This is a genomic window from Paraburkholderia sp. RL17-337-BIB-A (assembly GCF_046025895.1).
Taxonomy (GTDB): Bacteria; Pseudomonadota; Gammaproteobacteria; order Burkholderiales; family Burkholderiaceae; genus Paraburkholderia; species Paraburkholderia fungorum_C.
The window spans coordinates 3,503,971-3,560,775 of the sequence record NZ_JARESY010000001.1 but is presented as its reverse complement, the minus strand read 5'-3'; the positions used below and the strand labels follow the sequence as shown (position 1 = coordinate 3,560,775).

At 62.1% G+C, this 56,805-nt stretch carries 52 protein-coding genes, 1 other RNA gene, 2 pseudogenes and 1 riboswitch (2 of these 56 cut by a window edge); of the genes and pseudogenes, 26 read left to right on the top strand and 29 right to left on the bottom strand.

The window, feature by feature from the left end:
- Positions 1-680: the 5' portion of an IS5 family transposase gene (locus tag P0D84_RS15935; RefSeq protein ID WP_408337882.1), read on the bottom strand. Its footprint begins 271 nt before the window's first position; 680 of the gene's 951 nt are visible here — the first part of the coding sequence; it begins with the start codon at positions 678-680; its stop codon lies off the left edge, out of view.
- Between the two features lie 109 nt (positions 681-789).
- Here P0D84_RS15935 and P0D84_RS15930 point away from each other — a divergent pair.
- A pseudogene (locus P0D84_RS15930) lies at positions 790-1,661 on the top strand (aminotransferase class III-fold pyridoxal phosphate-dependent enzyme); the annotation flags it as partial.
- 95 nt (positions 1,662-1,756) lie between these two features.
- Here P0D84_RS15930 and P0D84_RS15925 read toward each other — a convergent pair.
- The 8 genes from P0D84_RS15925 to P0D84_RS15890 form a co-directional block, all read right to left on the bottom strand.
- Positions 1,757-2,857, bottom strand: coding sequence for a DUF3443 domain-containing protein (locus P0D84_RS15925; protein ID WP_408339852.1), 1,101 nt, complete (start codon positions 2,855-2,857; stop codon positions 1,757-1,759).
- Entirely contained in the window at positions 2,743-3,240 is a 498-nt protein-coding gene (locus tag P0D84_RS15920) for a hypothetical protein (protein ID WP_408339936.1), read from the bottom strand. Before P0D84_RS15920 ends, P0D84_RS15925 begins: the two co-directional genes overlap by 115 nt.
- A 56-nt stretch (positions 3,241-3,296) precedes the next feature.
- The gene (locus P0D84_RS15915) at positions 3,297-3,746 is read right to left on the bottom strand and encodes a DUF2844 domain-containing protein (RefSeq protein ID WP_408337880.1); all 450 of its coding nucleotides are present in this window, start codon (positions 3,744-3,746) and stop codon (positions 3,297-3,299) included.
- 174 nt (positions 3,747-3,920) lie between these two features.
- Complete coding sequence (locus P0D84_RS15910) at positions 3,921-5,222, bottom strand: DUF3443 domain-containing protein (protein ID WP_408337878.1); 1,302 nt, start codon at positions 5,220-5,222, stop codon at positions 3,921-3,923.
- A 32-nt stretch (positions 5,223-5,254) separates the two neighbouring features.
- The gene (locus tag P0D84_RS15905; protein ID WP_408337876.1) at positions 5,255-5,737 is read right to left on the bottom strand and encodes a DUF2844 domain-containing protein; all 483 of its coding nucleotides are present in this window, start codon (positions 5,735-5,737) and stop codon (positions 5,255-5,257) included.
- Positions 5,738-6,078: 341 nt separating this feature from the next.
- The gene (locus tag P0D84_RS15900; RefSeq protein ID WP_408337874.1) at positions 6,079-7,683 is read right to left on the bottom strand and encodes a TolC family outer membrane protein; all 1,605 of its coding nucleotides are present in this window, start codon (positions 7,681-7,683) and stop codon (positions 6,079-6,081) included.
- 13 nt (positions 7,684-7,696) lie between these two features.
- Positions 7,697-8,020: a rhodanese-like domain-containing protein gene (locus tag P0D84_RS15895; RefSeq protein ID WP_408337872.1), complete on the bottom strand. Its 324-nt coding sequence runs from the start codon at positions 8,018-8,020 to the stop codon at positions 7,697-7,699.
- Positions 8,021-8,100: 80 nt separating this feature from the next.
- Entirely contained in the window at positions 8,101-8,754 is a 654-nt protein-coding gene (locus P0D84_RS15890) for a protein-L-isoaspartate O-methyltransferase family protein (RefSeq protein ID WP_408337870.1), read from the bottom strand.
- A gap of 378 nt (positions 8,755-9,132) precedes the next feature.
- Between P0D84_RS15890 and P0D84_RS15885 the strand changes: the two genes are divergently transcribed.
- The 6 genes from P0D84_RS15885 (at position 9,133) to P0D84_RS15860 (ending at position 16,053) form a co-directional block, all read left to right on the top strand.
- Positions 9,133-10,149, top strand: coding sequence for a LacI family DNA-binding transcriptional regulator (locus P0D84_RS15885; protein ID WP_408339850.1), 1,017 nt, complete (start codon positions 9,133-9,135; stop codon positions 10,147-10,149).
- Positions 10,150-10,152: 3 nt separating this feature from the next.
- Complete coding sequence (locus tag P0D84_RS15880; protein ID WP_408337868.1) at positions 10,153-11,640, top strand: sugar ABC transporter ATP-binding protein; 1,488 nt, start codon at positions 10,153-10,155, stop codon at positions 11,638-11,640.
- A complete protein-coding gene (locus tag P0D84_RS15875; RefSeq protein WP_408337866.1) occupies positions 11,621-12,634 on the top strand; it encodes an ABC transporter permease in 1,014 nt (337 codons plus the stop codon). Before P0D84_RS15880 ends, P0D84_RS15875 begins: the two co-directional genes overlap by 20 nt.
- Positions 12,635-12,717: 83 nt before the next feature.
- Positions 12,718-13,680 carry a substrate-binding domain-containing protein gene (locus tag P0D84_RS15870; protein ID WP_408337864.1) on the top strand — a complete coding sequence of 321 codons (963 nt, stop codon included), beginning with the start codon at positions 12,718-12,720 and terminating at the stop codon, positions 13,678-13,680.
- An 88-nt stretch (positions 13,681-13,768) separates the two neighbouring features.
- Positions 13,769-14,818 (top strand): sugar phosphate isomerase/epimerase family protein, encoded by a 1,050-nt coding sequence (locus tag P0D84_RS15865; protein WP_408337862.1) that lies wholly within the window; start codon positions 13,769-13,771, stop codon positions 14,816-14,818.
- Positions 14,819-14,901: 83 nt separating this feature from the next.
- Positions 14,902-16,053 (top strand): Gfo/Idh/MocA family protein, encoded by a 1,152-nt coding sequence (locus P0D84_RS15860; RefSeq protein WP_408337860.1) that lies wholly within the window; start codon positions 14,902-14,904, stop codon positions 16,051-16,053.
- 48 nt (positions 16,054-16,101) lie between these two features.
- Here the strand turns inward: P0D84_RS15860 and P0D84_RS15855 are convergent, their stop codons facing one another.
- The 6 genes from P0D84_RS15855 to P0D84_RS15830 form a co-directional block, all read right to left on the bottom strand.
- Complete coding sequence (locus P0D84_RS15855) at positions 16,102-17,214, bottom strand: molecular chaperone DnaJ (protein WP_408337858.1); 1,113 nt, start codon at positions 17,212-17,214, stop codon at positions 16,102-16,104.
- A gap of 17 nt (positions 17,215-17,231) precedes the next feature.
- Positions 17,232-17,492, bottom strand: coding sequence for a hypothetical protein (locus tag P0D84_RS15850; RefSeq protein WP_063495029.1), 261 nt, complete (start codon positions 17,490-17,492; stop codon positions 17,232-17,234).
- 236 nt (positions 17,493-17,728) lie between these two features.
- Positions 17,729-20,938: an efflux RND transporter permease subunit gene (locus tag P0D84_RS15845; protein ID WP_408337856.1), complete on the bottom strand. Its 3,210-nt coding sequence runs from the start codon at positions 20,936-20,938 to the stop codon at positions 17,729-17,731.
- Positions 20,939-20,953: 15 nt separating this feature from the next.
- Positions 20,954-22,279 carry an efflux RND transporter periplasmic adaptor subunit gene (locus P0D84_RS15840; protein WP_408337854.1) on the bottom strand — a complete coding sequence of 442 codons (1,326 nt, stop codon included), beginning with the start codon at positions 22,277-22,279 and terminating at the stop codon, positions 20,954-20,956.
- 164 nt (positions 22,280-22,443) lie between these two features.
- Positions 22,444-23,613, bottom strand: coding sequence for an ABC transporter substrate-binding protein (locus tag P0D84_RS15835; protein ID WP_408337852.1), 1,170 nt, complete (start codon positions 23,611-23,613; stop codon positions 22,444-22,446).
- A gap of 42 nt (positions 23,614-23,655) precedes the next feature.
- The gene (locus tag P0D84_RS15830; protein WP_408337850.1) at positions 23,656-24,597 is read right to left on the bottom strand and encodes a CysB family HTH-type transcriptional regulator; all 942 of its coding nucleotides are present in this window, start codon (positions 24,595-24,597) and stop codon (positions 23,656-23,658) included.
- A gap of 221 nt (positions 24,598-24,818) precedes the next feature.
- Between P0D84_RS15830 and P0D84_RS15825 the strand changes: the two genes are divergently transcribed.
- The 7 genes from P0D84_RS15825 (at position 24,819) to P0D84_RS15795 (ending at position 32,559) form a co-directional block, all read left to right on the top strand.
- Complete coding sequence (locus P0D84_RS15825) at positions 24,819-26,498, top strand: nitrite/sulfite reductase (protein WP_408337848.1); 1,680 nt, start codon at positions 24,819-24,821, stop codon at positions 26,496-26,498.
- 22 nt (positions 26,499-26,520) lie between these two features.
- A complete protein-coding gene (locus tag P0D84_RS15820; RefSeq protein WP_408337846.1) occupies positions 26,521-27,060 on the top strand; it encodes a DUF934 domain-containing protein in 540 nt (179 codons plus the stop codon).
- Positions 27,057-27,803 carry a phosphoadenylyl-sulfate reductase gene (locus P0D84_RS15815; protein ID WP_408337844.1) on the top strand — a complete coding sequence of 249 codons (747 nt, stop codon included), beginning with the start codon at positions 27,057-27,059 and terminating at the stop codon, positions 27,801-27,803. Before P0D84_RS15820 ends, P0D84_RS15815 begins: the two co-directional genes overlap by 4 nt.
- Before the next feature lie 113 nt (positions 27,804-27,916).
- Entirely contained in the window at positions 27,917-28,879 is a 963-nt protein-coding gene (cysD, locus tag P0D84_RS15810) for a sulfate adenylyltransferase subunit CysD (protein ID WP_408337842.1), read from the top strand.
- 114 nt (positions 28,880-28,993) lie between these two features.
- Complete coding sequence (locus tag P0D84_RS15805; protein ID WP_408337840.1) at positions 28,994-30,307, top strand: sulfate adenylyltransferase subunit 1; 1,314 nt, start codon at positions 28,994-28,996, stop codon at positions 30,305-30,307.
- A 74-nt stretch (positions 30,308-30,381) separates the two neighbouring features.
- Positions 30,382-31,137, top strand: coding sequence for a uroporphyrinogen-III C-methyltransferase (gene cobA / locus P0D84_RS15800; RefSeq protein WP_408337838.1), 756 nt, complete (start codon positions 30,382-30,384; stop codon positions 31,135-31,137).
- 969 nt (positions 31,138-32,106) lie between these two features.
- Positions 32,107-32,559, top strand: coding sequence for a hypothetical protein (locus P0D84_RS15795; RefSeq protein WP_408337836.1), 453 nt, complete (start codon positions 32,107-32,109; stop codon positions 32,557-32,559).
- A gap of 1,030 nt (positions 32,560-33,589) precedes the next feature.
- Here the strand turns inward: P0D84_RS15795 and P0D84_RS15790 are convergent.
- The 3 genes from P0D84_RS15790 to lptF are packed head-to-tail and all read right to left on the bottom strand — an operon-like array spanning position 33,590 to position 36,219.
- Positions 33,590-33,958: a sirohydrochlorin chelatase gene (locus P0D84_RS15790; RefSeq protein ID WP_408337834.1), complete on the bottom strand. Its 369-nt coding sequence runs from the start codon at positions 33,956-33,958 to the stop codon at positions 33,590-33,592.
- An 11-nt stretch (positions 33,959-33,969) separates the two neighbouring features.
- Positions 33,970-35,118: an LPS export ABC transporter permease LptG gene (lptG, locus tag P0D84_RS15785; RefSeq protein WP_408337832.1), complete on the bottom strand. Its 1,149-nt coding sequence runs from the start codon at positions 35,116-35,118 to the stop codon at positions 33,970-33,972.
- Positions 35,119-35,121: 3 nt separating this feature from the next.
- Positions 35,122-36,219, bottom strand: a complete 1,098-nt coding sequence (gene lptF, locus P0D84_RS15780) for an LPS export ABC transporter permease LptF (protein WP_408337830.1) — start codon at positions 36,217-36,219, stop codon at positions 35,122-35,124.
- Positions 36,220-36,356: 137 nt separating this feature from the next.
- Between lptF and P0D84_RS15775 the strand changes: the two genes are divergently transcribed.
- The 3 genes from P0D84_RS15775 to P0D84_RS15765 all read left to right on the top strand — a co-directional run bounded on the left by P0D84_RS15775 (position 36,357) and on the right by P0D84_RS15765 (position 39,174).
- Complete coding sequence (locus P0D84_RS15775; RefSeq protein WP_408337828.1) at positions 36,357-37,913, top strand: leucyl aminopeptidase; 1,557 nt, start codon at positions 36,357-36,359, stop codon at positions 37,911-37,913.
- Between the two features lie 52 nt (positions 37,914-37,965).
- The gene (locus tag P0D84_RS15770) at positions 37,966-38,382 is read left to right on the top strand and encodes a DNA polymerase III subunit chi (RefSeq protein ID WP_408337826.1); all 417 of its coding nucleotides are present in this window, start codon (positions 37,966-37,968) and stop codon (positions 38,380-38,382) included.
- Positions 38,383-38,475: 93 nt separating this feature from the next.
- Complete coding sequence (locus P0D84_RS15765) at positions 38,476-39,174, top strand: DUF2486 family protein (RefSeq protein ID WP_408337824.1); 699 nt, start codon at positions 38,476-38,478, stop codon at positions 39,172-39,174.
- Between the two features lie 125 nt (positions 39,175-39,299).
- On the opposite strand, the gene P0D84_RS15760 is transcribed toward P0D84_RS15765, so the two are convergent.
- Both P0D84_RS15760 and ilvD read right to left on the bottom strand, forming a co-directional pair.
- Positions 39,300-39,629, bottom strand: a complete 330-nt coding sequence (locus tag P0D84_RS15760) for a c-type cytochrome (protein WP_408337822.1) — start codon at positions 39,627-39,629, stop codon at positions 39,300-39,302.
- A gap of 201 nt (positions 39,630-39,830) precedes the next feature.
- Positions 39,831-41,504, bottom strand: coding sequence for a dihydroxy-acid dehydratase (ilvD, locus tag P0D84_RS15755; RefSeq protein WP_408337820.1), 1,674 nt, complete (start codon positions 41,502-41,504; stop codon positions 39,831-39,833).
- A 214-nt stretch (positions 41,505-41,718) separates the two neighbouring features.
- Here ilvD and P0D84_RS15750 point away from each other — a divergent pair, with 214 nt between their 5' ends.
- Positions 41,719-42,774: a LysR family transcriptional regulator gene (locus P0D84_RS15750; RefSeq protein WP_408337818.1), complete on the top strand. Its 1,056-nt coding sequence runs from the start codon at positions 41,719-41,721 to the stop codon at positions 42,772-42,774.
- 131 nt (positions 42,775-42,905) lie between these two features.
- Entirely contained in the window at positions 42,906-43,811 is a 906-nt protein-coding gene (gene lgt / locus P0D84_RS15745; protein ID WP_408337816.1) for a prolipoprotein diacylglyceryl transferase, read from the top strand.
- Positions 43,812-43,998: 187 nt separating this feature from the next.
- On the opposite strand, the gene P0D84_RS15740 is transcribed toward lgt, so the two are convergent.
- The 5 genes from P0D84_RS15740 to P0D84_RS15720 form a co-directional block, all read right to left on the bottom strand.
- Positions 43,999-44,730 (bottom strand): SIMPL domain-containing protein, encoded by a 732-nt coding sequence (locus P0D84_RS15740; RefSeq protein WP_408337814.1) that lies wholly within the window; start codon positions 44,728-44,730, stop codon positions 43,999-44,001.
- 206 nt (positions 44,731-44,936) lie between these two features.
- Positions 44,937-45,395, bottom strand: a complete 459-nt coding sequence (locus P0D84_RS15735) for an EVE domain-containing protein (protein ID WP_408337812.1) — start codon at positions 45,393-45,395, stop codon at positions 44,937-44,939.
- A 90-nt stretch (positions 45,396-45,485) separates the two neighbouring features.
- Positions 45,486-45,667: non-coding RNA, 6S RNA (gene ssrS / locus P0D84_RS15730), on the bottom strand.
- A 92-nt stretch (positions 45,668-45,759) separates the two neighbouring features.
- On the bottom strand, positions 45,760-46,074 hold the full coding sequence (locus tag P0D84_RS15725; RefSeq protein WP_064269037.1) for a cell division protein ZapA: 315 nt from the start codon (positions 46,072-46,074) through the stop codon (positions 45,760-45,762).
- Positions 46,071-46,427: an ATPase gene (locus P0D84_RS15720; protein WP_408337809.1), complete on the bottom strand. Its 357-nt coding sequence runs from the start codon at positions 46,425-46,427 to the stop codon at positions 46,071-46,073. Before P0D84_RS15720 ends, P0D84_RS15725 begins: the two co-directional genes overlap by 4 nt.
- Before the next feature lie 253 nt (positions 46,428-46,680).
- A riboswitch (cobalamin riboswitch) is annotated at positions 46,681-46,922 on the top strand.
- 98 nt (positions 46,923-47,020) lie between these two features.
- Here P0D84_RS15720 and P0D84_RS15715 point away from each other — a divergent pair.
- From P0D84_RS15715 to P0D84_RS15685, 7 genes and pseudogenes are all read left to right on the top strand, one after another.
- A pseudogene (locus P0D84_RS15715) lies at positions 47,021-47,221 on the top strand (TonB-dependent receptor); the annotation flags it as partial.
- Positions 47,222-47,293: 72 nt separating this feature from the next.
- On the top strand, positions 47,294-48,304 hold the full coding sequence (locus tag P0D84_RS15710) for a FecCD family ABC transporter permease (RefSeq protein ID WP_408339848.1): 1,011 nt from the start codon (positions 47,294-47,296) through the stop codon (positions 48,302-48,304).
- A complete protein-coding gene (locus tag P0D84_RS15705) occupies positions 48,301-49,140 on the top strand; it encodes an ABC transporter ATP-binding protein (protein WP_408337807.1) in 840 nt (279 codons plus the stop codon). Before P0D84_RS15710 ends, P0D84_RS15705 begins: the two co-directional genes overlap by 4 nt.
- A gap of 34 nt (positions 49,141-49,174) precedes the next feature.
- Positions 49,175-50,236: a nicotinate-nucleotide--dimethylbenzimidazole phosphoribosyltransferase gene (gene cobT, locus P0D84_RS15700; protein WP_408337805.1), complete on the top strand. Its 1,062-nt coding sequence runs from the start codon at positions 49,175-49,177 to the stop codon at positions 50,234-50,236.
- 183 nt (positions 50,237-50,419) lie between these two features.
- Complete coding sequence (locus P0D84_RS15695) at positions 50,420-51,196, top strand: adenosylcobinamide-GDP ribazoletransferase (protein ID WP_408337803.1); 777 nt, start codon at positions 50,420-50,422, stop codon at positions 51,194-51,196.
- Positions 51,181-51,771 carry an alpha-ribazole phosphatase gene (gene cobC / locus P0D84_RS15690; protein ID WP_408337801.1) on the top strand — a complete coding sequence of 197 codons (591 nt, stop codon included), beginning with the start codon at positions 51,181-51,183 and terminating at the stop codon, positions 51,769-51,771. Before P0D84_RS15695 ends, cobC begins: the two co-directional genes overlap by 16 nt.
- Positions 51,772-51,977: 206 nt before the next feature.
- Complete coding sequence (locus tag P0D84_RS15685) at positions 51,978-53,393, top strand: Fic family protein (protein WP_408337799.1); 1,416 nt, start codon at positions 51,978-51,980, stop codon at positions 53,391-53,393.
- A 28-nt stretch (positions 53,394-53,421) separates the two neighbouring features.
- Here the strand turns inward: P0D84_RS15685 and P0D84_RS15680 are convergent, their stop codons facing one another.
- The 4 genes in view from P0D84_RS15680 to cobU are tightly spaced (each overlapping or abutting the next) and all read right to left on the bottom strand, a layout consistent with a single transcriptional unit that may run on beyond the window.
- A complete protein-coding gene (locus P0D84_RS15680; protein WP_408337797.1) occupies positions 53,422-54,333 on the bottom strand; it encodes a cobalamin-binding protein in 912 nt (303 codons plus the stop codon).
- Entirely contained in the window at positions 54,330-55,367 is a 1,038-nt protein-coding gene (gene cobD / locus P0D84_RS15675) for a threonine-phosphate decarboxylase CobD (RefSeq protein WP_408337795.1), read from the bottom strand. The genes P0D84_RS15680 and cobD overlap by 4 nt, the downstream gene beginning before the upstream one ends.
- Entirely contained in the window at positions 55,360-56,295 is a 936-nt protein-coding gene (cbiB, locus tag P0D84_RS15670; RefSeq protein ID WP_408337793.1) for an adenosylcobinamide-phosphate synthase CbiB, read from the bottom strand. The genes cobD and cbiB overlap by 8 nt, the downstream gene beginning before the upstream one ends.
- Positions 56,295-56,805: the 3' portion of a bifunctional adenosylcobinamide kinase/adenosylcobinamide-phosphate guanylyltransferase gene (gene cobU, locus P0D84_RS15665; protein WP_408337791.1), read on the bottom strand. 44 nt of this gene lie beyond the right edge of the window; 511 of the gene's 555 nt are visible here — the last part of the coding sequence; its start codon lies off the right edge, out of view; it ends in the stop codon at positions 56,295-56,297. The genes cbiB and cobU overlap by 1 nt, the downstream gene beginning before the upstream one ends.

Below are 56,805 nucleotides of genomic sequence, written 5' to 3'. Positions count from 1 at the left end.
TCGCATCGCTTGTGAATACCCTGATAGCCGGCATCAGCGTACACATCCGTTTCTTCGCCGTGCAGCAGCGACTGGGCCTGATTGATGTCGGCCGTGTTGGCCGCTGTGCCGATAACCGTGTGAACCAGCCCCGATTCCGCGTCCACGCCGATATGCGTTTTCATCCCGAAGTACCAGCTACGGCCTTTCTGTGTCTGGTGCATTTCCGGGTCTCGCTCACCCGAGGCATTCTTCGTCGATGTGGGCGCCGATATCAGGGTAGCGTCGACGACTGATCCCGCTTTGAGCATCAATCCCTTGCTGATCAGAATCTCATTGACCAGCGCAAACATCTGTACCGCCAGATCATGTGCTTCGAGCAGGTGACGAAACCTCAGGATCGTGCTCTCGTCGGGCAAACGCGTCATGCCGCCGTCCAGCCCTGCAAAGTCGCGGTACAGCGGCACGTCATAGAGTGCCTCTTCCATCGCCGGGTCTGACAAGCCAAACCACTGCATGAAATGGATCTGCAGCATCGTGGCAATCGGAAAGGGCGGGCGTCCCGTCTTACCCTTCGGGTAGTGCGGCTCGATCAGTGCAATCAGCTTCGACCACGGCACCACGCGCCTCATTTCTTCGAGAAATTCGCGCTTGCGCGTGCGTTTCGTCGACAGATCCAGACCAAGTCCCAGTTGCGTCATCAACACTCCCCCTGATTAACCATCCTTCTTCCAGGATAGTCCACACACACGTCAACGCCAGGACTTTTGCAGACCTTCCTTAGCTTTTGAGGTGCAGTGCAAATGACCGCGCACGCGGTTTGTGGGACGCAGGCGCGCATATCACGGCGTGGATTTCAGCGGGCGGCATCCCGTCGAACAGAAAGGCGTTTTCAGGTGAGTTGCTGCCTGTTGTCGATCATTCGCCGCATACGCTCAGCGTCAAGGACGTGGCGAATTCGAGAGGACAGCCAGCACGAGGTTCTCATCTTGCCGATGATCTGGGGCCGACTTGTCACGTTGCATGACGCGTCAACGATTGCTGCGGTGATCGTCGAACCGGTTGCGGGTTCGATCGGGGTGCTGATTCCGCCGCAGGGTTATTTGCAACGACTGCGTGAGATCTGCGACAGGCACGGCATGCTAATGATCTTCGACGAAGTGATTACCGGCTGGGGACGCTTAGGTGTGAAGTTCGCGGCGCAATACTTTGATGTAACGCCGGATATGGCCAAGGGCACCGACAATGCCGCCGCGCCGATGGAAGCGGTTGCGGCAAGTGTGACGATTCGCGGACTCGATCGTGAATAGTGCGCCGGGTGGGATCGAACTCACCCGATTGTGGCGGCTGCGGCTTGCACGACGATTGATCTTTGCGAGCGCGAACAGCTGTTTGAACGCACTGGACGGATGGTGGCGATCTTCAAGAGTGCGATTCATAAGCTGCGCGGCGAGCGGCATGTGATCGATGTGCGCAATTCGGACTACTGGGCGGTGTGGATTTTGCGCCGCGTGCCGGGGCGCCTGGGGCAGGTGCTTATGATGTTTTTGTACGATGCTTCGAGAAGGGGGGCGCGTTATATCGGAGATATTCTCGCGTTTTCGCCACCGCTGACTATTGAAGAGGCGCAGATCGTCGAGATCTCCTGGGCTGTGACCCAGGTTTTGAAGGAGACCGATTAACGGTTGGGTAGGGCACAGTTTTCCGGTAGAAGCACAAAAGGCCGGCGCCTTACGGCGCCGGCCTTTTGCGCTACATGTGCGCATCCGAAGATCGATCAGAATGCGACGAACGGACCGGTTTGCGTGCCCACGCGGGAGCCGTTCAATGCCGTGTATACGTTGCGGCCGTAGAACAACGGCAACCCCCATATAAAGTAACTGGAGGACGACGTATAGACGCCGAGATCGTCATGCGCGGCATACTGGCCTGCCATTAGGCTGGCCATATTGGCCACTTGGAACGGCATGGTTACGGGAGCAGTCGCGCCATTGCCGGATTTGAGCGCGGCGGACAGGCTCAGTGTGGTCGACGGTGTGTAACGGTCCCAGTGATCGACCGGGATCGTCGCATCCCGGAAAGTGTTCGTGTTCGAACCGCTATCGATCGCGGCTTTGACGAACGTGCCGCCCTTGTACACGGTCGTGAAGAAGCCATCGCCGTCGAGTGGAATAATATTGGCGTTCGACGGTAGTGCATTGTTCTGCTGCGTGCCGATTCCGAACACCAGTTCGCCAGTGACGCTCGCCTGTCCGCCTGACGGCAACGCAGGCAGACGAATGATCGTGCCGTTGTTGTCCGATGTGAAGTTGGCGACAGGATTCATGACCTGGGTGTCGAGCGGTACGCGCGTGCCTTTGCACGAGTTTTTGGACGGACAATAGTAGTAGGTTGCTGATAATGCGTATTGGGCTGCGAGCGGCCAGTCGCGTACTGCGGGACTGATGCCGATCACGCCGTTGGCACCGAGATCGTTCGCTGTCCCGAGATCCGAGAGCCCGCTCGCCAGGCAATCTGATGGCACGGCATACGCGCCGTCGCTGATGACCTGGATCGGCAGGTTGCCTGCTACCTTGCCGCCTATCGTTACGTCGGCTCGCTTGATCGGACCCCATGTGTATCCGGACAAAAACTGCGTGCACTCGGAAATCGGCGCGCCGCTGGTTGGGTCGTCGGTGGCGCCGGTCTGCGCTGGCAAACGACCGGCGAGCGCCGAGCCTAGCGCGCTCGCCAGCACACGCACGCCTGCTGAGCCAGTGTCTATCAACATGTGGTCAATCGTCGCGCATTGGTTTGCGCCCTGTACACCGGGGATGCAGATGGTGACGGTCGCATATGGCTGATTGGGGAAATTCCCTGTCCACCGTTCGACGGTGATCGGGACCGTGTTGACATCGGCCGCGGGGGGGGGGCGGTGTCGGTGTGGGCGTTGGTGTGGGCGTTGGTGTCGGTGTCGGCGTTGGTGTGGGCGTTGGTGTCGGTGTCGGTGTCGGCGTCGGTGTGGGCGTTGGCGTTGGTGTCGGCGTCGGCGTCGGTGTGGGCGTCGGCGTCGGCGTCGGTGTGGGCGTTGGCGTTGGCGTCGGTGTGGGCGTTGGCGTTGGCGTCGGTGTGGGCGTTGGCGTTGGTGTGGGCGTCGGCGTTGGCGTCGGAGTCGGCGTTGCCGGGTTTTCGTTGTCCTTGGTCGCGTTCGAGTTGCCGTCGTCGCCACCGCCGCCCCCGCAGGCTGAAAGGGTCAAGCTGGCCGTTAGCAGAGCGAAGCAAAGTTTCTTATTGAGGGCATTCATGTTTCTGGTTTTCCGTGAGATCGATGTACCGTGTCACTGCAGGTCGTCAGCACGGACATTGGCGGGGACGAGGCGTGGCAAAACTGCCTTACCGAAGAAGCTCCCTGCTCGGCCCACCGACTCGATCTGAAAGTCGCCATTGCGTTCAATCAATGGACCGGTGCCGCGCACGCGGCTTTGGGCTGCTGAGACCGCGGTCTGAAAATAGCTGCCAAGCAACGCGACCATGTCCGGGCGCACAGGCCCTTGCCACGTGACGGCAAAAACGACGTTGCTAGGCAACACGTATTCGCGAATCCGGACACCGTCAGCGTCACGCGATTCACGCACGCTGTACGCAGCGGCAGAGGAAGAAGAATTAGAGGTTGCCGCCCGAAGCAACGTCTGCGGGGCCGACCCCGCGCCCGGTGCACCACCCAACGCCGCATACGACGCGAGCGGCAAAAGAGCCGACACCGCCAGCACGATCTTTACAAATTTCATCACATTGCTCCAGAAAACAGGTCGGAGCATGTTGCCTGCGGGTGATTAATGAGAGTCTCTGAAAAATCTCAACGGTGAGTAGGAAACACCGATGCGACTCGATCGATTTGTGCTGTGGCAGAAGGAGGGAGGCGCCTCGCGACGCCGCCTCCCGAATAAGTCACACCCATTCCATCAGAACGCGACAAACGGTCCGCTCTGCTTGCCTATCGTACCGATGCCGACCGTCGTGTACACACTGCGTCCGTAGAAGAAAGGCAGACCCCACATGAACATTCTCGAACTGGACTGATACCAGCCGACGTTGTCGTACGCGGCATACCCGTTCGCCGACACGCGGACGGCACTGTCGATTGCAAAAGGCATATTGACGGGCGTTCCCTTGCCGCTGGTGGCCTCCATCGTGGCAGCCAGGCTCAGCGCGACTGACGGCGTGTACCAGCCCGACGTAGTGGGAATCGAATCGTCCTGGAACGCAAACCCGTTGGTACCGCTGTCGATTGCACTCCAGTTGAACGCCTGACCTTGATACTGGGTCGTAAATTCGCCGTACTCATCCAACGCCAGAACGTTCACGTTCGACGGCAACGCGTTATTCGATTGCGTACCGATACCGAATACCAGTTCGCCGGTGACACTCGCCTGGCCTCCCGCCGACAGCTTGGGCAGGCGGATGATCGTGCCGTTGTTATCGCTCGAGAAGGCGGCGACAGGGTTTATCACCTCCTTGCTGACCGTCATGCGCGTGTTGAAGCACGCGTTAGCGCCGGTGCAATAGTAGTAATTGCCCGGCAGTGCGGTGGTCAGCGCGTCTTTCGAGTCCTGGGTGCCGTAGCCGATGCCGAGAATACCGTTGGCGCCGAGCTTCTCGACGGTACTGAGGTCCGGGCCGCCGTGCGCGACGCAGTCCGAGGGAATGGCGTACGCGCCGTCGCCGACCAGCTGGATGGGAATATTGCTTGCCGTGCGGCTGCCGATCTTGACGTCGGCGCGTTTCACCGAGCCCCAGGTCGTGCCGGAACCGAACGGCATGCATTCGGCGATCGGTGCGCCGCCGCTTACGTCGTCGACGGCGCCGACTTGCGTCAGCAACTTGGAGCGCAGCGTCGGCAATGCGCTGGCCATGATGCGTACACCTACCGAGCCAGTATCCACCAGCATGCGGTCGACGGTCGTGCACTGGCTCGCGCCTTGCGTACCGGGCACGCATACGGTGATCGTTGCGTAAAGCATGTTGATGCTGCCCATCGAGTTGTCGACTCGAATCGGCACCGTGTTGCCGCCACTGCTGGACGTATTCCCCGAACCATCTGAACTGCCCGAGCCATCCGGCTTCGTGATCCAGTCGGGATCGGCTGACCAGGCGATCGAGCCGTTGTTCTTGCTGCCGTTTCCGTCGCTTCCGCCGCCGCACGCGGACAGCGTCAGGCCAAGCGCTACCAGCGCGCACCAGAGTGTCTTATTGATTGTCGTCATCTTGTTGTTTTCCGCGAAATCGATACGCCGTATTACTTCAGATCGGCTGGGCGGACATTGGCCGGCATCAGACGCGGCAGATACGCCATGCCGAAGAAGTGCCCCAGGCGGCCGGCTGATTCAATGTGGAAGTCATCGTTGCTTTCGAACAGCGGACCGGTGCCGCGCGCGCGGCTTTCACCGGCAGCCACATAGTTCGGGAAATAGCTGCCGAGCAGCGCCGTCATATCCGGGCGTATGGGTCCTTCCCACGCGACGGCGAACACGACATTGCCTGGCAGCACGTATTCACGGATCGTGACAGCGTTGGCGTCACGCGACTCACGCACGGTGTATGGGGTGGTGGCGGTTGTTGCAGCCTTACCGGTCGCGGCGGTCGAGGCGGCAGAATGCGGCGTGGCGCGCAGTACCATTGGAGAGGAGGATGCACCGGCGCTCGGTGCGCCGCCCAGCGTGGCATACGATGCGAGTGGAAACAGCGTTGCTCCAAGCATCATGGTCTTCAAAAATCTCATTACACGGCTCCGAAAAACTTGTCGCAGCATGTTGCCCGCGAGGTGTTCAGGAAACCGCAGGAATTTTCCGGGGCAGTGACGAGAAACGGCTTATTGAAAGCGCGGTGTCAGCATTGTCTTAAGTCGTCTTAATTGCCGAGGCCGACGTTGACATGACTTAAGACAAGGGCTCGATCGCGATGAGTTGGCGATCTGTATCGATGGGGGAAAAGGTAACGGCGCTGTTCGAGGTGGTGGAGCTTCGAAAGCGCGCGAACAGCTGACGGAAACAGCCGATCGAATCCAGCAGGAGCGTTTGGAAAGGAAAAGCAGTAAGCGAAATACTACCGAGCCTGCGGAGACTACTGAGCCTGTGGAGGCGCCAACGTGCCCGGCATAGCCCGCCGCCCGGCCTTCCCTGCAGCGCCTTTCGCGGCGACGCCCGGATGCGGCACCGTCGGCGCTTGCGGCAGCGCGGTCAGCGAACCATCGTCGACCGGCGACAGCAGCGCGCTCAACTGCAGCACATCCTGATCGGTGAGATTCGCGGTGGAAGCCTTCAGCTTGAGGCTATTGATCAGCGTGTCATAACGCGCCTTAGCCAGATCGCGGCGTGCCGAAAACAGTTGATCCTGTGCATTGAGCACGTCGATATTGATCCGCACGCCGACCTGATAGCCGAGCAGGTTCGATTCGAGCGAGGTGTTCGCCGATCGCTCGGCGGTCTGCAGCGCGCGGACCTGTGCGAGCCCACTCACCACGCCGAGAAAAGCCTGCCGCGCCGACAGCGCGGCATTGCGCCGAGCCGTATCGAGATCGGCCGCGGCCTGATCTTCCAGCGCAAGTGTCTGACGTACACGGCTTTGTGTCGCGCCGCCCGCAAAGATCGGAATCGTGATCTGCACGCCAATCGTGCTGTTCGTGTACGACGACCCCAGGTTGCCCAGTTCCGCGGCGAGCGCCGGCGTGCCGGGTGCCGGCGTATTCGCGCCGCTGCCGAAGCCGCCACCGAAATTGCCGCCGAAGTTACCCGCACCGGCCGCGCCGAGACTGCTGCGCGAGCGGCTCGCCACCAGGTCGACGGTCGGCAGATGGCCGGCCTTGGCTTTCGACGTCTCGCGTTGCGCGTTATCGAGCGCGATCTGCTTCAGCACGACCTGATAGTTCGCGTCGCTCGCGGCGTCGACCCATAGATTGATGTCGGCGGGCACAGGTGGTGGCAGCGGCGCGCCGGCGGCCAGTCCATCCACATGCTCGACGGGGTGCCCGACGATCTGCTGTAACGCCGCCAGCTTCATCGCAAGATCGTTCTGCGCTGCAATTTCCTGCGAGATCGCCTGATCGTATTTAGCCTGGGCTTCGTTGGTATCGGTGATCGTCGTATTGCCGACTTCGAATGAGCGCCTGGCCGACTCGAGCTGCTGCGCGATCGATGCTTTCTGCGAACGCGCAATCGCAAGGCTGTCCTGTGCGGAGAGCGCATCGAAGTAAGCCTGACCGAGCCGCACGATGAGATCCTGGCGCGCCTGTGCGAACGAAGCCTGCGCCGAATCCACCGCGAGCTTGCCCTGCGCATAGCCATACCAGCTGTCGACATGAATCAGCGGCTGCGTAAGCGAAATCACGTAACCGTTGCTGTTGCCGTAGGAAGCAGGAAAGCCGCCACCGAAATCAGTGTTCTGACGGTTCGCGGTGAGCGATGCGGAGACTTGCGGCAGCAGTTTGGCGCGGGCGAGCGGCAGCTCTTCGCTGTTGGCGGCGAGCGAGGCGCGCGCGCTTTGCAGCTGCGAGTCGTTCGAGAGGGCTTCGTCGTAAAGCTGGGAGAGGCCGACCGCCTGGGCCGGCAGCGGGATCAGCGCCGCGAGTGCGGCAACAGATGCGCAGACACGACCACCACGGAACGCGCCATGAAATACACGATGAAGCGCCGGAGCGGCCGCGCGGACCGGCACCCGCTGGCGCGTCATCGTGAACGTTCGATCAATAGGTGGGAACGGAAGGATCGACCTGACGCGACCACGCGTCGATCCCGCCTTGCAGATTGAACACGCTGGTGTGGCCGCGCGATTCGAGGAACATCGCGACCTGGGCGCTGCGCGCGCCGTGGTGGCAGACGCAGACGATTTGCGCGTCGTCGTCGAGCTCTTCGCTGCGCGCCGGAATTTCACGCATCGGAATCGACACGGTGCCGGCGATCGACGCCGTCTGGATTTCCCACGGTTCGCGCACGTCGAGCAGCACGGGCGCGGGGCGCGATGTGTCGGCGAGCCATTCGGCGAGCGCGGGAGCAGTCAGATTTTGCATCAGCAGGACATCCAGTTCAGCGGACGGCGGCGTGCCGGCCGTACAGATAAACGTGCAAACGAAACGTGTGGCGGTGCGATTTAAAACTTGAAGCGCGGCGGCTGCACAGCGTTGATCAGCGGCTCGACGTACGTCTCGAACACGTCGGCGATACGGTATTGCTTTTCGTCGATACGCGTGATGATCTGCGCCTTCATGACCGGCGCGGTGCCGACAAAGGCCGCCAGACGGCCGCCGATCTTCAGGTGTTCGAGGATTTCCTGCGGCAGCACCGGCAGCCCGCCCGATACGCAGATCACGTCGTACGGTGCGGCGTTGGCCCAGCCCCGCGAGGCGTCGCCCGTGGCGACTTCGGCGTTCAGCACGCCGTTGGCGATCAGGTTGCTCTTCGCCAGTTCAGCCAGTTCCGGTTCGATGTCGACCGTCAGCACGTGCTGCGCGCGGTGCGCGAGCAGGGCCGCCATGTAACCCGAGCCAGCGCCGATTTCGAGCACGCTTTCGTGTTTCTTCACCGCCAGTTCCTGCAGCACGCGCGCTTCGACGCGCGGCGCCAGCATGTGCTGGCCAGCCGGCAGCGGCACTTCGAAGTCGACGAAGGCCAGATCGCGGTAGACGGCGGGGACGAAGTTTTCACGCTTGACGATCGAGAGCAGATTCAGCACGTCCTGGTCGAGCACTTCCCAGGGGCGGATCTGCTGTTCGATCATGTTGAAACGCGCTTGCTCGATGTTCATGGTGGGTTCGGCAGTGAGGTTTGGCGAGTTTGCGATTGAGTGTGCGTTTTTTGCCACTGGCCGGCGGGTTCGGGATGCGACTCGGGGGCTATCGCCCGGACACAACTCGGTTCGCAGGGCGCGGCAGGGTAACTGCGGGATTGTACCAAATGACGGCGCGAACCCAGGCCGTCGAGGGCAGTGCGCGGCTGGCGCGCAGCCTGGCGCGGCCCTTCCCGCGCCGCTTCGCCTCCGTGTTAATCCCTAGCGATCCGTCCTTGCGATTCCCGTCGCGATCGCCCAAAAATGTAATCGATTACATTTTCAAGGCGCATTCACTTGTCCAAGTCGTTGTCCGAACCGGCCCTCCCAACGTCGTCGAAGGCGGGTGCGCAGCCTGTGGTTCAGGCGTTGCGGCCTGCCGAGGGGCTTTCGATCGCTCAGGTGGCGCAGCAGGCGGGCGTCTCGGTGGCGACCGTGTCGCGTGTGCTGAACGGCCACGAGAACGTGCGCCCCGCCACCCGCGACAAGGTCCTGGCGGTGGTCGACGCCAGCGGCTATCGCGTCAACGAACTCGCGCGCAACCTGCGCACCGCCGAAAGCCGCCTGCTGCTGACGATGGTGCCCGACGTCGGCAACCCTTTCTACGCGGAGATCGTGCGCGGCATCGACAGCGTCGCGCGCCAGCACGGCTATTTCATGCTGCTCTGCGACACGGGCGCCGATCCGGGCCGTGAGCGCAGCTACTTCGATCTGCTGCGCCGCCGCCGCGCGGACGGCGCGATCTGTCTCGATCCGGCCACGATCCAGCAGGCGCTCGGCGAGACATCGAGCGCGCTGCCGTGGGTCGCATGCTGCGAGTTCGATCCGGCGATGGGCGTGCCGTACGTCGGCATCGACAACTATCGGGCGGCGGGCGACGCGGTGCGGCATCTGCTCGCGCGCGGCCATCGGCGCATCGGGCTGATCAATTCCGATGTCGACTACCTGTACGCACGGCAGCGCCAGCAAGGCTATCTGGACGCGTTGACTGAAGCCGGCATCACGCCGGATGGGCGTTGGCGCATGAACCTGAACAGTCTCGACTACGAAGCGGGCGCATCGGCGGCGGCCTTGCTGATGCAGCAGCCTGACGCGCCGGGCGCGATTTTCGCGGTCTCCGATACGCTGGCGATCGGAGTGATCCACGGCTTGCGCAGCGTCGGCAAGCGCGTGCCGGAGGACGTCGCGGTGGTCGGCTTCGACGATATTTCGCTCGCCGCGCAAATCGATCCACCGCTCACCACCATCGGACAGCCGATGCGCGAACTCGGTGAAACCGCCGCGCGCCTGCTGTTGCAACGGCTCGCGAATCCGTTGGCAAACGTGCCGGGCGTGCTGTTGCCCCATCGGCTCGTGATCCGCAGGAGCGCTTGAGCCATGAGCCTCACCATCCGCTTCGACGATATTCGCAAAGACTTCGGCCCGGTGCGTGTGCTGCATGGCGTGAGCTTCGAACTCGCGCCGGGGCGCATCTACGGTTTGCTCGGCGAGAACGGCGCCGGCAAATCGACACTGATGAAGATTCTCGCCGGCTACGAAACGGCGACCTCGGGCACCTTGCTGGTCGACGGCCACGCGCAGCAGTTCATCGGTTCACGCGACGCGGAAGCGGCCGGCATCGTGCTGATTCACCAGGAGTTCAATCTCGCCGAGCATCTGACGATCGCGCAGAACATGTATCTCGGCCATGAAAAAAAGCGCGGCTGGTTCGTCGACGATGCCGCAATGCGCGCCGATGCCGCGCGCTACCTCGCGCAGGTCGGCCTGGAGAAAGCGCCGGATACGAAAGTGCGCGAGTTGATCGTCGCGGAAAAGCAGATGGTGGAGATCGCCAAGGCGTTGTCGCGCCGCGCGCGTTTGCTGATCATGGACGAACCCACCGCCACGCTCACGCCGTCCGAGACGGAGCGCCTCTTCACGTTGATGGCGAAGCTGAAGGCCGATGGCGTGACCATCGTCTACATCTCGCACAAGCTCGATGAAGTCGAGCGCATCACGGACGAAGTGATCGTGATGCGCGACGGCCGCTTTGTCGCGCGCAGCGAAACCGCGGGGCTCGCGCGGCAGCAAATGGCGAATCTGATGGTCGGGCGCGACGTGTCCGATATGTTCCCCGACAAGATCACGGTGCCCGCCGACGCGCCGATCGCGTTGAGCGTGAATGGCCTCGCCGTGCCGAACTGGGTCGAGGATCTGAGCTTCGAGGTGCGCGCCGGCGAAGTACTGGGTTTCGCTGGCCTCGTCGGCGCCGGTCGCACCGAAGCGTTCGAAGCGATCATCGGGTTGCGCAAACGCACGGCGGCACGCATCGAAATCGCGGGCCGCCGCGCCGATCTGAAGAACCCGCGCGACGCCATGCGCCACGGCCTCACGTATCTGAGCGAGGACCGCAAAGGCAAGGGCCTGCATGTGAATCTAAGCCTGCAGGACAACGTCACGCTGATGACGCTGGAACGCTACGCGCATCCGCTGCTCGACCTGAAAGCGGGGCGTGTGGCGTTGACCAAAGCGGTGAGCGACTTCGGCATCCGCACGGGCGATCTGTCGAGCCGCGCGCGCATGCTTTCCGGCGGCAATCAGCAGAAGCTCGCGCTCGCCAAGTTCCTGCAGCCCGAGCCGAACGTGATCGTGCTCGACGAGCCCACTCGCGGCGTCGATGTCGGCGCGAAACGCGACATCTATTTCCTGATCCATCGTCTCGCCGCGCAAGGCCGCGCGGTGATCGTCATTTCATCCGAACTGATCGAGCTGATCGGCTTGTGTCATCGCGTCGCCGTGATGCGCGCGGGACGTCTGCAAGCGACGCTCACGCTCGAGCATCTGACCGAAGAGGAGTTGATCGCCCATGCGACCGGCACCCACTGAAGCCGTGCAATCCGGCCGGGCGTTGCGCTTCGCGCATCGGCTGTACGCGCTCGGGCCGCTGGTTGGGCTGATCGTGCTGTGCATCGTCGGCACGCTGCTCAACCGCGATTTCGCGACGCTCGACAACATGATGAACGTGCTCACGCGTACGTCGTTCATCGGCATCATCGCGGTCGGCATGACGTTCGTGATCATTTCGGGTGGCATCGATCTGTCGGTCGGATCGATGGCGGCGCTAATCGCCGGCAGCATGATCTGGTTGATGAACGGACTCGCGGCGGGCGTCGGCGGCCATACGTTCGCGCCCATGCTGATTCTGACGCTCGGCATTGGGTTCGCGCTGGTGCTCGGCGGTTTGTTCGGCTGTGCGCACGGCCTGTTGATTACCAAAGGACGCATCGAGCCGTTCATCGTCACGCTGGGCACGTTGGGGATTTTTCGCGCGGTGCTGACGTGGCTCGCGGATGGCGGCGCGCTGACGCTGGATAACTCGCTGTCGGACTTGTACGGGCCGGTTTACTACGCGAGCTTGTTCGGCGTGCCGGTCCCGATCTGGGTGTTCCTGGTCGTCGCGGCGGGCGGTGCTTTGATTCTCAATCGCACGGCGTTCGGCCGCCATGTGCAGGCGATTGGCTCCAACGAACAGGTGGCGCGCTACGCGGCCATTCGTGTCGATACGGTGAAGATCGTCACGTACGTGCTGCTGGGCATCTGCGTCGGCGTCGCCACGGTGCTGTACGTGCCGCGGCTCGGCTCGGCGACGCCGACCACAGGCTTGCTTTGGGAGCTTGAGGCGATTGCGTCGGTGGTGGTGGGCGGCACCGCGCTGAAGGGTGGCGAAGGGCGCGTGGTCGGCACGGTGATCGGCGCGATTCTGCTTTCGGTGATCGCCAATATTCTGAATCTGACCAGCATCATCAGCGTGTATCTGAACGCGGCGGTGCAGGGCGTTGTGATTATCTTCGTCGCGTTCGTGCAGCGCGGACGGCGGTAGGCAGTGGGCGTTGAGCTTCAAGGAATAGAACGGCAAGTTCCAGAATCGGGGCGCATGAACGCCTCACAATCGGAGACACAACCATGAAGCAGGTCATTCGAGCAGTCGGCGCCGGCATGCTGGCGTTGGGGATACTGGGCACGGCAGGCGTCGCGCGTGCCGATGAAAAAGTCACGCTGGGCGTCGCGATTCCGACAGCCGACCATGGCTTCACGGGCGGTATCGTCTGGTGGGCGAACAAGGCGAAAACCGATCTGGAGAAAGCCCATCCCGATCTGAAAGTGATCGTGAAAACCGCAGCCGGCGCGCCCGAACAGGCGAACCAGTTGCAGGATCTGGTGACGGTGAACAAGATCAACGCGCTGGTGATTTTCCCGTTCGAATCGGCCTCGCTCACGCAGCCGGTCGCGCAGGTGAAGAAGAAGGGCGTATATGTGACGGTGGTGGATCGCGGCCTGACCGACACCAGCGCACAGGACGCCTATGTTGCCGGCGACAACACCGCGTTCGGCAAGATTCCCGCCGAGTATTTGGCGAAGGCGCTTGGCGGCAAAGGCAACATCGTAGCGTTGCGTGGCATTCCGACCACCCTCGACAACGAACGCTGGACCGCGTTCACGAACGTGATCAAGAACTATCCCGAAATGAAGATTCTCGACGGCAAGTACGCGAACTGGAATCGCGACGACGCGTTCAAGGTGATGCAGGATTACCTCACGCGCTTCAAGCATATCGACGCGGTCTGGGCCGCCGACGACGACATGGCCGTGGGTGTCATCAAGGCGATCGAGCAGGCCAAGCGCACCGACATCAAGATCGTGTTCGGCGGCGCGGGTTCGAAGGGCATGGTGAAGAACGTGATGGACGGCGCGCCGATGATCAAGGCCGACGTGTCGTACTCGCCAAAATTCATCTACGACGCCATCAAGCTCACCGCCGAAGCTCGCCTGAAGGGCGAGAAGCTACCGCCCACCACGATCATTCCGTCGGTGCTGATCACGAAGGAAAACGCGCAGCAGTTTTATTTTCCTGACTCGCCGTTCTGATTCTGGATGATCCTGGGTATGCCGCGCGCGCTTGCCGTGGTTTGCCGCAGAGGCATGACAGGCGCGCCCTACTTCGAGGAACCGTACGATGAAAACCATCAAAGGGCCGGCGATTTTTCTGGCCCAGTTCATGGGCGACGAGGTGCCGTTCGACAACCTCGCGCACCTGGCGGGCTGGGCCGCGAGTCTCGGCTTCAAGGGAATCCAGGTGCCGTGCGATACGCGCCTGATCGATCTCGAACAGGCGGCGGCGAGTCAGACCTATTGCGACGAGTTGCGTGAAATCGCGGACGATGCGGGTGTGACGATCACCGAACTGTCGACGCATCTGCAAGGGCAACTGGTGGCCGTGCATCCGGCTTATGACACGTTGTTCGACGGCTTTGCAGCACCGCATGTGCGCGGCAATCCCGCTCTGCGCACGCAGTGGGCGGTCGATCAGATGAAGCTGGCGGCGCAGGCGTCGCAACGTCTGGGGCTGACTACGCACGTGTCGTTTTCCGGCGCGCTGGCGTGGCCTTATCTCTATCCTTGGCCGCAGCGTCCGGCGGGTTTGGTCGAAGCCGCCTTCGATGAACTCGCGCGCCGCTGGACGCCGATTCTCGATGCGTTCGACCAAGCCGGTGTCGACGTGTGCTACGAACTGCATCCGGGCGAGGACCTGCACGACGGCGTGACCTTCGAGCGCTTTCTACATGCGCTCAAGCAGCATCCGCGCGCGAATATCCTCTACGACCCGAGCCATTTCGTCTTGCAGCAACTCGACTACCTCGCGTTCATCGACATCTATCATGAGCGCATCAAGGCATTTCATGTGAAGGACGCGGAGTTTCGGCCGAACGGCAAGCAGGGTGTGTATGGCGGCTATAGCGGCTGGGTCGAACGGGCGGGGCGTTTCCGGTCGCTGGGTGACGGGCAGATCGATTTCGGCGCGATCTTCTCGAAGATGGCGCAATACGATTTCCCCGGCTGGGCGGTGCTGGAATGGGAGTGCGCGCTGAAGCATCCGCAGGACGGCGCGCGTGAAGGCGCGGAGTTTATTCGCCGGCACATCATTCGGGTGGCCGAACATGCGTTCGATGACTTCGCGGGCAGTGGCGTGGATGCGGCGCAGTTGAAGCGCGTGCTTGGCATTTGACTGCGTGCTCACGGGAGTTGTCCGCGAGTTATTTGTGCAGCGGCCGTGACGCGGCTGAAGCAGACCATCAAGGAGTGAGAGCAATGCCACAAAAAAGACTCAGGCTCGGCATGGTCGGCGGCGGGCAGGGCGCGTTTATCGGCGCGGTGCACCGGATCGCGGCGCGGCTCGACGATCGGTTCGAACTGGTAGCGGGCGCGTTGTCATCCGATCCGCAGCGCGCGCAAGCGAGCGCCGCCGAGGCCGGTATCGCGCGCAGCTATACAGACTGGCGCGAGATGGCGCGCGTTGAAGCGGCTCGCGACGACGGTATCGACGCGGTCGCGATCGTTACGCCGAATCATCTGCATGCGCCGGTGGCGACGGCTTTTCTCGAAGCGGGTATCCATGTGGTGTGCGACAAGCCGCTGGCGATTTCGTTGGCGGAAGGCGAAGCGCTGGCGAAGCTCGCTCGCGAGAAGAACAAGCTGTTCGCGTTGACGCATACGTATTCCGGCTATCCGTTGGTGCGCCATGCTCGTGAGCTTGTGGAGAAAGGTGAGCTTGGCGAAATACGCGTGGTGCAAGTCGAATACGCGCAAGACTGGCTCGCGGAGCCGATAGAAACGAGCGGCACGAACAAACAGGCAGGGTGGCGCACGGATCCTTCTTTGGCAGGTCCCGCCGGCTGTCTCGGCGATATCGGCACGCATGCGTATCACCTGGCTGCCTTCATCACGGGGATGACACCGTCGTCGCTATCGGCGGAGTTGCATACGTTCGTGCCGGGACGCCGTATCGACGATCACGTGCAGGCGATGCTGCGCTATCCGAACGGTGCGCGCGGCATGCTGTGGGCGAGCCAGGTGGCGAGCGGCGCGGAGAATGCGCTGCGTCTGCGGGTATATGGCACCAAGGCCGGTTTGTGTTTCGATCAGGAGAATCCCAACGAATTGTGGTTCACGCCGTTAGGTGGTTCGGCTGAGCGCCTGACGCGAGGACGAATTAAAAGCACGATCGCCGCACACGCGACGCGCGTGCCAGCGGGACATCCTGAAGGTTATCTGGAAGCGTTTGCGCAGTTGTACAAAGATGCGGCGTTGCAGATCGAGGCGTTGGATGCGGGCCGCGCATTGCCCACCGAAAGCTTGCTGCTAACAACGGTGGACGACGGTGTGGCCGGCCTGCGCTTCATTGATGCAGTGTTGGCAAGCAGCGCGGCGGACGGGCAGTGGCGGGAGATAAAACCCGCTTGACCTCGAATACGTGACGCGCACGCCGGGAAGCGGAAAAAGTCTTTCAGTTTAACGCCGCCTGATCTTTAACCACGCCTTGAGCGCGCCCAGGTCCAGGAACTCCACCAGATCGTACTCGAGCGACCTGATCTGTTCCTGTAGCATAAAAACGTCCTCTGTCAGCCCGTACACGACCTTCTTCGGCGTGATGGAGGCCATCGGGTCGAGCCCGTACCGTTCCTTGAACGCCATTTCGACAAACATGATTTCGTCGTCGAGTTCGCCTACTTGCTCCCTCAATATCTTGTTGTAATGCTTGAGCCGGTCTTCGCTAAGGTTATCGATCGCGTTCTGATCGATGTGCTCCAGTTCCAACTGCAATTCAAGCAAACGCAGCAGGTTATTCTTGCTGTAGGCCTCGTTGACTCGCTGCATCAGCGCGGTTTTCCGTTTGCGTTCCTCTGGATCGTTTTCGCGATCGGGATGCAACGCGCTGGCCAGCTTCCGATACACCTCGCGGATCGAGCGGCTCAGTTGCGCTTCTTCTTCCTCGCGGCGCGTTTCGGCCGCGATCTGCTTCGCCGTCTTCTTTTTCGGGGCGCTTTGCGCCTGGTGCGCCTGATGCTCCGCCGCTTGCGCGGCTTCGTCCTGTTCAATATGCGCCTGCAGGCGATCGAGAACTTCATCGGGCGAGTTCATGTCGATGTCGTCTAGCTCGACGCCTAGTACTGTCTCCAGCATCGATTTCATTTCGTCCAACTCGGACGCTCTGACGGCGTCGTAATTGGACCCGCTGTGCCGGTTGTATAGCGTTTTCAACTCGTCGCTATCTTCTTCCCCGAGACACCTTGCCGCCAGGTCGACAATCACCGCTGAAAGGGTGCGCCGCTCGGTCTGCGTGATACGTTTCTGGTTGCTCTGCTCGTCCAGAAGGTGTGCCATCCGCGCACGCAAATGTTGCATCTTCTGCGTCAGCGGCAGCAGTTCATTCACGTATTTTTGGTGGAAAACCGGCGCGAATTCCTCCCATGCGGTCAAACTGGCACGCCGCTTTTCAATCTGTTTGATTAGTGTGTTGAACGCTTTCTGCCCTTTCGACAGTGCAGACTTGTTGTGTTCCGGCGCGATGCTGACGGATTTGGCGCTTGTCCTGGTCATGGAGCGGATAAATTGGGTGGGCAAATCGAATGCCAGGCCGCCTAGCTGCCTTTGCTCTTCCTGATCTGCTCTTCAAACGCAATATCGAGCTTGCTTGCCTTGCGCGGCTTGGGCGGTCCAAAACCGTCGACGAACTTGACGAAGTCGTCGAGCGTCAGCGGATCGGAGACTTTCTTGTCCGTGCCGCTCGATTTGTCGACCAGATAAAACAGCCCGCCGGACAGGCTGATCGCCGCGAATTGCGGATTGCCGCTGCGGGTTTTCAGCCGTTCGACGGCGTGGATAGCTCGAGTGGTGCGCATGATGTGGGAAACGGCGAATTGAAGGTATGCACTTTAGCAGCAATCCGCCGCGCCGCTCGGCTGTCGGCGCTTGCCGTGTAGTAAGCCGAAAGTTTGTACGATTTTTGGCTCATGTACGATTTTTTCGTACATCAATAAAAAATCCGACATGAGTAAACCATGCCGCGCCTTGGCGATTCGTTTCTTAAAAAGAGAATTCCTGAACAAGCGTGCGGCGTCCGCGTGACCAATCGCGGCTATTGCTCCAGTGTGGCGGTTCTGCCTTTGCTGAACTTCCGTCGCACCCAATCCCCCCAATCCTCCAGCACCGTATAAACCACCGGCACCACCACCAACGTCAGAATCGACGACGTAATCACCCCGCCGATCACCGTCTGCCCGAGCGGGCCACGCTGTTCGCCGCCTTCACCCAGCGCCGCGGCCAGCGGCAGCATGCCGAAGATCATCGCCAGCGTGGTCATCAGAATTGGCCGCAGACGCACGCGCGCCGCTTCGAGCAGCGCTTCACGCCGCTCCATCATGCGACCCTTGCCCGACGCGTCGAGCAACGTGCCGCGCCGTGCCTGATTCGCGAAGTCGATCAGCAAAATCGCGTTCTTCGTGACAAGACCCATCAGCATCACAAAGCCGATGATCGAAAACATGTTTAACGTACTGCCGAACAGCAGCAGCGCAATCAGCACGCCGATCAAGGTAAGCGGTAGCGACGCCATGATCGCAAGCGGCTGCGCGAAGCTGGCAAATTGCGACGCAAGAATCATGTAGATGAAAATCACCGCCAGCGCCAACGCCTCCACCGCGTACACGAACGACTCGTTCATGCTCTTGGTCGAGCCTTCGAAGCGATAGTGGTAGCCCGCGGGCAGATGCATCGCGTCGAGCGCCTTCGCGACGTCCGAGGCCACTTCGCCGGGCGAGCGGCCATTCACGTTCGCCGACAACATCACCTCGCGTTGCAGATCGCGCCGGTTCAACACATCGGGCCCGTTCGTCTGGACGATATCCGCGATCTGCCGCAGCGGCACCAGCACCGGCGCGCCGTTTGCATCGGTGCGGTTGGTGGCGATCATCAGCTTCGCCAGATCGTCGACGTCCTGGCGCTGCGCGCGCGGCAAGCGCACGCTGACGTCGTAGTCCTGGTCGTCGGGCGCGCGCCATGTGCTGATGGCGTCGCCGGAGAGCAGCGGCCGCAAGGCGGTGCCGATATCGGCCACGCCGACGCCGAGGTCGGACGCCAGTTCACGTTTCACGTTGATCGCGACAATCGGCTTATCCGCCTTAAGGCTCGAATCGAGGTCGACGAGGCCCGGAATCTTTGCCATCCGCGCTTGAGCCGCATCCGCAAGCCGACGCAGTTCGTCGATGTTGTCGCCCTGCAAGCTCAACTGGATCGCCTTCGTGCTGCCGGCGCCGTCGGGCACGCCGATTTCGGTGATCGACACGCCCGCCACCGAGGCGAGCCGCGCGCGAAACACCTGGTTCAGTTCGACCATGCCGCGCGTGCGGTCGCGCCGGTCTTTCAGGCGCACGGTAATCAGCGCGGTGTTTTTGCCTTGTGTGTTGCCCGAGTTGACGGTCGCGTAACTGAAGCGCACTTCGGGGTAGGTGGCGAGAATCGCCTGCACCTGTTTCACTTTTTCCGAGGTGGCTTCGAGCGAGGTGCCCACGGGCGTGTTCAACCCGATCTGCGTTTCGGAGAAGTCCGCATTCGGCACGAACTCGGTGCCGACGAAGGGCACCAGAAACAGACTGCCGAAGAACGTGGCTGCCGCCACGACCAACGTGAGCGCGCGATGCCTCAGCGACCAGCCGAGCAGGCGCTGATAGAACGCGGTGAGCCGGTCGATCTGCTTGTCGAACAAATGCAGCGAACGTTCGATCAAGCGTCCGTAGCGATAGCCTTTGCGGCCCGTGTCCGCGTCATGCAGATCGGGGTCCGGCCAGATCGAGGACAGCATCGGATCGAGCGTGAACGATACGAACATCGAGATCAGCACGGCGGCGGCCACCGTAATGCCGAACTGATGGAAAAAGCGGCCGATGATGCCGCCCATGAAGCCCACCGGCAGAAACACCGCGACGATCGAGAAGGTGGTCGCCAGCACGGCGAGCGCGATTTCCCTGGTGCCGTCGAGCGCGGCAGTGCGATGGTCCGCGCCTAACTGCACGTGCCGCACGATGTTCTCGCGTACCACGATCGCATCGTCGATCAGCAAGCCGACGCACAGCGACAGCGCCATCAGCGTGATCACGTTGATCGTGAAGCCGCACGCGTACATCACCGCGAAGGTGCCGATCAGCGCGATCGGCAGCGTGAGGCCGGTGATCACCGTGCTGCGCCATGAGCCGAGGAACAGGAACACGATCAGCACCGTCAGCAGCGCGCCTTCGAGCAAGGTGCGCTTCACTTCGTTGACGCTGTCTTCGATATTGATCGACGAATCGTCGGTAATGCTGAGTTGCACGCCTGGCGGCAATTGCGGCTGCAAGCGGGCGACTTCATCACGCACGCCGTGCGCGACGTCCACGGTGTTCTCGCCCTGGGCCTTGATGATCGACAGGAACAGCGCACGCTGGCCGTTCAGCAAGGCCATGCTATCCGGTTCCTGCTGGCCGTCCACCACGTCGGCGACCTGATCGAGCGTGACCGGCTGCGTGGCGGAGGAGGCGGTCGGAATCGCCGACTGTGCGCCGCGCCGCGCGACGATGATGCGTTTGAAGTCGTCCGGCTTCTCGAAACGGCCTTTGACCTGCACGGTTTGCTCGACATTGCTCGAGGTGAGCGGTCCAGCCGGAATCTCCTGATTTTCATTCTGCACCGCGCGGATCGCCTGATCGACGCCGACGGAAAGCGCTTGCAGCTTTTCCGGATTCATGTCGATCTGCACCTGCCGCTTCACGCCGCCCACCAGTGAGACCGAGCCGACCCCACGCACGGTTTCAAGCCGCTTGCGCACGATCTGATCGGCGACGGTGGTGAGATCGCGCGTGGATAACGACGCACCCGGCGCGTTCGAGATGGCCACCGTGATGATCGGCATATCCGCCGGGTCGTAGCGCAGCACGCGCGGGTCCTTCACGCCGTCGCGCAGATCGGGGCGGATCAGCGCGATCTTGTCGCGCACGTCCTGGGCGGCCTGCACCGCATCCACGGACAAATCGAACTGCACGATCACCACCGACTGCGCGTCATACGAACGCGAGGTGATTTCGTCGATGCCGCTGATCGTGTTGACCGCTTCCTCGATCTTGCGCGTGACGTCCGATTCGACCGATTCCGGCGACGCACCCGGATACGCGGTCTGCACGACCACGATCGGAAAGGTGATGTCGGGAAACTGGTCGACCTTGAGCCGTTGATAGGAAAACAGACCGATGACGAGGAACGCCATCATCATCATCGTGGCGAGCACCGGGTTGCCGATGCTGATGCGGGTGAACCACATAGGCGAGGGCTCCGGTCAGCGTGCGCTGCTTGCGCTATTTGCGCCCGGCACGCTGGCCGCTTGCGGGACAGCCTGTCCGGGCAGGCCGGGTTGGGCTGGCTGCGGCTGGTCAGGCTGCACCACATGCACGCTGCTGCCGATCCGCAATGAGCCGAGATTGTTCTTCACGATCTGCTGGCCGAGCGCCAATGGCCCGCCGACGATCTCGGTCCACGTGTCGCCGTCGGCGTCGCCGGTCGCGCCGGTCTGCACCGGATGCTCGACCAGCTTGCCGTCGACCACCGCGTAGACGCTGCGGCGCATGCCGTCCGTGCGGATGGCGGTAGCCGGGACCACCAGCACGTTCTGCCGGCTCCCCACCGAAATCGTGCCGGTGCCGAACATGCCGACTCGCAGCGTGCCTGACGGGTTGGCGACCTGCACATACACCATGATCGAACGCGAGCCGGCTTGCGCGGCCGGGTTGATGCGCGTGATCGCGCCGTGTACCGCTGTGTCGATACCGTCGAAAGCGATCTGGATCGGCTGGCCGATCCGCACGCGGCCGATCTCGCCGACCGGCACCGGCGCTTCCAGTTCGAGTGTGCGTAGATCGACCACGTCAAACAGTTTCGTATCGACGGCGACTTTCTCGCCGGGTTCGACCGAGCGTGAGGCGATCTGTCCATCGAGCGGCGAGCGCACGACCGTGTCGGCCAAAGACAGATTCGACGACGCCAGCGCCGCTTTCGCCGCATCGAGATTCGCGCGGGCGATTTCAAACTGGCTTTGCGCGGTGTCGAAGGCGTTTTTCGAAATGAAGCCTTTTTCGACCAGCACGCGGTTGTTGTCGAGCGTCTGTTTAGCGATGTCGAGTTGGCCGGCCATGGCGGCCATCTGGCCGCGAGTCTGTTCGGCGCGGGCCACGTAGTCGCGGGCGTCGATCTTCGCGAGAATCTGGCCGGTCTTGACCGAATCGCCTTCGCGCACCATGACCTCGAGCGCCGAGCCGGCGACTTTCGATTTGACCGCGGCTTGCGTCACGGCGCGCAACGAACCGGTCAGTGGGAGTGTTTCGGAGAGCGTGCGGCGGCTGACCGTGGTGAGGTCGTCCGGCGCGAATTCGACGATGGAAGACACCGTGGTCGTGGCAGCGGCGGGCGCGCTGCGTTTTCTGATGGCCTGCGCTATCGCGATGGCGAGGATCACGATAACCACGGCGGCGGCGACGATGATGCGTTTTCTGGTTTTGAGCATGCGCGGTCTGACGGACTTCACGGGCTGGCGATGCGCGGCGGCGTCTTCGAAGAAAGGCGCCGCGCGCTCGCACGGAATCGGCAAATAGCCTGAGCCCGCGTTCACCGCAAGCTGGCCGTCAGCATGTTACACGGAGCTTGCAGGCGGCACGCCGCCCGATCGGTGTGAACGGACGGCGGTCATGTGTGTTGACTCAAACGCGGCTGATTGAGAGGGTCGGCGCACCATGCGCCATGCGCGCGGAGCGACGCCCGCCGCGCCGGCCGCACTCACTGGCTCAGGTAAACGAACTTGCCGTTCTTGATGATTCCCATCACGCTCGCGCGCTGATCCAGACCGACGTGGTCCTTCGCGCTCGTATTGACCACGCCGTTCGGCACGACCAGTTCATGCGCGTGTTCCAGCTCGTCGCGCAGCGCGGCGCGGAACGCCGGCGTACCCGGCTGTGCCGTCTTCAATGCGCGCGCGACCGCATCCTGCAAACGCGGATACACACCCGCCGCATCGCCCGCGAATTGGGTCACGCTGCCCGGGCCGTACTTCGCCTCGTATTCGTTGGTGAACGCGAGCGCCGCTTTCTTCGCCGGAAGATCGGCCGGCAGCGTGCGCGCGACCACCACCGGCTGGGTCGGGAACAGGGTGCCTTCCACGTCCTTGCCGCCCAGTTTGATGAACTCGGGCGTGGCGATGCCGTGCGTCTGATAAATCGGGCCTTTGAAGCCGCGTTCGATCAGCGTGCGCTGCGGCAGCACGGTCGGCGTGCCGGCACCGGCGATCAGGATCGCGTCCGGCTTGGCGGCCATCAGCTTGAGGATCTGGCCGGTGACGCTGGCGTCGGTGCGGTTATAGCGCTCCGTCGCCACCAACTGGATATGCCGCAAAGCCGCGAACTTGCTGAACTCGTTGAGCCAGCTTTCGCCGTAACCGTCCGCGAAACCGATAAAGCCCACGGTCTTCACGTTGTGGTTCGACATGTAGCGCGTCATCACGTCTGCCATCGCGCTGTCGGTCTGCGCCATCTTGTAGGCCCACACCTTCTTGCCTTCCTGCGGTTCCACCACGCTGGCCGAGCCGATCAGCGTGATCATCGGAGTCTGGCTTTCGGCGACGGGATCGAGCGCGGCCATGGCCGCCGGCGTGATATTCGGGCCGACGATCACGTCGACGTGGTCTTCGTTGATCAGCTTGTGGATGTTGCGAACCGCCGCGCCCGGGTCGGAGGCGTCGTCGAGGAAGATGTAGTCGGCTTTCTGGCCGGCAATCGTGGCCGGCCACATCAGCATCGCGTTCTTGCTGGTGATGCCGATCACGGCCGCCGGGCCGGTGCTGGACAGATCGATGCCGACCTTGATGTCGGCGTGGGCTGCGGTGGCGAGCAGGAGCGCGCCAAAACCAAAAGCGGCGGTGAGTCCGCTGATCTTTTTCTTATACGACGTCATCGAGGGGTCTCCGTAGCGGGGATAGCAGGAAGCGGGGTGATATCAAAGTTCGTAGGTTTCGTGTTCGCCTTTGAGGGCCTGTTCGATCAGCTTGCGGTTCATGCTCGGCGACAACAGTTCGACGAGCGTATACACATAGCTGCGCAGATACGCGCCCTGTTTCAGCGCGACCCGCGTCACATTGCTGCCGAACAGGTGGACGACCGGCATGGCGCGCAGATGCCGGTCACGCTCGGCATTGAACGCGATATCCGCCATAATGCCGACGCCCAGACCCAGTTCCACATAGGTCTTGATCACGTCGGCGTCGATCGCCTCCAGCACGATGTCCGGATGCAATCCGCGCAGGCGGAACGCCTCGTTGATCTTGGTGCGCCCGGCGAAGGCGTTGTCGTATGTAATCAGCGGATACTGGGTCAGATCATCCAACGACAAAAGTTTGCGGTCGAGCAGGGGATGATCCGGCTGCATCACGGCGACGTGGTGCCACTGGAAGCACGGCAGCGAGACCAGTTCCTTATAGCTGGCGATCGCCTCGGTGGCGATCGCCAGATCGGCCTGGTCATGAATCACCATCTCGGCGACCTGGGTCGGGTTGCCTTGCAGGATCGAAAGGTGAACCTTTGGGAAGCGCTTCTTGAATTCAGCGATCGCGGCCGGAAGTGAGTAGCGTGCCTGGGTGTGAGTCGCGGCGATCACCAGATTGCCCTGATCCTGCGCCGCGTAATCTTTACCGACCCGTTTGAGGCTCTCAACTTCCTGGAGAATCTTTTCAACCGACTGAAGAATGATGCGCCCAGGCTCGGTGAGAGAGCGCACGCGCTTGCCGTGCCGGGTGAAGATTTCGACGCCCAGCTCGTCTTCCAGCTCGATAATCGCCTTGGAGACGCCCGGCTGGCTTGTATACAGCGCTTTGGCCGCTTCTGTCAGATTGAAATTCTGCCGCACAGCCTCGCGGACGAAGCGGAATTGGTGCAGGTTCATATATAACCTCTCCGCATATCAAAAGAATTTTTTAGTCGTTTGAAATATAAGGCGAGTTTATTACGATCTGTCCATCTTTTTCAATATGGATATCTGTATTTGTCATAAGCAAATGAGCGATGGGTCTAAACGTTCATCGGCGGGTGGTGACAAATAGAGATAGCCGGGCGCGGCGAAACCGGATCGCCGTGCTGTTACTGCAAAAAAATTGGGGTCCCCGAATGTATCAATACGATCAGTACGACCAGACCATCGTCGATGAACGGGTCGTGCAATACGCCGATCAGGTTCGCCGCCGCTTGTCGGGCGAATTGAGCGAAGAAGAGTTTCGTCCGCTGCGTCTGCAGAACGGCCTGTACTTACAGCGCCACGCGTACATGCACCGCATCGCGATTCCTTACGGCAACCTGCGCAGCGACCAGATGCGCGTGCTGGCCCAGATCGCGCGCGAGCACGACCGCGGCTACGGCCACTTCTCGACGCGCTCGAACATCCAGTACAACTGGATCAAGCTCGAAGAAACGCCGGAAATCCTGCGCAAGCTCGCCGCGGTGCAGATGCACGGTATCCAGACCTCGGGCAACTGTATCCGCAACATCACGGCCGACCAGTTCGCCGGCGTGGCGCCGGACGAAGTGGTCGATCCGCGACCCTGGGCAGAAATCCTGCGCCAATGGTCGACGTTCCACCCGGAATTCGCGTGGCTGCCGCGTAAGTTCAAGATCGCCGTGTCGGGTTCCAAAGAAGACCGCGCTGCCGTGCAGATCCACGACATGGGCGTGTATCTGAAGAAGAACGAGCAGGGCGAACTGGTGGCCGACATCCTGGCCGGCGGCGGCATGGGCCGTACGCCGATCATCGGCGCGATCATCCGCCGCGATTTGCCGTGGCAACATCTGCTGACGTACTGCGAAGCCGTGCTGCGCGTGTACAACCGCTACGGCCGCCGCGACAATATGTACAAGGCGCGTATCAAGATTCTCGTGAAGGCGTTGAGCCCGGAGAAATTCTCGGCGCAGGTCGAAGAAGAATGGCAACACCTGAAGGATGGTCCGTCGACGCTTACGCAAGCCGAAGTGGATCGCGTGTCGCAGTACTTCCAGCCGCCGGTGTATGAGAAGCTGGCCGACACGGATACATCGTTCGAAAAGCATTTGCTGGAAAACCGGGCGTTTGCGCGCTGGGTCGAACGGAACGTGCGCCCGCACAAGGTGTCTGGCTACTCGTCGGTCACGCTGTCGCTGAAGCCGACCACGATCGCGCCGGGTGACGCAACGGACGTTCAAATGGAAGCGGTCGCCGATTGGGCCGACGAGTACTCGCTCGGCGAAATCCGCGTGTCGCACGAACAGAACCTGATTCTCGCGAACGTGAAGAAGCGCGATCTGTTCGCGCTGTGGGAAAAGGCCAAGGCGCAAGGTTTCGCGACGCCGAACATCGGCTTGCTGACCGACATCATCGCGTGCCCGGGCGGCGATTTCTGCTCGCTCGCGAATGCGAAGTCGATTCCGATCGCGCTCGCGATTCAGGAACGTTTCAACGACCTCGACTACGTGTACGACCTCGGCGACGTGTCGCTGAACATCTCGGGCTGTATCAATGCCTGCGGCCACCACCACGTCGGCAACATCGGCATTCTGGGAGTCGATAAGGACGGCTCGGAGTGGTATCAGGTGACGCTCGGCGGCGAGCAGGGTACGGGCGCCACCGGCGCGCATCTCGGCCGCGTGATCGGCCCGTCGTTCTCGGCGGAAGAAATGCCGGACGTGATGAGCAAGGTGATCGATACGTTCGTGGAAAACCGCCACGAAGGCGAGCGCTTCATCGAAACGTACAACCGCATTGGCATCACCCCGTTCAAGGAACGTGTGTACGCCTCGCGTCAACCGGCTCACGCGTAACCGCGAAAAGGATACTGAACAGATGGCTTCTATCATCAAGAATCGCGCGATCGTCAACGATGACTGGACGGTGGTGCGCGCCGCTGAAGACGGCACGCTGCCCGCAGTCAATGAACTGCCGGCCGGCAAGGTGCTGGTGCCGCTCGCGCTGTGGCAGGCTTCCCGCGATGCATTGATCGCATCGCGCGGCGCCACTGAAATCGGCGTGTGGCTCGCGGCGGATAGCGAACCGGCCGATATCGTCGCCGACTTCGACACGATCGCGCTGATCGGCGTGGACTTCCCGGTGTTCCGCGACGGCCGTGGCTATAGCATCGGCCGCCTGTTGCGCGAGCGTTACGGCTACAAGGGCGAACTGCGCGCAATCGGCGACGTGCTGCGCGATCAACTGACGTTCATGTTCCGTTGCGGCTTCGACGCTTATGCATTGCGTTCGGACAAAGACTTCGACGACGCACTGAAAGCGTTCGACGAATTCAGCCTCAACTATCAGGGCGCCGTGAACTCGTCGCCGCTGTTCCGCCGCCGCGAAGCGGGCGAACTGGCAAAGGCCTCGGCATGAGCGAAGTCCAGTCGCTCACGCCGGAACTCGCTGCGAAGGTCGAGCGCCTCGATGCGCTGCTCGATTCGATCGCGGCGCGTCACGCGAACGTGAAGCTCGCCAGCAGCCTCGCAGCGGAAGATATGCTGCTCACGCACGCAATTCTGTCGCGTGGCGTGAAAATCGGCATTTTCTCGCTGAACACGGGTCGTCTGCATGCTGAAACACTCGGCATGCTCGATCGTGTGAAAGAGCGCTACGGTTACAATATCGAGCAGTTTCATCCGCAGGCTGCCGCGGTTGAGGAATATGTCGCCTCGCACGGCTTGAATGCGTTTTACGAAAGCGTCGATCTGCGCAAGCGCTGCTGCGAAATCCGCAAGGTCGAGCCGTTGAACCGCGCGCTGTCGGATGTCAGCGCGTGGGTGACGGGCCAACGCCGCGAGCAGTCGGTGACGCGTGCCGAACTGCACGATGAAGAACACGACGCCGCGCGCAACATCGCCAAGTTTAATCCGCTGACGGACTGGACAGAGGCCGAAGTGTGGGATTATCTGAAGACGTTCGACGTGCCGGTTAATCCGCTGCATGCGCGCGGTTACCCGAGCATCGGCTGCGAGCCTTGTACGCGTGCGATCCGTCCCGGTGAAGACAGCCGGGCAGGACGCTGGTGGTGGGAGTCGCGCGATACGAAGGAATGCGGGCTGCATATCACGACGATTACGCCGATCCCCGTCAGCAGCAGCGAAAACGCTTCGGCATAAAGCATTTTGGCAGTTCAGGCCTTGGCTTTTGGGCTTGAACGCCGCACATACCGATTTGAATACTTCTGCTTGGGGCGAACCGCTCGTCAAGCGAACCAATGAAGGACCCAAACATGAGCACCACGCTCGATTCCACTATCAACGCACCGCTTACCAATACGGCGAACCGGATGGATCACCTCGATTGGCTCGAAGCCGAGTCGATTCATATCCTGCGCGAACTGGTCGCGGAATGCAGCAAGCCCGCACTGCTGTTTTCGGGCGGCAAGGATTCGGTCGTGGTACTGCACCTTGCACTGAAGGCCTTCGGCATTGGCGCGAATCGCAAGACCGTGCTGCCGTTCCCGCTCGTGCATATCGACACCGGCCACAACTACGAGGAAGTGATCGACTTCCGCGACCGTCGCGCGAAAGAGATCGGTGCTGAACTGGTGGTGGGTCACGTCGAAGATTCGATCAAGCGCGGCACGGTGCGTCTGCGCCGCGAACTGGATTCGCGCAATGCTGCGCAAGCCGTGACGCTGCTCGAAACGATCGCGGAACATGAGTACACCGCGTTGATCGGCGGCGCACGCCGCGACGAAGAAAAGGCCCGTGCAAAAGAACGGATCTTCTCGTTCCGCGACGAGTTCGGCCAATGGGACCCGAAGGCACAGCGTCCGGAACTGTGGAGCCTGTACAACGCGCGTCTGCACAATGGCGAACACCTGCGCGTGTTCCCGATCTCGAACTGGACCGAACTCGACGTGTGGCAATACATCGCTCGCGAACAGCTTGAATTGCCGTCGATCTACTACGCGCATCAACGCGAGATCGTGCGCCGCAACGGCCTGCTCGTGCCGGTTACGCCGCTCACGCCGATGCGTGAAGGCGAGACCAGCGAAACCGCGCTCGTGCGTTTCCGTACCGTGGGCGATATCAGCTGCACGTGCCCGGTGGAAAGCGACGCGGACGATCTCGAGAAGATCATCGCCGAAACGGCCGTGACCGAAATCACGGAACGTGGCGCGACGCGGATGGACGATCAGGTCTCCGAGGCCGCGATGGAACAGCGGAAGAAGCAGGGTTATTTCTAATGCATGGGACTGGAGTAGGCGCTAAAGCGCCAACTCCAGTCGACAGCTTTGCATGGGACCAGAGTCATAAGCGCTAAAGCGCTAACTCTGGTCGACAGACGGACAAGGAACATCATGAGTATTCATCAACCAGAAGACCTCGGCGTGCTGCGTTTCATTACCGCGGGCAGCGTCGACGACGGCAAGAGCACGTTGATCGGCCGCCTGCTGTACGACAGCAAGGCGGTGTTGAGCGACCAGCTCTCGGCTCTGTCGCGCGCGAAGAATAAGCGTACCGTTGGCGACGAAATCGATCTGTCGCTGCTGACGGACGGCCTCGAAGCCGAGCGCGAGCAAGGCATCACGATCGATGTTGCGTATCGCTACTTTGCGACGGCTAAGCGCAAGTTCATCATCGCCGACACGCCGGGTCACGAGCAGTACACGCGCAACATGGTGACGGGCGCATCGACCGCGCACGCAGCGATCATCCTGGTCGACGCAACGCGTGTGACGTTCGTCGACGGCGCGGCGCAGTTGCTGCCGCAAACCAAGCGTCACAGCGCGCTCGTGAAGCTGCTCGGCTTGCAGCACGCGATCGTCGCGATCAACAAGATGGATCTGGTCGACTACAGCGAAACGCGCTTCAACGAGATCCGCGATGCGTATGTCGAACTCGCGCGCCAACTGGGTCTGAACGATGTGCGCTTCGTGCCGGTGTCGGCGCTGAAGGGCGACAACATCGTGACGGCCAGCGAAAGCATGCCGTGGTACGCAGGCGAGCCGCTGCTCGATTTGCTCGAAGCACTGCCGGTCGAGATTCCGACGGGCCAGGCGCTGCGTTTCCCGGTGCAATGGGTGGCGCGCCAGGACGGCAGCCAGGCCGACGACTTCCGTGGCTACATGGGCCGTGTCGAGGCGGGCGAAGTGAAAGTCGGCGACACGATCGTTGTGCTGCCGGCGAACCGTGAAGCCACGGTTGCCGAGATCATCGCGCCGGTGATCGGCGGCACGGCTGCGGTGGACCGTGCGTTCGCGGGTCAGACGGTGACGATTCGTCTGGCGGAAGACGTCGATGTGTCGCGCGGCGATACTTTCGTGCTGCGTGAGGAAGCGCCGGAACCGGCCAAGAAATTGGAAGCCGACCTGTGCTGGTTCGACGACACACCGCTGTCGACGCAACGCAAGTATCTGTTGAAGCAGACCACCAACACGGTGTTCGCGCGGATCGGTGCGATCAAGGAAGTGCTCGACGTGCATACGCTGTCGCAGGCAACCGATCGCAAGGAACTGGCGATGAACGACATCGGCCGCGTAGCGCTGACGTTGCAGAAGCCGCTGGTGTGCGACGTGTACGACTCGCATCAGGGCACGGGTGCATTTGTGCTGATCGATGAAGCGACGCATCACACGGTCGCGGCTGGGATGATTCGGGCGTTTTCTGCTTGAGTTACTGACTGGGTGACTGATGCGCGCCCGCGGCTTCGGGTTTTGCACGAACCGGACGAATGGGGTTGAGGCAAATGGGTAAGGTGTATCTGATCGGTGCAGGGCCGGGGGCGGCGGATCTCATCACGGTGCGCGGCGCGCGGCTGCTCGGCATGGCGGATGTGGTGCTGCACGACGCGTTGGTCGAGCCAGCCATGCTCGACTATGCGCCTTCGCACGCGCGGCGGATTGCTGTGGGTAAGCGCTGTGGGCAGCTTTCTACCGCGCAGCAGTTCATCAACAAGCAGATTGTGGATGCTGCTTTGGAGCACGATGTCGTGGTGCGTCTGAAGGGTGGAGATCCGATGTTGTTCGGGCGCGCTGATGAGGAGATGCGGGCGCTGGAGGCTGTTGGGATTGAGTATGAGGTGGTGCCTGGCATTACAGCTGCACTGGCTAGCGCGGCTTCGTTGAAGCGGTCTCTTACGCTGCGCGGCGTTTCTCGTAGTGTTGCGCTGGCTACTTTTAGTCGTGCTCCGGGGTCCGAAGAGATTCGCGAGCAGGTTAATGCGGATTCCCTCGTGTTTTATATGGGCCGCGATAGTGGGGTTGAGATTGCTCAGCAACTGATTGATGCCGGGAGGGATGTTTCTACGCCGGTGGCAATTGTTGAGGCTTGTAGTACGGAACGTGAGCGGATGCTCACACTCACGCTTGAAACGCTAGCTGCTGGTGAGGCGCAGAAATGGGTTGATGCTTCGCAGCCCAGCCTTTTGATGATCGGGGAGGCTTTTGCCGCCCGGCAGCAGGTGGGGCGCTCCGCGGGGGAGGCTTTGGTGGCTGCGGCTTAAGTTTTTTGCTGCGCGGCGCTTGATTGTCTGTTTGCTTGCGGTGTTGGCTTTTTCTTGATCTGGCTTTTTGGCCTTTCCTTGTTTTCTTGTTGGTCTATTAGTGTTGCCCTTGTGTGGGGCGACACTTACTCTCTGTTTGCCTACGGCGTTGGGCTTTCCTTGAGTTGGTTGCCTACGCAGCGCTTTTGGGTTGTACGCCTGCGGCGTTGGCCTTTCCTTGATTTGTTATTGGTTTATTAGCGTCGCCCCTGTGCGGGGCAGGCACCTACTTTTCTTTGCCTGCCGCAAAGAAAAGTAGGCAAAAGAAAGCGGCTCAAACCGCCAATTTTTAAGCGGGTCCCTTGGCTTGGAGGGGGCAGTGGTGCATCTGGAATCTGTGCCCTCGCGCATTTCGCGTGAGTGACAAGGCAGTCATACTTCCCGCCTCGCACTGCGTGCTCGCCGGAAGGGTTCATCGAGCACCCACGGTTTTCTTCGCGTGATGGGGATCACGGCTTCGCTCCGGATTCTTGGCAGTCATCTCCTTCTCTTCGCAATGCCGTCTTACTTCCGGCGGCGCCGCGCGCGCCATCTCAGTAGTCGACCAATTTCTCGGTTTCTTTGCTGAAGTTTCTCTGGTGCTGTAGTCCTCTATTCGGATGGGCACTTGGGAAATTTCGGAAATGCTGGCGACGCGCGCGCTTTAGCCTGGGTAGGCGATCAATCCCGAAACGATACGTTTTAAACTCAATTCGCCGTCAAAACAGCGACGGTCAGGCTTGGCAGCCTGCCACCACGCGCGTACTCCTGCCCCCCGGCAGGAAGTGCGTCTGTTTCAGCGCGTCCTCTTGCTATGGGCGGGCCGTGATAGGGAGACCTTCGGGTCTGCTGGTTGCAGTGGTGCCAGTCTGCCAACCTTGTCATTGAGCCCGCTCACCACAGCGCAAGCTGTGTGTCGGGCGATCGAATAAGTTTCAGGGAGATCGCGCCATGAGTAAATCCGTCAAGAATTCACGAACCCCGTCGCGCCCGCCTGTTGACGCACTTCAGTACGAAAAACTTGCTCTATCTGCTTTCGGACTTGTTGACCGGCAGCTAAGCCAACTGGACAAGTTGGTCACGCTCGCGGCCTCGATATTCAGGAGTCCAACCGTGACGCGAGAGGAGAGACAGCGCCAGCGGAAATTGCTGGAAGTGCTGATCGACACTGGGGAGGAATATCGGCAAGAAGTCGAAATTGACCGCGAGTTATACCAGGTCATTGCGCTCGACGCGAAGGGAGTACCTCAAAGCTGCATCACAGCACGTCGCGCAGCAAACCTTCTGTCGAAGGCCACGCGGACTGCGCCGGAGCGCCGCAAAGGCACCCGCGCAATGGGAGCAATGCGCAACAAACCAGGACGCTTTAAAACGATCACGCGGCCTATTGCGACGGCGCACTGACATAGACTCACGGCACCAGGCCGCAAGCATAAAAGGGCGCTCGCGCCTTTTTATGTTGTGACTAGGCGGTATTGCAGTGACTAACGAAGTCGGCGTAGCGACGACGTATAACGAGCAGCACGTGATGCGAGTCATCGTCGTGGGGGCACGACGTAAAAAACTTGCCAACACCTATTTCTTTGGGGAGAACCGAAGCCACTCGATACGGAGAGTGCGCTTTGGCGCGCGCAGCGCCGCCGGAAGACTGACGGCTTGCGAAGAGAGCCGATGATGACACGATTCCTGTGCGAAGCACTGGCCTTCCCGATGTTGGTTCTGACGAGCACGCAGTGAGACGGGAAGTGTCCGAAGCGAACCACTGATCTTCGCGAAGTCGGTTCTGACGAGCACGCAGTGAGACGGGAGGTGTCCAAAGCGAACCACTGGTCATCGTGAAGTCGGTTCTGACGAGCACGCAGTGAGACGGGAAGTATCCGAGGCGAAGCACTGGTCATCGCGAAGTCGGTTCTGGGGAGCACGCGGTGAGACGGGAAGTATCCGAAGCGAAGCACTGGTCTTCTCGAAGTCGGTTCTGACGAGCACGTAGTGAGACGGGAGGTGTCCGAAGCGAAGCACTGATCATCGCGAAGTCGGTTCTGAGGAGCACGCGGTGAGATGGGAAGTATCCGAAGCGAAGCACTGGTCATCGCGAAGTCGGTTCTGAGGAGCACGTAGTGAGACGGGAGGTGTCCGAAGCGTTCGCGATGTCCCGTTCCGGCGAGCACGCAGTGCGAGGCGGGAAGTATGACTGCCTTGTCACTGAAGCCAAATGTGCGAGAACACAGATTCCAGATGCACCACTACCGTGGCTGTGCGGGGGCCCCGCTTATGAGCTGGCGGTGTGAGCCGCTTTCTTTGCTTATCTTTCTTTGCGGCGGCAAAGAAAGTAAGTGCCGCCCCGCACAGGGGCAACGCTAATAGACCAATATCAATTCAAGGAAAGGCCAACGCCGTAGGCAAACGACCAAAGCGCCACGCAGGCAAAAAAAACTCAACCCTGCCGCAGGCAATACTCAGCAACAGCATCCAGCACAACCTCATCCTCACCAACAGCAACAGCACACTGAATCTCGACACCAGAATACAACCCGCGACAGCGCTCAATCACTGCAGGCAGATCCTTCCTGACATGCCCACCTTGCCCAAAAAAAACCGGCACAACAGTGACAACAGAACACCCGTCGGAGACAAGCTCCCCCACAGCCGCGGGCAGATCCGGCTCCATCAACTCGAGAAAAGCCAGCAAAACCGGCTCAGAGCCGCGCCCACCGCGCACCTTCTCGGCGAGCCTCTCAAACGGCTCGCGCCAGCGCACATCCCTTGCGCCATGCGCAAACAACACCATCCCATGCGTAGCCATGCCAACGGCTCCTAATGCCGATCAACCCACTTCAACCCAACCAACCCAAGCACGAGATAAACCAACCCAGGCGTAGCCGCAGTCAACGGCGCGGGCCACGTATTCAACGTGCCGATATGCGAGAACAGCGTATTGAACAGCTGAAAACTCATGCCGAGCATAATCCCGCCGAAAACCTTCACACCCACCACGCCGGCACGCGTATGCAGATACGCAAACGGCAACGACAACACCAGCATCACAAACACCGCAAACGGATACAGCAACTTGCGCCACAGCGCAATCTCATACCGCTGCGTGTCCTGATGATTCTCGGTCAAATGCTGGATGTAGCGGAACAGGTTGAACATCGACATCCGGTCCGGTGACACAAGCAGCACCGACAAGATCTGCGGCGTCAGTTCCGAGCGCAGCGAATATTCCGGCAACGCCACTTGCTTCGCGCGATACACCGGATCCAGGGCGTCGGCCGGCGTGCCCGGAGGAGGGGGCACGTCGATCAGTTGCGTGTCCGTCACGCCAGTCAGTTGCCAGTGACCCGGCGGCTGGTACTTGCCGTTTTGAGCGATCCGCACATTCGAGAGCCGGAACTTCGAATCGAATTCGTAAATCCGCACGTTGCTGATCGTCGCGTCCGGCTGCAATTTGCCCACGTTCACAAAACGCGTGACCTGCTCGCCGTCCGCGCGCGCCGTGAGCGTGTCCTTCACCCACACGCCCGACTCGAAATTGCTCGATACTGACGACCCCAACGCCTCAAGCCGCACGCGTTCCGACAACTGATCCGTGTACGGCCCGATCACTTCGCCGATGATATAAGTCAGGATCACCAGCGGAATGCCGATCTTCATCAGCGAGCGCAGCGCCTGATTCGTGGCGAGGCCGGATACGCGAAAAATCGTGTACTCGGAGTTCGCCGCCATCTGCGCGAACACGTAGATCGCGCTGATCAACGCGGCGACCGGAATGATTTCGTAAAAGCGCGACGGCGTTTGCAAGGCAACCCGCAGTACCGCGTACTGGAACTTGTAATTGCCGTGGCCGACGGAATTCAGCTCGTTGATCAGGTCGAAGAAGAAAAACAGACCCGAAAACGCGAACAGAATAAAGATGAACGTGAGGTAGATCTGACGCGCAAAGTACCTTTCATAGATGCGCATCAGTCAGGCCCCCTGCGAACGGCTGAACATCGCCCGCGTGAACAGCGGCCGGTTGCGCACGCGCAGCCAGAAGATGAACGCGACGATCACCGCCACAATGATATGCAGGCCCACCAGCCCAACCCCGAACGACATCTTGCCTTGCTCGATCCACGACTGCACCACGTTCAACAAATTCGAATACGTCAGGTAGATCAGGACAGCCATCACCAGATTGATCGTGCGGCTGCGCCGCGGGTTCTGGTGCGCGAGCGGAATCGCCAGCAGCATCAGGTTGATCGCAATCAGCGGCAGCCCCGCGCGCCACGCGAATTCGGCGAGGTTGTCGTTGGTCGGGTTGCGCAGGAGCGTGAGCGTAGGCAAGCCGGTGGTAGTCGGCGTATTCACGACCGGCTGACTCTGGATTTTCACGCCATAGCGTTCGAATTCCATGATGCGGAAGTCGGGATGCCCCGGTTCGCCGTCGTAGCGCCGGCCGTTTTCCAGTACGACGAAGCGATCGCCGTTCTTGCGTGTTTCGGTGTGGCCGGTTTTCGACACGACCACATTGACCTTGCCGTTTTCCGTGCTGGTCACGAACACGTTCTCGACGCGCGCCTGGTCGGGCGACATCTTCTCGATGAAGAACACGCGGTGGCTGACGGCCGATTCGCGGAATTGACCCGGCGCGAGCAGTGAGACCTCGTCGCGCTGCTGGAAACGCGCGCGGATCAGCTTGCTCTGCTGATTCGACCAGGGCCAGCCGACGAACACGAAAAACATGATGAGAATGATGATCGGCGTGGCGAAAATACCGATCGGTTTGATGAAGCGGGTCAAACTGACACCCGAGGCGAGCCAGACGACCATCTCGGAGTCTTTGTACCAGCGGGTCAGGACGAACAGGATCGACACGAACAGGGTCGCGACGAGCATGATGGCGATGTAGCCGATCACGGTCAGGCCGATCAGGACCAGCACGTCGCGCGGATCGATCTCGCCCGAAGCGGCGAAGCCGACGATGCGGATCATCATCGTCGTCAGCACTAGCGTGAGCAGAACCATGAACACGGCACCAGCCGTATACGCGAGTTCGCGCTGGAGGGAGCGTTCGAAGATCATTATTGATGATGAGAGGGGGCGCTCTCAGTGGCGCGCGGAATGTTTCCCGTCACGCCCCCGGTGCAGCCGCCGCAGGAAAAATAGCGGATAATTGCGGCTTTCATCCTAAGCCCAGACTTTATCCGAGGACAAGCGCGATGGACTTTAGCATAAAAGCCTGTGATTGGACCAAAGGCTCGTCAAACGGTTTCCTGACCGGGAAATCCGATTGCATCGTAATCGGCGTGTTCGAGTCGCAAACGCTTGCGGGCGCCGCGCTGGAGATCGACGCGGCCACCAAGGGCCTGCTGACCCGCATCATCAAGGCCGGCGACATGGACGGCAAGGCGGGCACTACGCTGTTCCTGCACGAAGTCTCAGGCATCGGCGCTTCGCGCGTGCTGCTGGTCGGCCTCGGCAAGCAGGATGCTTTCAGCCAGAAAGCCTACGGTGAAGCCGTTCGAGCTGCGTGGCGCGCACTGCTTGGCACCAAGATCGTCCAGGTCACCTTCACGCTCGCCCAGCTACCGATTCTCGAGCGCTCGGCCGATTGGGGCGTGCGCGCCGCGATCCTCGCGTTGCGCGAACTGACCTACAAGTTCACGCAGATGAAGAGCAAGCCGGACAACTCGGCGCGCGCGTTGAAGCGCATCGTCTTCAGCGTCAACACGGGCGACGAGAAAGCCGCCAAGCTCGCGGCCAAGCAGGGCGCCGCGCTCGCCAACGGCATGGACCTGACGCGCGATCTCGGCAACCTGCCGAGCAACGTCTGTACGCCGACTTACCTCGCGAACACCGCGAAGAAGCTCGCTAAAGACTGGAAGCTGAAGGTCGAAGTGCTCGGCGAAAAGCAGTGCGAAGCGCTGAAGATGGGCTCGTTCCTGTCGGTCACGGCCGGCTCGGTCGAACCGGCTCAGTTCATCGTACTGCAGTACCACGGCGGCGCCGCGAAAGCCGCGCCTGTGGTACTGGTCGGCAAGGGCGTGACGTTCGACACCGGCGGCATTTCGCTCAAGCCGGGCGAAGGCATGGACGAGATGAAGTACGACATGTGCGGCGCCGGTTCGGTGCTGGGCACGTTGCGCGCGGTCGCCGAAATGGGCCTGAAGATCAACGTGGTCGGCATTATTCCGGCGGTTGAGAACATGCCGTCGGCTACCGCCACCAAGCCGGGCGACATCGTCACCACCATGAAGGGCCTGACGGTCGAAGTGCTGAACACGGACGCCGAAGGCCGGCTGATCCTGTGCGACGCGCTGACCTACGCCGAGCGCTTCAAGCCGGCAGCGGTGATCGACATCGCCACGCTCACGGGTGCCTGCATCATCGCGCTGGGTCATCACAATAGCGGTCTGTTCTCGAAAAACGACGCGCTGGCGGGAGAACTGCTCGACGCCTCGCGTGAAGCATCCGACCCCGCCTGGCGCCTGCCGCTCGACGACGAGTATCAGGATCAGCTGAAGTCGAACTTCGCGGACCTGGCCAACATCGGCGGCCGTCCGGCGGGCAGCGTGACCGCGGCGTGCTTCCTGTCGCGCTTCACTGACGCGTATCCGTGGGCGCACCTGGACATCGCCGGCACCGCATGGAAGAGCGGCGCGGCGAAGGGCGCCACCGGCCGCCCGGTGCCGTTGCTCGCGCAGTTCCTGATCGACCGGGCCGCGGACGGTCGGGCCGCGGACGGTCGGGCCGCGGACGGTCGCGCTGCACAATGACGCATTGCAGTAAGGTTGCGGCCGTAGCGGTAGACGTAAAGCGGAGCCGCCGATGACGAGAATCGATTTTCACTCGAACGTCGGTGACTCGCTGCTGTATGCGTGCCGTCTCATTCGCAAGGCGTATCAGGCCGGCCAGCCGACCATCGTGCTGGCCGAGCCCGAGCGCCTGCGGGCTTTCGACGAACAGTTGTGGACGTTCTCACCGCTCGACTTCGTGCCGCACTGCATGGCGGGCACGCCGCTCGCCGCGCAAACGCCGATCGTGCTGGCTTCGACCCTCGATGATGTGCCGCACCATCAGGTTTTGCTCAATCTCGGCGCCACGGTGCCGGCGCAATTCGCGCGCTTCGAAAGATTGCTGGAAGTGGTTGGTAACGCACACGAGGAGCTCGCGGCGGGCCGAGAACGCTATCGGTTCTATCGCGATCGCGGCTATGCTTTGAACAACTACAAGCAAGGCAGCTAGGTCTCATTCCGCCCGCGTCGCGTGGTGTTTTGTCGGATGGATTCGACGCGACCGCGGCCTGCTTCAGCCTGGACTCAAACACGGAGAGTGCACGTGTCCGATCCTAACGATAGTTCGATCCCGGTTCTGCACGAGATTCTCGTACCGGGCAATCCTGCCCAGGCGCGCAATGCGTCGGGCGGCGCGGCGGCGCCGGCTGCGCAGCCGGTGTCAGATCCCGAGACCGGGAAAGAGCCGGTCTTCGCGCCGGAACCCAGTCGCGAGCCTGTGCCGGTGCTTGCGCCAGAATCCTTGCACGGGCGAGAGGAGTCGACGCTCGCGCCAGACCCCGCGCATGTGCCAGGGCAGGCGCATCCGGCTGACCCCGCGCATCCGAGAAAACGCTCGCGGGCACACCACGGCGCCGACCACCGGCATGAACATGAGCGGGTTTTGCATGAACCGGCCGTGGTGCCGTCGGCGGGCGTCTTCGATCGGGCGGAGCCGCATGCGCCGGTCGAAGCAGGTGCGATCGTGCCACCGGATATCGCTCACGAAGCATCTGCACCGTCGCAGTCGAATCTCGATGCGGACGTCATCGCCGAACGTCTGCGTGGACGGTTCGCGGGTTTTCTGACGGGCGAGGGGCGCGGCATCATCGAGGCACGCTGCCGCGATGCGTTGCAGGATCACACGTCATGGCTCGTCAACCAGATCACGCGCGAAGTGGCGTTGGCGCTGGAGACTGAGTTGACAGGCTGGGTTAGGGAAGCCGTCGATCAGGAGATTGCGCGGCGCTCGGGCAGCGTTTGATCGTGACCAGAGGGCGCGCCTTTAGCTGGGCGCTCTCACCGCGCTCAACAAACCGCGTTCGTGTGAGGGTTCGTTTGAGCGGCCTCTTTTGAGGTCCTCTTCTGCGTTTCCTTATTTGAGCGTGCTCATTTCAGCGTCATCACCCAGTTCGCCAGCGTAGCCGCCTGATCGGGCGTGAGTTGCGTATTCGCGGGCATCGGCACGGGGCCCCACACGCCCGCGCTGCCATCCAGAATCTTGTGCTTCAGATAGGCGGCGGCATCATCGCGGCCGGCATATTTCGCGGCGACGTCACGCAGTGCCGGTCCCATGAAGGGGCGCGTTACCGAGTGGCAGCTCATGCAGTTCTGCTGCTGGGCAAGCGCGAGGCCCGTGGGGGCCTGGGCGTGCGCCGCCGGACTGCCGACGCTCAGCACACCAGCCGCGGCAAGCACTGCATACGACATTGATTTCATTCTGGTCTCCGCCGGTTCAAGTGCCCGACTCGTGGTGCACGCATTATAAAAGCAAAGGGGCGCACGGTTTCCCGTGCGCCCCTTTGCGCTCTCTGCGCTTTTACGTAGCTCAGGTAGCTTGTGCAGCTTCGAGCGGTGCTGCAGATCCGCCCCGTTGCCGGAGGCGAATCGGCGCGCGCGCTCGATGCACGCCGATGCCGCTCAGCCCGACACCGCGCCCTTGTTGGCGGGCAGCGCCAACGCGGAGTACTTCGCCAGCACGCCACGTGTGTAACGCGGCTTCGGCGCCTGCCATGCAGCGCGGCGTCGTTCGATTTCGGCGTCGTCGACGTTCAACTGCAACAGCAGCTTGTGCGCGTCGATGGTGATCGAATCGCCTTCCTGCACGAATGCGATCGTGCCGCCCACGAACGCTTCCGGCGCGACGTGACCCACCACCATGCCCCACGTGCCACCCGAGAAGCGGCCGTCGGTGATCAGGCCGACGCTTTCGCCGAGCCCCTTGCCGATGATCGCGGAGGTCGGCGCGAGCATTTCCGGCATGCCGGGGCCGCCCTTCGGGCCGAGGTAACGCAGCACGACCACGTCGCCGGCCTTGACCTTATCGGCGAGAATCGCTTCCAGCGCGCTCTGCTCGTCGTCGAACACGCGGGCCGGGCCGGTAATGACCGGGTTCTTCAGGCCAGTGATCTTGGCCACCGCGCCGTCGACGGCCAGATTGCCCTTCAGGATCGCGAGGTGGCCTTCCTTGTACAGCGCCTGTTCGATCGGGAAAATCACCTGCTGATCGGCGCGCGGCTTGCTCGGCACGTCCTTCAGTTCTTCAGCGATCGTCTTGCCGGTGATTGTGATGCAATCGCCGTGCAGGAGACCCGCGTCCAGCAGAATCTTCATGACTTGCGGAATACCGCCTGCCTTATGCAGATCGGTCGCCACGAACTGGCCCGAGGGCTTCAGGTTGCAGATCACCGGCACTTTCTTGCGCATGCGCTCGAAGTCTTCGATGGCCCATTCCACTTCAGCCGCATGCGCGATGGCGAGGAAGTGCAGCACGGCGTTGGTCGAACCGCCGGTGGCCATGATCACGGCCACCGCGTTTTCGATCGACTTCTTCGTCACGATGTCGCGCGGCTTGAGGTCCTTCTTGACCGCTTCGACCAGCACGCGTGCCGATTCGGCGGCCGAGTCGACCTTTTCCTGATCCGGATTGGCCATCGTCGACGAATACAGCAGCGACATGCCCATTGCCTCGAACGACGAACTCATCGTGTTGGCTGTATACATGCCGCCACACGAACCCGTGGACGGGCACGCGTTCTTTTCAACTCCTTCGAAATCTTCCTGCGACATCCGGCCGGCCGTGAATTCGCCCACTGCTTCGAACGACGACACGATGGTCAGGTCGGTGCCCTTCCAGTTGCCCGGGCGGATCGTGCCGCCGTACACGTAGATGCTCGGCACGTTGGCGCGCAGGATGCCGATCATGCCGCCCGGCATGTTCTTGTCGCAACCGCCGATCACGACGACGCCGTCCATCCACTGGCCCTGCACGCACGTCTCGACGCAGTCGGCGATGACTTCGCGCGACACCAGTGAGTACTTCATGCCTTCGGTGCCCATCGACATGCCGTCCGAAATCGTCGGCGTGCCGAAGATCTGCGGATTCGCGTCGGCGCCCTTGACCGCAACGACCGCTGCGTCGGCCAGACGCTGCAGGCCGGCGTTACACGGCGTGATGGTCGAGTGGCCGTTGGCGATGCCGATCATCGGTTTGTCGAAGTCGTCCTTCTGATAGCCGAGTGCGTAGTACATGGAGCGGTTCGGTGAACGCGCCACGCCTTGCGTGATGTTTTTCGAGCGACGGTTGTATGCCATGGGGAACTCCAATCTGTTTTGTTTTGGCCCGTGCCGCGTATGCGGGGCTCAGTGCTGCCGCAGAGGCGGTGACTGCGCTGCCAATGCGTCGCCGGCGGCTTCGGCCGGCGCGTCAGTCCAGTTTAGTTCGGACGCGTCGCGCAAGGATGCAGTTTTGCGAAACGTGTGTCCAATATATTATTTAGCCGGCATTAGGTCGTAAAATGTATTAATCATGCTGGCTCCCATTCCTGATTTGCGCCAATTGCGCTATTTCGTGACCGTCGCCGAAGAAAAGCACTTCGGCCGCGCGGCGGCGCGCCTTTCCATGACGCAGCCGCCGTTGTCGCAGGCGATTCGGGCGCTGGAGGAGACACTCGGCGTCGTGTTGTTCGCACGGACCAAGCGTTCGGTGGAGCTCACTTCGGTGGGGGCTGACCTGCTGCCCGAAGTGCAGCGCCTGCTGGCGAGCGCCGAGGGACTGAAGCCACTGGCGCAGAGCCTCGCTCGAGGCGAGGCGGGGGTGCTCTCGCTGGCCTTCGTCTCGACGGCCGATTACGGCCTGCTGCCGTTGCTGCTGCGCGATTTCGGCGCGCGCCATCCGCGGGTGCGCCTCGAATTGACCGAAGCCACCAGCGACGTGCAGGTCGACGAACTGGTGGCCGGGCGCATCGACGCGGGCCTCGTCATTGCGCCGCTGCCGTCGCGCCACGCCACGCAGCTGTCATGGCTGCCGATCGCGCGTGAGCCGCTGGTGATCGCGATGTCGTCGGACATGGCGGCGCGTTTGGGAGGCGCAGCCGGGTCTGACGCGGGGACCAACGCAAAAGCCGACGCAAAACCCGCTACAAAACCCGCAACAAAAGTCGCCGCCGGGTCGCACAACAACCCACAAGCCGAGTGGCTCGATACACCGATCAGCCTGCGCGACGTCGCCGCCGAGCCGCTCGTGATCTTCCCAAGACGTCTGGCGCCAGGCTTTTATGACATCATTATGGATTGCTACGGCGTGGCGGGGCTGGCACCTCACATCGGCCAGGAGGCGATCCAGATGCAGACGATCGTGAGCCTCGTGTCAGCCGGAATGGGTGTCGCACTGGTGCCGCAATCGCTGCGTAATCTGCGCCGCACCGGTGTCGTGTATCGGCCGCTCTCCGAATCGGTGCCGGCGATCGAGACGGGGCTGGTCTGGCGCACGGAGGAGGTGAGCCCGGTGTTGGCCGGCTTCATCGAAATCGTGCGAGCGCATGCGGCCACCGCCGGGGCGCAGTACGCGGCGCCTCGTATTTAGGTTCGGCGCGGCCGCGAACGCATTGCCAGCCGAACCGTCCAACGCATGCGCCGCATGGTGCGCAAACCGCTGGCTGCACCTGAAATCCATTAGAAATCCGCTTCTGAACCTGAACTGCCCATAACAACACGATGCTCATTCACCCGAATTTCGACCCCGTTGCCATTCATCTGGGGCCGCTCGCTGTGCGCTGGTATGGACTGATGTACCTCGTTGCGTTCATCGCGGCGATCGTCGTCGGTCGGCTGCGGCTGCGTTTGCCGTACGTTGCGGCGCAAGGCTGGACCGCGAAGGATATTGACGACATGCTGTTCTACGGCGTGCTCGGTACGATTCTCGGCGGCCGGCTCGGCTATGTGCTGTTCTACAAGGCGAGTTTTTATTTCGCTCACCCGCTCGACATCTTCAAGGTGTGGGAGGGCGGCATGTCGTTTCACGGCGGCTTCCTCGGCGTGACGCTGGCGATGGTGCTGTTTGCGTATCAGCGCAAACGCTCGTGGCTGCAGGTCACCGATTTCGTCGCGCCCATGGTGCCGACCGGGCTCGCGGCAGGGCGCCTCGGCAACTTCATCAACGGCGAGTTGTGGGGCCGTGTGACCGACCCGTCGGCGCCGTGGGCGATGCTGTTCCCAGGCGCCGCGCCGGACGACGCCGTGTGGCTCACCGCGCATCCGCAACTGGCCGCGCAGTGGCATTTGAACGAAGTGTTCGCGCAATATCACATGCTGCCGCGTCATCCGTCGGAGTTGTATGAGATCGCGCTCGAAGGCGTCGCGCTGTTCTTCGTGCTGTTCTTCTTCTCGCGCAAGCCGAAGCCGATGGGCGCGATTTCCGCGATATTCCTGATCGGCTACGGCCTCGCACGCTTCACGGTGGAATTCGCGCGTGAGCCGGACGACTACCTTGGCCTGCTTGCAATGGGCCTCTCGATGGGCCAATGGCTCTCGCTGCCGATGATCCTTGCGGGCATCGGGATGCTGGTGTGGTCCTATCGCCGTGCGCGGCGTGAGCCGGCGCAAGCGGTCGGCGCGAACTGAGCGCGGCAGTTTATCGTACGGGTACGGTTCGAGTTGTCGACGCGCCGCAAAGCCCGCGCGGTCCGTTAGCGCGAACTGCCCGCCACGTTTTATCGTAGTGAGCAACCCATGAAAAAAGCCACGGCATGCCGTGGCTTTTTATTTGACCTTGCTTGCCTCAACACAAGCACATCTAGCATAGAACGCGCTACTTCATCTGCACCGAGCCCGACACGTTGACCGTCACGGTCGACGTACCGCCTTCGAGCGGTACCGGCGCGGATGCCTTCGCATCGGCGCCCATGGCACGGGCACTCATCATCATCATCGGACGCGGCATGACGCCGTTGTGCCCAACGTTGACTTCGCGAATCGAATAGCCGCTATAGCCGAACGCCTGCGCCGACGAAGCGGCCTGCTCACGGAATGACTTGATGGCTTCACCGGTGAGCTTCTGCTCAGCAGCACGCTGCGTTTCAGGCGACAGCGAGAACTGCACATTGCCGACCTGCATGATCGATGCCATCTGGCCCGCGAGTTTCGACACCGCGGCGAAGTCGTGCGATTCGAGCACGACTTCCGTGCGGCCGCGCCATGCGGAAATGCGCCCGTCACGATCGGTGGACGGGTAGATCGAGAAGGACCCGGTGCGGGCCGTGACACCGCTCACACTCCTGGCTTTTTGCAGCGCTGCATCGGCGCGTTGATTCAGCGTGGAGGTCAGCGCGGACGGATCGCTCGCTTCCTGTTCGTAGAACAGCGTGATGTCGACGACGTCTTGCGGCACTTCCGCACTCGCCTGCGCATTCAGCGACAGTACGCCCGCGGGCTGATACTGCGTCACGCTCTGCGCGCGGGCCATGGCCGGCGCGAGTGCGAGCGCGGCAGGGGCGGCGCATACGAGCGCGAGAGCGAGTGCACGTGCGGTGTTTTTCGTCATTCCTGGACTCCTTGCTTGAACAGTGGTGCACGATTGAAGCGAACGCCGTGCGATGGCACAACGTTTGCGAGTCCGTTAGGCGCTTGTAACCTTAGCTTGGTTCCCTAATTTGACGTTTGCTCAACGCTTGCCTTCATGCCCGCGCAGAATTGCGCATGATTCAAGCGACATTCAAGCGACGCCACGTCGTATGCGCGTATGCACCGTCAAACAAGACGTTTGGTGATGAAGCGCCATTCGGCTTCAGTCACCGGCGTGATCGACAGGCGGTTGCCCTTGGCGAGCACGCGCATGTCCTTCAATTCCTCATGCTCACGCAGCGCGGCAAGCGGAATCAACGGGATCTTCTTCTTGAACACCACATCGACCAGCAGCCAGCGCGGCGTTTCCTGCGACGATTTCGAGTCGTAGTAGGGGCTCTTCCTGTCGAACTGAGTCGGGTCCGGATAGGCGGTCGACGATACTTCCGCGAGCCCCGCAATGCCTGGCTCAGGACAGCTCGAGTGATAGAACAGCACACCGTCGCCGACCTGCATCATGTCGCGCATGAAGTTGCGCGCCTGATAGTTGCGCACGCCGGTCCACGGCAGCGTGTGCTGCGGTGCGTGGGCGAGATGATCGATGCTTGCTTCGTCCGGTTCGGACTTCATTAGCCAGTAGCGCATGAATCGAATTGAACGTTAAGAGGTTGATGCGGAAGAAAATCGAGGCCCAAAGAAAAACGGCACCGAACCGAAGTCCGATGCCGTTTGAATAGGGTCCCCGCCTTAGCCGCTAGGCCGGCATCCTGAACCGGGGGTTCAGAATTGGTCGCAGTTAGCAGCACTTCGGGTACATCAGACAGAGTGACGCGCACACCCGTGCTACAAATTTCCACAACCGTGCACATGGCATTGGTTCAAGGAATATATGACCTTGGCGAACCAGGCAGGGAAGTCAAACCGATTGAATTCAAAAACGTTTGCATGAGTCTTGGCTCATGCACTTCGCTTGAATCCGCAGCCGATCTCAGGACCGGCTACAAGATACTTACTGCATGCTGTACTGCTGAATCACAGTACCCAGTTGTTCGTTCATTTGATGCATTGTACGCCGGATTTCTTCTGCGGGAAATGCTTCTCCGTGCCGCACGCTCGTTTGGAGCTTAAGCAGTTCCGATGCCAGCGACAGCGCAGCCATGACGGCAATGCGATCCGTGCCGCGCACATTGCTGTTGTTGCGGATCTTCGACATCTCGGCGTCGACGCGTGCCACCGCTTCGAGCAGCGCGCCTTCAGTTTCGGGCGAGCAGGCAAGGCGATAGGGCACGCCGAGAATCGATACTTCGATCTGCTTGGTGGTCATGCATTTTCTCCGTGGCGGGTGACGCCGCTCTCCGCTTCGACCTCATGCGGCGGGGTCTCGAGCAGATCGAGCTGATTGTCCGGCTCGCTGTGCGCGCGAGCCCGCGGCAGCTTTTCGAGGATCGCGTTCAGGCGCACTTGTGCGTCGTCGATCTTTGCCGACAGCGCGTCGCGTTCTGCTTGCAGTGCATCGCGCTCCTCGCGCATCAACGCGAGTTCAGTGCGCGTGGCCTCTGCTTCGGCGCGCGTTTGGGCGAGCTGATCTTCGAGCGCGAGCCGCGCTTCATTGTGGCGTTGGCTGATCGCGATCAGCTTGCCGATATTCTGTGAAAGTGTTTCGAGTTCGGTGAGCATCTGCTGCGTCCTCTAAAGACATCGCATTTTAGCGCGGAATGCCGCACGTTCCGACAATTGTCTCGTTTCGAGACGTAACAACATCGCTTTGTGCAGGCTTTTATCGAACCTACGATGAAAAACGATGCGGACATCGGACAATAACCTGCACAGAACAGAACGGATTGCACATAGATTAACCATTCTTGACGGACCCGAAGGCCACTTCTAAACTGGCCGCACTCTGGCGCCCGCGCGCATTTCACAGTGCGCAGTTCAGTGCGCTTGTTCGGGTGCGCTCTGTTAAAACGGGAAGCAGGGCGCGCCGTTCGCATGAACGCGCGAACCCGCGCTGTCCTCGCGACGGTAAGTGACCGCATACGGCATGCAGCACGCAGGTCGATTCTGATCTCGTGTTTGAAGCCGAACATGCGAGTGTGCCACTGCGCGCCACGCGTGGGAAGGCGGGATCGATGTGTCGTCAGCCCGGATGTCGGCCAGAGGGCGAGGGGCGTCCCCACGAAAACGTAAACAGCGTGGGTGCCTCCGCGGGTACCTCATACGCATTGGCCGGCGGCGAAGCGGGCCGAGCACGCTACCCACGACTCGAATACGTTGGCGGTGACCGCGAAGATAGCAGCGGTGCGCTGAGCGGCTATGGTGTAGCGAATTTGCCGGCGCGCTATAAAATCAAGAAGGCGAAGTACGTGGCCGCGCAAATCCAGAACCTGTTGAACAAGGACTATGAAACGGCCTACCTGTATCACTCGCCGCGGCGCGGAGCGTATGTCACGGTCGGTTGGCTGCGGCAGTGACGAACGTCCTTCCATGAGAACGTGCCGGTGAGCCGCAGCTCGAGCCCGCTGCCCGCGACCACGCTGCGCGTGATGAGCGCGAAGCGCGCGGCCGCGATCTGGCTCGTGCTCGCGGGAATCGCGCTGCTCGTGCTGCTGGCGTCGCTCGCGCTCGGCAGTGTGTCGCTGGCGCCTGCGCGGGTATTGGCGGCGTTGCTGCCGTCGCATGCCTCGCATGTCGAGTCCGCCGATCTTGCCGGCGAAATCGTGCGCACGCTGCGTTTGCCGCGGGCGGTGGCCGGCTTTGCATGCGGCGCCTTGCTTGCGCTCGCGGGTGCATTGCTGCAAGTGCTCTTGCGTAACCCATTGGCCGAACCCTATGTGTTAGGTGTGTCGGGCGGCGCGGCGAGCTTCGCGCTGGTCGCGATGATCGCCGGTTGCGCGTGGTGGCTCGTCGATGCCAGCGCGTTCGCCGGGGCCTTCGTATCGATTCTGCTGGTGCTCGGACTCGCACGCCGCGAGCTGTGGCGCGGCGTGCCGCAGGACACGTCGCCGCGTTTGCTGCTGACCGGCGCGGTGATCGCGGCCGGTTGGGGCGCTGTCATTACCTTGCTGCTCAACCTCGCACCGGACAATCGTCTGCGCGGCATGCTGTTCTGGCTGACCGGCGATCTGAACGGTGGCGCGATGCCGTGGACGGCGCTCGCGGTGCTCGTCGTCGTACTCGTGGCGATCGTGCCTGTTGCGCCGCGTCTGAATGTTCTGCTGCGCGGCGACGCCGCCGCGCAGGCGCTCGGCGTCGCCGTGATGCCGCTGCGTTTGCGCGTGTATCTGGTGGCGTCGCTGGCGGCCGCAGCGGCCGTGACTACAGCGGGCACGATCGGTTTTGTCGGCCTGGTGGTGCCGCACATGCTGCGGCTTGCGTTCGGCAATGATCAGCGCATGCTGCTGCCGGCCGCGGCGCTCGGTGGCGGTGTCGCGGTGATGGGCGCGGACCTGATTGCGCGTACCGTGATTGCACCGGCGCAATTGCCGGTCGGCGTCATCACGTCGATTGTCGGCGTGCCGGTGTTTCTGTGGATGCTGTTGCGCAAACGTCGATGATGAACGCCTATAACGCCCAGCATGCGGCGCTCAGCGCGCAACGCCTGACCCTGCGCGCGGGCATGCGCACCCTGCTCGACGCATTCACGCATACGTTCTATGCAGGCGAGATCTGGTGCATTGCCGGACCGAACGGTGCGGGCAAGACGACACTGCTGTCCGCACTCGCGGGTCTGACGCAACCGTCGGCGGGTCACGTCGAACTGGACGGTGTGCGTCTCGCCGACTGGCTGCCGTTGCCGCTCGCGCAGCGTCGCGCGCTGCTGCCGCAAAGCGCAGCGGACGCCTTCAGCGCGAGCGTGCTCGATATCGTGATGCTGAACCGCTTTCCACATCTGACCGGCTGGGGTTGGGAGGGCGAGGCCGACCGCGTTGCCGCGCATGCCGCGCTGGACGCATTGGGCCTTGCGGCATTCGCTGCGCGCGACGTGTTGTCGCTTTCGGGAGGCGAACGTCAACGCGTGGCGCTTGCGGCAGTATTGTGCCAGGAGGCGCCGTTGTTGCTGCTCGACGAACCGCTCTCGCATCTGGACTTGCACCACCAGATCGACTGTCTCGAAGCGTTGACGGCCTGGACCCACGAGCCTCGGCGTACAGTGATGTTTTCGTGTCACGACCTGAACCTCGCGCGCCGCTTCGCGACCCATGCGTTGCTGCTCGACGGCAACGGCGGCGCGTATGCCGGGCCGGTGCACGACGTGCTGACACCCACGCTGACAAGCCGCGCGTTCGGCTATCCGTTGATTCTGATTCGCGACGGCGAGTATGAGGCGCTGATTCCCGCGCCGCGCTCGCGTCACGAATCGCCTGCGGCTAATGACATGCCGGCAGGCTAAGCGCTTTAACCCACACTCTCTTTTAGAAACCTCTATGACTTCTTTGCCAGGTTTGCAGGGATTGACCGAAGTCGAACCGCTCGATCAAACGCTGCGTGCCGACCTGCAACACATCATCGATACCAAGACCAAACCGCCCGGCAGTCTTGGGCGGCTCGAGGCGCTCGCGCGCCAGATGGGGTTGATCCAGCGCACGACGCACCCCACGGTCGAACGTCCGGCGATGATCGTGTTTGCCGGCGACCACGGGATTGCGCGGGAAGGCGTGAGTCCTTATCCGCAAGCGGTGACCGCACAAATGGTCGCCAACTTTCTCGCGGGCGGCGCGGCGATCAATGCCTTGAGCCGCGTGTCCGGCATCGAGCTCGAGGTGGTCAACTCAGGCATCGCGACACCGCTGCCGTCGGCTGACGGTCTCATCGACATTCCGCTTGCGGCCGGCACGCGCAACTTTGCGCACGAACCGGCGATGACGCGTGAACAGGCGCTTGCCGCGATGCAGGCGGGCGCGGCTCGCGTGCGGCATCACGCGGCGTTCGGCACCAATGTGATCGGCTTTGGCGAAATGGGCATTGCGAATACGTCGGCGGCCGCGTGTCTGATGAGCCGCCTGTGCGGCGTGCCGATCGACGAATGCGTCGGCCGCGGGACCGGTCTCGACAATGCGGGCCTCGCGAAAAAGCGCAACGTACTCGCATCGGCGCTCGCGCATCACGCCGTTTCCAACAATCCGCTCGATGTGCTCGCCACCTTTGGCGGCTTCGAAATCGCGATGATGACGGGCGCGTATCTCGCTGCCGCGCAAGCCCGCATGACGATCCTCGTCGACGGTTTCATCGCGACCTCGGCCTTGCTGGTGGCCGATGCGTTCGCAGCGGAGGTGCGCGAGTATTGCGTGTTCGCGCATGCGTCGAACGAGGCGGGGCATCGGCGCATGCTCGATCATTTCGGCGCGCTGCCGTTGCTCTCGCTCGATATGCGTCTGGGCGAAGGCACCGGCGCGGCGCTCGCGGTGCCGCTGCTGCGCGCGGCAGTGGCGTTCGTCAATGAAATGGCGAGCTTCGAATCGGCCGGTGTCGCCAATCGCGATGCGTAAGCCGCTATACGAGGCGTCGTTATCCGAAGCGCTTTTAACCGAGGCGCTTTTAACCGAGGCACTTTCATGCAAGGTACCTTCGTACGAGGCACTTTCAGACAAGGTGCTTGCATACGAGACGCTTGCATACGAGGCGCTTTCATACGAGGCGCCCCCTCACAAAAACGTGCGCCTCGCTCACTCATGAACCCGCTCGCGGAACTGCGCTATTTCTTCACGGCGCTTGGCTATTTCACGCGCGTGCCGGTGCCGCGTTGGGTCGGCTATGAGCCGCACTATCTGAATGCGGCGGCGCGATATTTTCCGCTCATCGGTCTATTGATCGGCGGATTGAGCGCGCTGGTCTATCTCGCGGCGTTGCATCTCTTTCCAGCAAGCGTGGCGGTGCTGCTGTCGATGGCGGTGTCGCTTCTCGTCACTGGCGCATTTCACGAGGACGGGCTCGCTGATTGCGTCGATGCGTTCGGTGGCGCCTATACACGCGAGGACGTGCTGCGCATCATGCATGACTCGCGCATCGGCGCGTTCGGCGCCATCGCGCTCGTGATCGCGCTTGCATTGAAGTGGCAAACGCTCGCCGCGCTGCCGCCGCTGCGCGCGGCAAGTCTGATGATTGCCGCGCATGCGGCAAGCCGCGTGTTTGCAATCAGCTATCTGGCCACGCTCGACTACGTGCGCGCCGAGGGCAAGGCCAAGCCGGTGGCACAGCGCTTGAGCGGTCCCGCGTTGCTCTGCGCGGCGCTGTTCGGTTTGCCGTTGTTGCTCTGGCCGAACGGACCTGGTCTGCCGGATTGGCGCTTCGCCGGGGTGACATTCGTCGTACTCGGGGCGTTGCGGTTTGCCATGGGCCGTTACTTCGTCAAACGCATTGGCGGCTACACCGGCGACTGCCTCGGCTTTGCACAACAGATCTTTGAATTGAGCATCTATCTGCTGGGGCTGACATGGATATCGTCCTGATTCGCCATCCCGCCGTCGCGCTCGATTCGGGCGTGTGCTATGGCCATAGCGACGTCGCGCTTGCCGAGGATGCCGAGGTGTCCTCAACCGCGCTTGCATTGAAACTCGCCACGTTGCAGGTGCCGGCGCCGCGCGTGTTCATGTCGAGTCCGTTGATGCGTTGCTCGGCGCTCGCCGCCGCGATGGCGAACGATTTCGGTTGCGCGCTCTGCCATGACGATCGTCTGAAGGAAATGAACTTCGGCGCCTGGGAGCAGCAGCGCTGGGATGCTATCAATCGCGATTTGCTCGACGATTGGGCGGCCAACTTCGAGCACGCGCGTGCGCATGGCGGCGAGAGCGTCGCGCAATTCGCCGCGCGGGTGCGGGCGTGGTTCGAGGCATTCGCGCAGACGCGGGAGTTGTCGCCGGCGTATGTGGTCACCCATGCCGGTGTGATGCGGGTCATTGCGTCGCTGGTGCTGGATGTGCCGCTGGAGCGCTGTCTGCGATGGTCGCTGGAGATGTCGGGGATCGTCTGGCTGCGCAGGGACGAGGAGGCGCAGCAGTGGTCGTTGGTGAGGTGGAATGCGTGAGGACCCGGCTTGCGTCTTCCGCCTCCCTGGAATTGCGTCAGTCTCGGCCTATTTGTGACACATTTTCTGAAAAAGTGTCACGAAAACCATAATCGCGCCACTTGTAGATCGAAAAGTGGCGCGATTAGCCCGAATTGTGCCACAATGCCATGAGAAAGTGGCGCGATTAGAACTTATCGCGCCACATAGGCTCAAGGGTGGCGCGCATGAACAGCAGCGGTATCAGACAGGAACTGGATTTGATCGAGCAACTCATCGCGGCAAGCGCTGAGGGGCGGGGCGTTCGCGCGCTTGCCGCGGCACTTGCCGCGCGCCGCCATCCCATGCAGCGCCGCACGCTGCAACGTCGTCTCGACGCGTTGCTCGAAGCGGGCCGGATCATCTCGGAAGGTGCCGGCCGGGCCGTCGCCTACAAGCAGGCTTCAGTTTCCAGCGCGGCTGTTTTTCCTACCCAGGTTGTCACCAGCGCAAGCACGTCCGGCGAGTCCTACGTGCCCGTGTCGAGTGCGGGTCTCGAGGTGCGCGCGGAAGTGAACAGGCCGCTGAACGAGCGCCGGCCGGTCGGCTATAACCGCGCGTTTCTCGAGCGCTATCGTCCGAATCAGGACGCGTACCTGTCGCAAGCGCAGCGTGCACGCCTGCACGAATGGGGCCGCACGTCGGCGGATGTCAGGCCGGCAGGTACTTACGCGCGCGACATCATGAGCCGGCTTCTGATCGATCTGTCGTGGGCGTCGTCGCGGCTCGAGGGCAATACGTACACGCGGCTCGATACCGTACGGTTGATCGAACAAGGGCACATTGCGGAAGGCAAGGACGCTCAGGAAACGCAGATGATCCTGAATCACAAGGCCGCGATCGAAATGATCGTCGAGAGCGCGGACGAAGTGGGCTTCAATCGATTCACCGTCCTGAATCTGCACGCGATTCTCTCCGATAACCTGATGTCCGACCCGTTCGCCAGCGGCCGTTTGCGCGCGCGCGAAGTGGAGATCAGCGGCACCGTCTTTTTTCCGCTCGCCGTGCCGCAGCAGATTGCGGAATGCTTCGAGGCGGTATTGAGCAAGGCCGCCCAAATCGACGATCCCTTCGAACAGGCTTTCTTCGGCATGGTGCACCTGCCGTATCTGCAGCCGTTCGAAGACGTCAACAAACGGGTCTCGCGTCTGACCGCGAATATCCCGCTGATCCGGCAGAATCTGTGTCCGCTGTCGTTCATCGACGTTCCCGAAAAGGCCTACGTTGACGGTACGCTCGGCGTGTACGAAGCCAATCGCGTCGAGTTGTTGCGCGACGTATTCATCTGGGCGTACGAACGCTCGTGTCAGCGTTATCTGGCGATTCGACAATCCATCGGCGAGCCGGACGCGTTCCGCCTCAAGTATCGCAATGCGTTGATAGAGACGGTACAGGAGGTGATTCGCGGCGGTCTTGCCGGCACGCGTGGCGAGATCGAAACGCTCGCACGGAACCTGGTGGCTGCGGAGGAGATGTCCCCGTTCATCGACGCGATCCAGTCCGATCTCGATCACCTTTACCTTGGCAACGTCGCGCGTTATCGGTTGCGGCTTTCTGAATTCGAGCGCTGGCCGTTCAAGCGTTCGGAGACGACCTCACGCTGAGGCTTTATTTTCGGTTTCGCGACGTGCATCACTGCGCGCCGCCCTTCCTCCGTGAGCGCGCCAGGTCCATGTCCTCGCACATCTGCTTCGCCCCTTGCGCAATCCGCGGCGCCGGCCGGTTGATCAGATCGCCGTCGATGGCGAACAGATTGTTGTTCGCGACCGCTTTGAGGCTCGGCCACGCACGCCATGTGTCGAGTTGCGGCAAAGTCGTGTCCGGTTTGGTCGCGCCGGGCGCGGCAGTGAAGATCGCTTCGGGATTCGCTGCGAGCACCGCTTCGGTCGAGACGGTGGGCGCCAGCGGCTCGAGTTTCGCAAACACATTGCGGCCGCCGCATAGTGCGATCACATCGCTCACCATGTGCTCGCCGTTGAGCGTCATCAACGGTTGATCCCACACCTGATAGAACACGCTGACTGGCGGCCTGCTCGCATACTGCGTGCGCAATCGCGCGATGTCCTGACGGTATGCCGCGGCGGCGGCATCCGCGCTCGGCGAGGTGCCGAGCAATTGCCCCAACCTGGTCAGCGACACGGCGACGTCGTCGAGATGATGCGGCTCGCTGAAGAACAGCGGCACGTGCATCTCGCGCAGTCGATCGAGCTGACGCTGCGCATTGCCGTGTCGCCACACGACGATCAGATCGGGCTTCAACGCGACGATCCGTTCGAGGTCGAGCGCCTTGTTGTCGCCGACGCGCGGCAGTTGCTTCGCTTCAGGGGGATAGTCGCTGTAGGACACGGCGCCGACCAGTTTCGCGCCACCGCCCGCGGCATACAGCAGTTCGGTGACATGTGGCGCGAGACTGACGACGCGTTGCGCAGGTGCGGACAAGGTGACTGTCGCGCCGGTGTCGTCGGTGACGGTGATGGCGGCGTGCGCATGCAGTGTGCCCGCGAAAAGCGCGGCGGCGATCGCGAAACGTGGACCTCGAATCATCGAACCGCCTCGCGCAAACCTTCCTCAAAACGCGCCCATTCCGCCTCGCTCGCCGGCAGCCCGAAGCGCACGCTGCCCGATGCCGCGAAGAGCCGTGTCCACACGCCGCGTCGCGCTAACGCTTCATGCACGGCGGCGGCGCGCGCGTCGTCGGTCCACGCGAAGAGCGGCGTGCTGCGCGCGGCGAGACCTTGTGCATGCAACAGACTCACCAGACGGGCGCTTTCGGCATCGAGACGCGTGCGCATCCGCTGCTGCCACGCCGTGTCCTCGAACGCGGCCTTGACGGCGTGACGAGCCGGACCGCTGACAGTCCATGCCCCGAGCGTACGGCCCAATGTGTCGAGCAAAGCCGGCGCACCGAGTACGAAGCCCGCGCGCACACCGGCGAGCCCAAAGAATTTCCCCGGCGAACGTAGCACGATCAACCCGTCGCGATGCGTGCTTGCCGCGAGCGATGCCGCAGGCATCGTATCGGCGAAGGCCTCGTCGACGAGCAGGCTGCCGCCGCGCGCGCTGAGTTGCGCGTGCCAGTGCAGCAGCTTGCCGGCGCTCAGATGCTCCGCGGTCGGATTGTTCGGATTCACGACAACCACATGCGTGAACGCCTCGGGCAAGGCGTCCCAAGTCACATCCAGTGGCGCGACCTGATGTCCGGCCCGCTCGAAGGCGGGCGCATATTCGCTATAGGTGAGCCGCGCGATGCCAACCTGGGCGTGTGGCAAGAGCGAGGGCAGCGCGCGGATCGCCGCCTGACTCCCGGCTACGGGGAGCACGTGCGCGGCATCGGGCGCGCCGTAGTAGCGCGCGGCGCAGGCCGCAAATCCGTCGCCTTCGTCGGGCAGGCGGCGCCAGGCGTCGGCGGGAACCGGCGGCACCGGATAGCCGTGCGGATTGATACCCGTCGACAGGTCGAGCCAGTGCGCGTACGGAATGCCGTAACGCTCAGCCGCTTCGTGCAGATTGCCGCCGTGAATCACCACGTCGGGCGCGGCGCCGGTATCGGCCGTGTGACCCGCCATTCGCTCAACCATGAAAGGGCACACTCAGCAAAGCCAGCACGATCAGCACCGCCAGCCAGAGAATGACCGTGCGTTCGACCAGCAGCAACGCCGCCGTCACATGCGTGGCCTTCGCGGCGTGTCCGAAGCCGAGTGTCGGTCTGTGTTCAAGCGCGCCGTGATATACCGCGGGGCCGCCGATCAATACGTTCAGACTGCCAGCGCCCGACGCCATGACCGGCCCGGCGTTCGGACTGTCCCAGCGCGGCGCCTGTTCGCGCCAGCAACGCAGCGCCGTGCGCGTGTCGCCGAGCAAGGCGTAGCTGGCCGCGGTGAGGCGCGCGGGAATCCAGTTGAGCACATCGTCGATCCGCGCGGCGGCCCAGCCGAAGCGCAAATAGCGCGGCGTGCGGTAGCCCCACATGGCATCGAGCGTGTTGGCCAGACGAAACCCCAAGGCGCCCGGCCCGCCCGCGATCGCGAACCAGAACAGCGCGCCGAAGATCGCGTCGTTGCCGTTTTCGAGTGCCGATTCGACGGCGGCGCGCGAGAGCGCCGCCTCGTCGGCATGCGCGGTTTCGCGCGACACGATGCGCGAGGTCAGAAGACGCGCTTGCGCCAGATCGCGTCGCGCCAGTGCCTGGGCGATCGGCGCGATGTGATCGTGCAGACTGCGCGCGCCGAGGGCAAACCACAGCAACACGACATGCACGGCGCAGGCCCAAAAAAACGGCAGCACGGCGACGAGCCACCAGGCGATCAGCACCGGCGGCATGACCGCCAGCGACCACGCGAGCAGCCCTTTGAGCCGCAAGCGCCGGCCGGTGTTGTAGCGCGCTTCGAGGCGCGTCGCCCATTTGCCGAAGCCGACCAGCGGATGCGCGGTGCGCGGCTCACCGAGCCAACGGTCGACGGCGACGCCCGCCGTTGCCAGGGTAACGATCAGGGGAAGCGACAGCATTACGCGCTGCCCGCTGTTTTCAAGGCGAGCGGCAAGCCCGCGACCATCATCGTGACCTGGGTGCTCAACGCGGCGATGCGCTGGTTGAGCCGCCCGAGTTCGTCGACATAGAGGCGCGTTGCAGCGCCGAGCGGGACGACGCCCAAGCCGATTTCATTGCTGACCACGATGATCTTGCCTTTGGCGTTGATGAGCGCTGCTTCGAAAGCGGCAAAGTGCGCGTGATAGTGCTCGATTGGCAAACCGTCGCCATCAGGAGGGCACAGCAGATTGGCGAGCCACAGTGTCAGGCAGTCGATCAGCATGCAGTGGCCGGGCGCGTCGGTTTGCGCGACGGCGCCGGCGAGATCGATGCCCGCTTCGAGCAGCTGCCAATCTGCCGGGCGCCGCTCGCGATGATGCGCGATACGCGCGCTGAATTCGGCGTCGTCAGCCACGCGCGCGGTGGCGACGTAGGTGACGGGGAGGGCGCTATGGTTGGCCAGTTGTTCTGCGTGCACGCTCTTGCCC

Excerpts from the sequence above, each read along its gene's own strand:
- P0D84_RS15695 (WP_408337803.1), top strand. The coding sequence starts at position 50,420 with ATGAACCCGCTCGCGGAACTGCGCTATTTCTTCACGGCGCTTGGCTAT.
- cobC (WP_408337801.1), top strand. The coding sequence starts at position 51,181 with ATGGATATCGTCCTGATTCGCCATCCCGCCGTCGCGCTCGATTCGGGC.
- cobA (WP_408337838.1), top strand. The coding sequence starts at position 30,382 with ATGGGTAAGGTGTATCTGATCGGTGCAGGGCCGGGGGCGGCGGATCTC.
- P0D84_RS15845 (WP_408337856.1), bottom strand. The coding sequence starts at position 20,938 with ATGTGGTTCACCCGCATCAGCATCGGCAACCCGGTGCTCGCCACGATG.
- P0D84_RS15830 (WP_408337850.1), bottom strand. The coding sequence starts at position 24,597 with ATGAACCTGCACCAATTCCGCTTCGTCCGCGAGGCTGTGCGGCAGAAT.
- P0D84_RS15770 (WP_408337826.1), top strand. The coding sequence starts at position 37,966 with ATGACGAGAATCGATTTTCACTCGAACGTCGGTGACTCGCTGCTGTAT.
- P0D84_RS15775 (WP_408337828.1), top strand. The coding sequence starts at position 36,357 with ATGGACTTTAGCATAAAAGCCTGTGATTGGACCAAAGGCTCGTCAAAC.
- P0D84_RS15850 (WP_063495029.1), bottom strand. The coding sequence starts at position 17,492 with ATGCGCACCACTCGAGCTATCCACGCCGTCGAACGGCTGAAAACCCGC.
- P0D84_RS15790 (WP_408337834.1), bottom strand. The coding sequence starts at position 33,958 with ATGGCTACGCATGGGATGGTGTTGTTTGCGCATGGCGCAAGGGATGTG.
- P0D84_RS15720 (WP_408337809.1), bottom strand. The coding sequence starts at position 46,427 with ATGCTCACCGAACTCGAAACACTTTCACAGAATATCGGCAAGCTGATC.
- P0D84_RS15895 (WP_408337872.1), bottom strand. The coding sequence starts at position 8,020 with ATGCAAAATCTGACTGCTCCCGCGCTCGCCGAATGGCTCGCCGACACA.
- P0D84_RS15805 (WP_408337840.1), top strand. The coding sequence starts at position 28,994 with ATGAGTATTCATCAACCAGAAGACCTCGGCGTGCTGCGTTTCATTACC.
- ilvD (WP_408337820.1), bottom strand. The coding sequence starts at position 41,504 with ATGGCATACAACCGTCGCTCGAAAAACATCACGCAAGGCGTGGCGCGT.
- P0D84_RS15735 (WP_408337812.1), bottom strand. The coding sequence starts at position 45,395 with ATGCGCTACTGGCTAATGAAGTCCGAACCGGACGAAGCAAGCATCGAT.
- P0D84_RS15705 (WP_408337807.1), top strand. The coding sequence starts at position 48,301 with ATGATGAACGCCTATAACGCCCAGCATGCGGCGCTCAGCGCGCAACGC.
- P0D84_RS15710 (WP_408339848.1), top strand. The coding sequence starts at position 47,294 with ATGAGCGCGAAGCGCGCGGCCGCGATCTGGCTCGTGCTCGCGGGAATC.
- P0D84_RS15835 (WP_408337852.1), bottom strand. The coding sequence starts at position 23,613 with ATGACGTCGTATAAGAAAAAGATCAGCGGACTCACCGCCGCTTTTGGT.
- cysD (WP_408337842.1), top strand. The coding sequence starts at position 27,917 with ATGAGCACCACGCTCGATTCCACTATCAACGCACCGCTTACCAATACG.
- cobT (WP_408337805.1), top strand. The coding sequence starts at position 49,175 with ATGACTTCTTTGCCAGGTTTGCAGGGATTGACCGAAGTCGAACCGCTC.
- P0D84_RS15740 (WP_408337814.1), bottom strand. The coding sequence starts at position 44,730 with ATGACGAAAAACACCGCACGTGCACTCGCTCTCGCGCTCGTATGCGCC.
- P0D84_RS15870 (WP_408337864.1), top strand. The coding sequence starts at position 12,718 with ATGAAGCAGGTCATTCGAGCAGTCGGCGCCGGCATGCTGGCGTTGGGG.
- cobD (WP_408337795.1), bottom strand. The coding sequence starts at position 55,367 with ATGGTTGAGCGAATGGCGGGTCACACGGCCGATACCGGCGCCGCGCCC.
- P0D84_RS15795 (WP_408337836.1), top strand. The coding sequence starts at position 32,107 with ATGAGTAAATCCGTCAAGAATTCACGAACCCCGTCGCGCCCGCCTGTT.
- P0D84_RS15910 (WP_408337878.1), bottom strand. The coding sequence starts at position 5,222 with ATGACGACAATCAATAAGACACTCTGGTGCGCGCTGGTAGCGCTTGGC.
- lgt (WP_408337816.1), top strand. The coding sequence starts at position 42,906 with ATGCTCATTCACCCGAATTTCGACCCCGTTGCCATTCATCTGGGGCCG.
- P0D84_RS15685 (WP_408337799.1), top strand. The coding sequence starts at position 51,978 with ATGAACAGCAGCGGTATCAGACAGGAACTGGATTTGATCGAGCAACTC.
- P0D84_RS15880 (WP_408337868.1), top strand. The coding sequence starts at position 10,153 with ATGAGCCTCACCATCCGCTTCGACGATATTCGCAAAGACTTCGGCCCG.
- P0D84_RS15815 (WP_408337844.1), top strand. The coding sequence starts at position 27,057 with ATGAGCGAAGTCCAGTCGCTCACGCCGGAACTCGCTGCGAAGGTCGAG.
- cbiB (WP_408337793.1), bottom strand. The coding sequence starts at position 56,295 with ATGCTGTCGCTTCCCCTGATCGTTACCCTGGCAACGGCGGGCGTCGCC.
- P0D84_RS15760 (WP_408337822.1), bottom strand. The coding sequence starts at position 39,629 with ATGAAATCAATGTCGTATGCAGTGCTTGCCGCGGCTGGTGTGCTGAGC.
- P0D84_RS15825 (WP_408337848.1), top strand. The coding sequence starts at position 24,819 with ATGTATCAATACGATCAGTACGACCAGACCATCGTCGATGAACGGGTC.
- P0D84_RS15875 (WP_408337866.1), top strand. The coding sequence starts at position 11,621 with ATGCGACCGGCACCCACTGAAGCCGTGCAATCCGGCCGGGCGTTGCGC.
- P0D84_RS15860 (WP_408337860.1), top strand. The coding sequence starts at position 14,902 with ATGCCACAAAAAAGACTCAGGCTCGGCATGGTCGGCGGCGGGCAGGGC.
- lptF (WP_408337830.1), bottom strand. The coding sequence starts at position 36,219 with ATGATCTTCGAACGCTCCCTCCAGCGCGAACTCGCGTATACGGCTGGT.
- P0D84_RS15750 (WP_408337818.1), top strand. The coding sequence starts at position 41,719 with ATGCTGGCTCCCATTCCTGATTTGCGCCAATTGCGCTATTTCGTGACC.
- P0D84_RS15725 (WP_064269037.1), bottom strand. The coding sequence starts at position 46,074 with ATGACCACCAAGCAGATCGAAGTATCGATTCTCGGCGTGCCCTATCGC.
- P0D84_RS15680 (WP_408337797.1), bottom strand. The coding sequence starts at position 54,333 with ATGATTCGAGGTCCACGTTTCGCGATCGCCGCCGCGCTTTTCGCGGGC.
- P0D84_RS15865 (WP_408337862.1), top strand. The coding sequence starts at position 13,769 with ATGAAAACCATCAAAGGGCCGGCGATTTTTCTGGCCCAGTTCATGGGC.
- P0D84_RS15905 (WP_408337876.1), bottom strand. The coding sequence starts at position 5,737 with ATGAGATTTTTGAAGACCATGATGCTTGGAGCAACGCTGTTTCCACTC.
- P0D84_RS15890 (WP_408337870.1), bottom strand. The coding sequence starts at position 8,754 with ATGAACATCGAGCAAGCGCGTTTCAACATGATCGAACAGCAGATCCGC.
- lptG (WP_408337832.1), bottom strand. The coding sequence starts at position 35,118 with ATGCGCATCTATGAAAGGTACTTTGCGCGTCAGATCTACCTCACGTTC.
- P0D84_RS15900 (WP_408337874.1), bottom strand. The coding sequence starts at position 7,683 with ATGACGCGCCAGCGGGTGCCGGTCCGCGCGGCCGCTCCGGCGCTTCAT.
- P0D84_RS15820 (WP_408337846.1), top strand. The coding sequence starts at position 26,521 with ATGGCTTCTATCATCAAGAATCGCGCGATCGTCAACGATGACTGGACG.
- P0D84_RS15915 (WP_408337880.1), bottom strand. The coding sequence starts at position 3,746 with ATGAAATTTGTAAAGATCGTGCTGGCGGTGTCGGCTCTTTTGCCGCTC.